The sequence below is a fragment of the Streptomyces sp. NPDC111628 genome (assembly GCF_055635195.1).
The window spans coordinates 56109-113779 of sequence record NZ_JBVKBZ010000009.1 but is presented as its reverse complement, the minus strand read 5'-3'; the positions used below and the strand labels follow the sequence as shown (position 1 = coordinate 113779).

47 protein-coding genes, 1 tRNA gene and 1 pseudogene (2 of these 49 cut by a window edge) are annotated in these 57671 nt (G+C 73.3%); 19 read left to right on the top strand and 30 right to left on the bottom strand.

Annotated elements, in window-relative coordinates; translation table 11 throughout:
• The 22 genes from ACZ7MF_RS38255 to ACZ7MF_RS38150 form a co-directional block, all read right to left on the bottom strand.
• Positions 1-1615: the 5' portion of an ABC transporter ATP-binding protein gene (locus tag ACZ7MF_RS38255; RefSeq protein ID WP_471482745.1), read on the bottom strand. It extends 233 nt beyond the left edge of the window; 1615 of the gene's 1848 nt are visible here — the first part of the coding sequence; its start codon is at positions 1613-1615; the stop codon falls past the left edge of the window.
• Between the two features lie 39 nt (positions 1616-1654).
• Positions 1655-2656 (bottom strand): L-asparagine oxygenase, encoded by a 1002-nt coding sequence (gene asnO, locus ACZ7MF_RS38250; protein ID WP_471482743.1) that lies wholly within the window; start codon positions 2654-2656, stop codon positions 1655-1657.
• Positions 2657-2713: 57 nt separating this feature from the next.
• Positions 2714-4060, bottom strand: coding sequence for a nucleotide pyrophosphatase/phosphodiesterase family protein (locus ACZ7MF_RS38245; RefSeq protein ID WP_471483020.1), 1347 nt, complete (start codon positions 4058-4060; stop codon positions 2714-2716).
• A gap of 53 nt (positions 4061-4113) precedes the next feature.
• Positions 4114-5274, bottom strand: coding sequence for a metabolite traffic protein EboE (eboE, locus tag ACZ7MF_RS38240; RefSeq protein WP_471482741.1), 1161 nt, complete (start codon positions 5272-5274; stop codon positions 4114-4116).
• Positions 5275-5280: 6 nt separating this feature from the next.
• Complete coding sequence (locus ACZ7MF_RS38235) at positions 5281-6150, bottom strand: TatD family hydrolase (protein ID WP_471482739.1); 870 nt, start codon at positions 6148-6150, stop codon at positions 5281-5283.
• Positions 6147-6839, bottom strand: coding sequence for an EboA domain-containing protein (locus tag ACZ7MF_RS38230; RefSeq protein ID WP_471482738.1), 693 nt, complete (start codon positions 6837-6839; stop codon positions 6147-6149). Before ACZ7MF_RS38230 ends, ACZ7MF_RS38235 begins: the two co-directional genes overlap by 4 nt.
• Positions 6836-7708, bottom strand: a complete 873-nt coding sequence (locus ACZ7MF_RS38225; RefSeq protein WP_471482736.1) for a sugar phosphate isomerase/epimerase family protein — start codon at positions 7706-7708, stop codon at positions 6836-6838. The genes ACZ7MF_RS38230 and ACZ7MF_RS38225 overlap by 4 nt, the downstream gene beginning before the upstream one ends.
• On the bottom strand, positions 7705-8580 hold the full coding sequence (locus tag ACZ7MF_RS38220) for an SCO3242 family prenyltransferase (protein ID WP_471482735.1): 876 nt from the start codon (positions 8578-8580) through the stop codon (positions 7705-7707). Before ACZ7MF_RS38220 ends, ACZ7MF_RS38225 begins: the two co-directional genes overlap by 4 nt.
• Positions 8577-9743, bottom strand: a complete 1167-nt coding sequence (locus tag ACZ7MF_RS38215; protein ID WP_471482734.1) for an inositol-3-phosphate synthase — start codon at positions 9741-9743, stop codon at positions 8577-8579. Before ACZ7MF_RS38215 ends, ACZ7MF_RS38220 begins: the two co-directional genes overlap by 4 nt.
• 86 nt (positions 9744-9829) lie before the next feature.
• Positions 9830-10627, bottom strand: a complete 798-nt coding sequence (locus ACZ7MF_RS38210; protein ID WP_471482733.1) for a hypothetical protein — start codon at positions 10625-10627, stop codon at positions 9830-9832.
• Positions 10628-10676: 49 nt separating this feature from the next.
• A complete protein-coding gene (locus tag ACZ7MF_RS38205; protein ID WP_471482732.1) occupies positions 10677-11924 on the bottom strand; it encodes an FAD-dependent monooxygenase in 1248 nt (415 codons plus the stop codon).
• A gap of 43 nt (positions 11925-11967) precedes the next feature.
• Entirely contained in the window at positions 11968-12960 is a 993-nt protein-coding gene (locus ACZ7MF_RS38200; protein ID WP_471482731.1) for a beta-ketoacyl-ACP synthase III, read from the bottom strand.
• Positions 12957-14777: an acyl-CoA dehydrogenase family protein gene (locus ACZ7MF_RS38195; protein ID WP_471482730.1), complete on the bottom strand. Its 1821-nt coding sequence runs from the start codon at positions 14775-14777 to the stop codon at positions 12957-12959. Before ACZ7MF_RS38195 ends, ACZ7MF_RS38200 begins: the two co-directional genes overlap by 4 nt.
• A gap of 48 nt (positions 14778-14825) precedes the next feature.
• Positions 14826-16046 (bottom strand): beta-ketoacyl-[acyl-carrier-protein] synthase family protein, encoded by a 1221-nt coding sequence (locus tag ACZ7MF_RS38190; protein WP_471482729.1) that lies wholly within the window; start codon positions 16044-16046, stop codon positions 14826-14828.
• A complete protein-coding gene (locus ACZ7MF_RS38185) occupies positions 16043-16288 on the bottom strand; it encodes an acyl carrier protein (RefSeq protein ID WP_109034895.1) in 246 nt (81 codons plus the stop codon). The genes ACZ7MF_RS38190 and ACZ7MF_RS38185 overlap by 4 nt, the downstream gene beginning before the upstream one ends.
• Before the next feature lie 176 nt (positions 16289-16464).
• Positions 16465-16908 (bottom strand): MarR family winged helix-turn-helix transcriptional regulator, encoded by a 444-nt coding sequence (locus tag ACZ7MF_RS38180; RefSeq protein ID WP_356868105.1) that lies wholly within the window; start codon positions 16906-16908, stop codon positions 16465-16467.
• Positions 16909-16972: 64 nt separating this feature from the next.
• A complete protein-coding gene (locus ACZ7MF_RS38175) occupies positions 16973-17425 on the bottom strand; it encodes a hypothetical protein (RefSeq protein ID WP_471482728.1) in 453 nt (150 codons plus the stop codon).
• Positions 17422-18456, bottom strand: coding sequence for an aldo/keto reductase (locus ACZ7MF_RS38170; protein ID WP_471482727.1), 1035 nt, complete (start codon positions 18454-18456; stop codon positions 17422-17424). The genes ACZ7MF_RS38175 and ACZ7MF_RS38170 overlap by 4 nt, the downstream gene beginning before the upstream one ends.
• A gap of 352 nt (positions 18457-18808) precedes the next feature.
• Positions 18809-19852, bottom strand: coding sequence for a 3-oxoacyl-ACP synthase III family protein (locus ACZ7MF_RS38165; RefSeq protein ID WP_471482726.1), 1044 nt, complete (start codon positions 19850-19852; stop codon positions 18809-18811).
• A gap of 84 nt (positions 19853-19936) precedes the next feature.
• Positions 19937-20659, bottom strand: a complete 723-nt coding sequence (locus ACZ7MF_RS38160) for an HAD family hydrolase (RefSeq protein ID WP_471482725.1) — start codon at positions 20657-20659, stop codon at positions 19937-19939.
• Entirely contained in the window at positions 20656-21714 is a 1059-nt protein-coding gene (locus ACZ7MF_RS38155) for a ScbA/BarX family gamma-butyrolactone biosynthesis protein (RefSeq protein ID WP_471482724.1), read from the bottom strand. The genes ACZ7MF_RS38160 and ACZ7MF_RS38155 overlap by 4 nt, the downstream gene beginning before the upstream one ends.
• A gap of 81 nt (positions 21715-21795) precedes the next feature.
• Positions 21796-22863, bottom strand: a complete 1068-nt coding sequence (locus ACZ7MF_RS38150; protein WP_471482723.1) for an aldo/keto reductase — start codon at positions 22861-22863, stop codon at positions 21796-21798.
• A 339-nt stretch (positions 22864-23202) separates the two neighbouring features.
• Here ACZ7MF_RS38150 and ACZ7MF_RS38145 point away from each other — a divergent pair, with 339 nt between their 5' ends.
• Positions 23203-24831 carry an FAD-dependent monooxygenase gene (locus ACZ7MF_RS38145; RefSeq protein WP_471482722.1) on the top strand — a complete coding sequence of 543 codons (1629 nt, stop codon included), beginning with the start codon at positions 23203-23205 and terminating at the stop codon, positions 24829-24831.
• 60 nt (positions 24832-24891) lie between these two features.
• On the opposite strand, the gene ACZ7MF_RS38140 is transcribed toward ACZ7MF_RS38145, so the two are convergent.
• Positions 24892-25719 (bottom strand): MDR/zinc-dependent alcohol dehydrogenase-like family protein, encoded by an 828-nt coding sequence (locus tag ACZ7MF_RS38140; protein WP_471482721.1) that lies wholly within the window; start codon positions 25717-25719, stop codon positions 24892-24894.
• 122 nt (positions 25720-25841) lie between these two features.
• Entirely contained in the window at positions 25842-26969 is a 1128-nt protein-coding gene (locus ACZ7MF_RS38135; protein ID WP_471482720.1) for a hypothetical protein, read from the bottom strand.
• A gap of 435 nt (positions 26970-27404) precedes the next feature.
• Between ACZ7MF_RS38135 and ACZ7MF_RS38130 the strand changes: the two genes are divergently transcribed.
• The 13 genes from ACZ7MF_RS38130 to ACZ7MF_RS38070 all read left to right on the top strand — a co-directional run bounded on the left by ACZ7MF_RS38130 (position 27405) and on the right by ACZ7MF_RS38070 (position 43513).
• A complete protein-coding gene (locus ACZ7MF_RS38130) occupies positions 27405-31295 on the top strand; it encodes a type I polyketide synthase (RefSeq protein ID WP_471482719.1) in 3891 nt (1296 codons plus the stop codon).
• A gap of 272 nt (positions 31296-31567) precedes the next feature.
• Complete coding sequence (locus tag ACZ7MF_RS38125) at positions 31568-32137, top strand: TetR/AcrR family transcriptional regulator (RefSeq protein WP_471482718.1); 570 nt, start codon at positions 31568-31570, stop codon at positions 32135-32137.
• A gap of 265 nt (positions 32138-32402) precedes the next feature.
• On the top strand, positions 32403-33602 hold the full coding sequence (locus ACZ7MF_RS38120) for an MFS transporter (protein WP_471482717.1): 1200 nt from the start codon (positions 32403-32405) through the stop codon (positions 33600-33602).
• A 28-nt stretch (positions 33603-33630) separates the two neighbouring features.
• Positions 33631-33936: a putative quinol monooxygenase gene (locus ACZ7MF_RS38115; protein WP_356867104.1), complete on the top strand. Its 306-nt coding sequence runs from the start codon at positions 33631-33633 to the stop codon at positions 33934-33936.
• Between the two features lie 177 nt (positions 33937-34113).
• Positions 34114-34941, top strand: a complete 828-nt coding sequence (locus ACZ7MF_RS38110) for a cyclase family protein (RefSeq protein ID WP_471482716.1) — start codon at positions 34114-34116, stop codon at positions 34939-34941.
• A 16-nt stretch (positions 34942-34957) separates the two neighbouring features.
• Entirely contained in the window at positions 34958-36163 is a 1206-nt protein-coding gene (locus tag ACZ7MF_RS38105) for an acyl-CoA dehydrogenase family protein (protein ID WP_471482715.1), read from the top strand.
• Positions 36156-36932, top strand: a complete 777-nt coding sequence (locus ACZ7MF_RS38100; RefSeq protein ID WP_471482714.1) for an SDR family oxidoreductase — start codon at positions 36156-36158, stop codon at positions 36930-36932. The genes ACZ7MF_RS38105 and ACZ7MF_RS38100 overlap by 8 nt, the downstream gene beginning before the upstream one ends.
• Positions 36929-37759, top strand: coding sequence for a class I SAM-dependent methyltransferase (locus ACZ7MF_RS38095; protein ID WP_471482713.1), 831 nt, complete (start codon positions 36929-36931; stop codon positions 37757-37759). Before ACZ7MF_RS38100 ends, ACZ7MF_RS38095 begins: the two co-directional genes overlap by 4 nt.
• The gene (locus ACZ7MF_RS38090; RefSeq protein WP_471482712.1) at positions 37756-38625 is read left to right on the top strand and encodes a menaquinone biosynthetic enzyme MqnA/MqnD family protein; all 870 of its coding nucleotides are present in this window, start codon (positions 37756-37758) and stop codon (positions 38623-38625) included. Before ACZ7MF_RS38095 ends, ACZ7MF_RS38090 begins: the two co-directional genes overlap by 4 nt.
• Positions 38622-40613 carry a CoA transferase gene (locus ACZ7MF_RS38085; protein ID WP_471482711.1) on the top strand — a complete coding sequence of 664 codons (1992 nt, stop codon included), beginning with the start codon at positions 38622-38624 and terminating at the stop codon, positions 40611-40613. Before ACZ7MF_RS38090 ends, ACZ7MF_RS38085 begins: the two co-directional genes overlap by 4 nt.
• Positions 40610-42247 carry an AMP-binding protein gene (locus tag ACZ7MF_RS38080; protein ID WP_471482710.1) on the top strand — a complete coding sequence of 546 codons (1638 nt, stop codon included), beginning with the start codon at positions 40610-40612 and terminating at the stop codon, positions 42245-42247. The genes ACZ7MF_RS38085 and ACZ7MF_RS38080 overlap by 4 nt, the downstream gene beginning before the upstream one ends.
• The gene (locus ACZ7MF_RS38075; RefSeq protein WP_471482709.1) at positions 42244-43347 is read left to right on the top strand and encodes an NADH:flavin oxidoreductase/NADH oxidase; all 1104 of its coding nucleotides are present in this window, start codon (positions 42244-42246) and stop codon (positions 43345-43347) included. The genes ACZ7MF_RS38080 and ACZ7MF_RS38075 overlap by 4 nt, the downstream gene beginning before the upstream one ends.
• Positions 43348-43440: 93 nt before the next feature.
• Positions 43441-43513, top strand: a tRNA-Arg gene (locus ACZ7MF_RS38070).
• A gap of 44 nt (positions 43514-43557) precedes the next feature.
• Here ACZ7MF_RS38070 and ACZ7MF_RS38065 read toward each other — a convergent pair.
• The 3 genes and pseudogenes from ACZ7MF_RS38065 to ACZ7MF_RS38055 form a co-directional block, all read right to left on the bottom strand.
• Complete coding sequence (locus tag ACZ7MF_RS38065; protein ID WP_242573870.1) at positions 43558-43881, bottom strand: helix-turn-helix domain-containing protein; 324 nt, start codon at positions 43879-43881, stop codon at positions 43558-43560.
• A pseudogene (locus ACZ7MF_RS38060) lies at positions 43881-44075 on the bottom strand (type II toxin-antitoxin system RelE/ParE family toxin); the annotation flags it as partial. The pseudogene ACZ7MF_RS38060 and the gene ACZ7MF_RS38065, both read right to left, overlap by 1 nt.
• Positions 44076-44215: 140 nt before the next feature.
• Entirely contained in the window at positions 44216-44650 is a 435-nt protein-coding gene (locus tag ACZ7MF_RS38055; protein WP_471483018.1) for a MerR family transcriptional regulator, read from the bottom strand.
• Positions 44651-44994: 344 nt separating this feature from the next.
• On the opposite strand from ACZ7MF_RS38055, the gene ACZ7MF_RS38050 reads away from it, so the two are divergent.
• Entirely contained in the window at positions 44995-46494 is a 1500-nt protein-coding gene (locus ACZ7MF_RS38050; protein ID WP_471482708.1) for a SulP family inorganic anion transporter, read from the top strand.
• Between the two features lie 12 nt (positions 46495-46506).
• Here the strand turns inward: ACZ7MF_RS38050 and ACZ7MF_RS38045 are convergent, their stop codons facing one another.
• A complete protein-coding gene (locus ACZ7MF_RS38045; protein ID WP_471482707.1) occupies positions 46507-47433 on the bottom strand; it encodes an aminoglycoside phosphotransferase family protein in 927 nt (308 codons plus the stop codon).
• Positions 47434-47659: 226 nt separating this feature from the next.
• Here ACZ7MF_RS38045 and ACZ7MF_RS38040 point away from each other — a divergent pair, with 226 nt between their 5' ends.
• The 3 genes from ACZ7MF_RS38040 (at position 47660) to ACZ7MF_RS38030 (ending at position 50216) form a co-directional block, all read left to right on the top strand.
• Complete coding sequence (locus ACZ7MF_RS38040; RefSeq protein ID WP_471482706.1) at positions 47660-48871, top strand: cation:proton antiporter; 1212 nt, start codon at positions 47660-47662, stop codon at positions 48869-48871.
• A gap of 67 nt (positions 48872-48938) precedes the next feature.
• Positions 48939-49424, top strand: coding sequence for a DUF4396 domain-containing protein (locus ACZ7MF_RS38035; protein WP_471483016.1), 486 nt, complete (start codon positions 48939-48941; stop codon positions 49422-49424).
• 141 nt (positions 49425-49565) lie between these two features.
• Complete coding sequence (locus tag ACZ7MF_RS38030; RefSeq protein WP_471482705.1) at positions 49566-50216, top strand: precorrin-8X methylmutase; 651 nt, start codon at positions 49566-49568, stop codon at positions 50214-50216.
• 55 nt (positions 50217-50271) lie between these two features.
• Here ACZ7MF_RS38030 and ACZ7MF_RS38025 read toward each other — a convergent pair whose 3' ends face one another.
• Positions 50272-51045: a cobalt-precorrin-6A reductase gene (locus ACZ7MF_RS38025; RefSeq protein WP_471482704.1), complete on the bottom strand. Its 774-nt coding sequence runs from the start codon at positions 51043-51045 to the stop codon at positions 50272-50274.
• A gap of 204 nt (positions 51046-51249) precedes the next feature.
• Here ACZ7MF_RS38025 and ACZ7MF_RS38020 point away from each other — a divergent pair, with 204 nt between their 5' ends.
• Positions 51250-53343, top strand: a complete 2094-nt coding sequence (locus ACZ7MF_RS38020; RefSeq protein WP_471482703.1) for an ATP-binding SpoIIE family protein phosphatase — start codon at positions 51250-51252, stop codon at positions 53341-53343.
• Between the two features lie 36 nt (positions 53344-53379).
• Here the strand turns inward: ACZ7MF_RS38020 and ACZ7MF_RS38015 are convergent, their stop codons facing one another.
• Positions 53380-57671, bottom strand: partial view of a DNA repair ATPase gene (locus ACZ7MF_RS38015; protein WP_471482702.1) — the 3' portion only. Its footprint extends 952 nt past the window's final position; only the last 4292 of its 5244 coding nucleotides appear in the window; the start codon falls outside the window, past its right edge — the gene reads right to left on this strand; it ends in the stop codon at positions 53380-53382.

The window sequence follows — 57671 nt, the reverse complement described above, 5'->3', positions numbered from 1 at the left end:
CCTCGTCGAGCAGCATGATCGGCGGCGCGGCCAGGAAGGTGCGGGCCAGCGCCAGGCGCTGCCGTTCGCCGCCGGACAGCAGGACGCCGCCCTCGCCGACCTCGGTGTCCAGGCCCTGCGGAGCCCGCTCGATCACGCCCATGAGGTTGACCGAGCGCAGCACCTCCCGCATGTCGTCGTCGGTGGCGTCGGGCGCGGCGAGGGAGAGGTTGTCGCGGACGGTGCCGGCCAGGACCGGCGCCGTCTGCTCGACGTAGCCGAGGCGTCCGCGCAGCTCGCGGCGCGGCAGGTCGCGTACGTCGGTGCCGCCGACCCGGACGGTGCCGGAGGTGACGTCGTAGAACCGTTCCACCAGCGACAGCAGGGTGGACTTGCCCGCTCCGGAGGGGCCGACCAGCGCGGTGCGGGTGCCGCGGGGGACGGTGAGGGACACGTCCCGCAGGACGGTCTCGCCGTCGGCGTAGCCGAAGCTGACGCCCTCGAACTCGATCGCGGGCGGCCGTCGTTCCGCGCCGGCGGGCTCGCTCCCGGGCCGGGTGCGCTCGCGCACCGTGAGCGCACCCGCGCCGGCGTCGGTCTCCTGCGGCAGGTCCACCATCTCCTCGATGCGCTGGAGGGCGCCGAGCCCGGACTGGAGCCGGGAGTAGGCGGTCAGCGCGCGGCCGAGCGGGAACCACAGCATGAACAGGAAGAGCACGAAGGCGACCATGTCGCCGACCTGGATGGCGCCGCTCGCCACCCGGGCGCCGCCGAGACCGAGGACGACGAGGAACGCCACCTGGATGGTGGTCGAGGTGATCGGGTTGATCATCGCCTGGAGCCGGGCGATGCGCATCCCGGCGTGGTAGGCCTGCTGCGCGTACCCGTCGACGGCCTTGCCCTCGCGGTCCTCGGCGCCGCTGGCGCGGATGGTGCGCACGGCGGAGATGGCGCGCTCGACGGCGGACGTCATCTCGCCGATCCGGTCCTGGGCGTCGCGGGAGGCGCCCCGCACCCGCCGGGAGAGCCCGACGACGGCGAGGACGCCGAGTCCCAGGCCGAGGGCGGTGGCCGCGAACAGGGTGGGGTCGATCAGGCACATCATGAGCGCGGAGCCGCCGACCATGACGACGTTGGTCACCGTGTCGAACAGTCCCGAGGTGACCACCGCGCGCAGCATGGTGGTGTCGGCGCCGACCCGGGACAGCATGTCGCCGGTGCGGCGCTGGTCGTACTCGGTGATGGGCAGCCGCAGCAGCCGGGCCACCAGGCGGCGGCGGGCGGTCAGCACGAGCCCTTCGGCGGCCCGCTGGAGCAGGTAGTCGCGGACCCCGCCGAGCACGGCCACCACCACGAGGACACCGATGAGCAGGGCCACCAGCCGCCCCACCGGCCTGTCCGCCTCGATGTCGGCCAGGACGTCCCGGGTCAGCACCGGCTGGCTGAGGGTCAGCAGGGTGACCACCAGGGAGAGCACCGCGACGATCCCCAGCGTCGGCCAGTAGCCCTGGAGATACGGGAACAGGGAGCGCAGCCCGACCTTGCGGACCGGCGGGGCGGGCGGTCCGGACTCCGGCGCGCTCTTCGCGCCGGTCTCCCGGGCGGGCGGTCGCTCCCTGGTCTGCGTGCTCGTCATCGCACTCCTACTCCTGTTTCACTGCGGGGGCTTGGCCGGTCAGGCGGGCTGCGGGGCCGCTCCGAGCACATAGCCGTCGGCCGGCCGCAGCGCGCGCGAGCGGCGCAGGTCGCTGAGCACGAAGGTGCGCTGGAGCCAGCGGTCGGTGCCGTCGTAGCGGGGGGTGAACTCGGTGCGGCCGTGCACGGTGACCCGGTTGTCGACGATCGCCAGCTCCCCGGGCAGGAGGCGGTGGGTGACGGCGGTGGCGTCGAAGCGGGCCTGGAGTTCGCGCAGGGCCTCGGCGGCCCGCTCGGTCACCGGCTGGGTGGCCGCCAGGTCCACCCGGAGGTCGGGGTCCGAGGGGTCGCCGAGGAGTACCGGTCCGGGTGCCTCCTCGGGGCCGCTCAGCTGGAAGGAGGGCGGCGGCGCGGTGCGGAACTCCGGTGCCCACAGGGCGTCCACGGTGTCGTCGGACAGCAGCGGCAGCACCCGCCGCACGCAGGCGGTGCGCAGGCCCGCCCGGCCCGTGGGGTCGGCGCGCAGGCACAGCAGCATCACGAAGTCGGGGCGGTGCTCGTGGAAGGCGTTCTCGTTGTGGAAGGTCAGCAGGGTCGAACCGGCGTTGCCCTGGAACTCCTCCATGCCCGGCACGGGGACGACGTCCTGCACGAGGGCGCCGTTCTTCTCCGGCCGGAACGCGCCGGGGTCGCCCAGCCCGCAGGCGGTCATCAGCAGCACGGCGGCGCCCAGCGAGGCCTCCCGCTGCACGGAGCCGTTGACCCGCGGGGTCGGCGGCAGCCCCATGGAGTCGACGGGCAGGCCGCGCAGCACGATCGCGCCGTCCGGTCCCGAGTCCCGGCGGAATCCGGCGAGGTCCCGGCGCAGGGTCGCCGGCCAGGCATGCCAGGCGTTCCTGGCCGCCTCGACCCATTCGGCGTCGTCGGGCCGCCCGGTCGCCTGCGTGGCGAGTTTCCAGGCGATCTCCTCGACGAGTTCCGCGTCCGACTGATCCAGCGTCACGTCGTAGCGCGACGCCGGTCCCGCGGCATTCGCAGCCATGGTCAGAGCCTCCGTCCACCGTCGTTTTGTGTGTACTCGGGACGCTATGGGCCGTCGTTATCGGCCGCGTATCGAGCGGGCATGGGGAGAGATCCCGGCCAGCGAGAGCAGCAGGTCCTTGACCTCCGTCGCGGCGACGGACGCCCCCAGGGGCGCGTCCGGGTCGGAGACCAGGAGCACCGGCGCGTCCTCGGGGCGGCCGGGCAGGCGTCCGTGGCTGCCGCGGACCCGGGAGCCGTCCAGGGGGACGACGTTCATGGTGTAGCGCAGACCGAGTTTCTTGCGGGCCAGCGCGGTCGCCGCGCGGAGCCGGGCCGCCGCCGGGGCGTGGTGGTCGAAGCCCAGCTCGGCCGGGTCGTAGCCGGGCTTGCGGTGGATCTCGACAGTGCGGGCGAAGTCCGGGGCGCGGGCGTCGTCCAGCCAGTAGTAGTAGGTGAACCAGGCCTCGGGCCGGGCGACGGCGACGAGTTCACCGGCCCGCTCGTGGTCGAGCCCGTGCTCCTTCTTCCCGGCCTCGCCGAGCACCTCGGCGACGCCGTCCAGGCCGTGCAGCAGGTCCGCCACGCGCGGCAGGTCGGCGGCCTCGCGCACGTAGACGTGGGCGACCTGGTGGTCGGCGACGGCGAAGGCCCTGGACGTCCAGGGGTCCAGGTACTCCATGCCGTCCTGGGTGTGCACGGCCAGCAGCCCGGCCCGGCGCAGCGCCCGGTTGATGTCGACGGGCCTGCTGACCGGGGTGATGCCGTACTCGCTGAGCACCACGACGGTGACGCCGTCGCGGCGGGCCTCGTCGAGCAGCGGTGCCAGGGTGCGGTCCAGTGCGGCGGCGGCCCGGCGGGCCCGGCGGCTGTCGGGGCCGAAGCGCTGGAGGTCGTAGTCGAGGTGCGGCACGTAGACGAGGTTCAGGTCGGGCCGGTGGGTGCGGTGCAGGTGGCGGGCGGCGTCGACGATCCAGTGGGAGGAGGCGAGGTCCGCGGTGGGCCCCCAGTAGTGGAAGAGCGGGAAGGGCCCGAGACGGCCGGTCAGCTCGTCGTGCAGGGAGGCCGGGTGGGTGTAGCAGTCGGGCTCCTTGCGGCCGTCGGCGTAGTAGACCGGGCGGGGCGTCACCGTCCAGTCGACGTCGGCGCCCATGGCGTACCACCAGCAGACGTTGGCGACGGTGTAGCCGGGGTGCAGCGCGCGGGCCGCCTGCCACACCTTCTCGCCGCCGACGAGCCGGTTGTGCTGCCGCCACAGCAGCACCTCGCCCAGGTCGCGGAAGTACCAGCCGTTGCCGACGACGCCGTGCTCCGCGGGCGGCCGGCCGGTCAGCAGCGTGGACTGCACCGAGCAGGTCACGGCGGGCAGCACGGTGTCCAGGCGGGCACCGGTCCCGGCGTCGCGGAGCGCCGAGAGGCGGGGCATGTGGGCCAGCAGGCGCGGGGTGAGCCCCACGACGTCCAGCACGAGCAGGCGCTTCACGGGGTGCTCTCCTCCGTCAGGCCGAGGGCGGTCAGGGTGGAGCGGGTCCAGGCGAGTTCACCGGCGATGCCGTCGACGAGGCCACCGCCGTCGGGTGCGCCGGGCAGCACCGGCCAGGTGTACGTCTCGACCTCCACGTGGTCGGTGAGCGCGGTCGGCCCGCCGAGCAGCGTGGTCAGCGCGGCGACCAGTTCGGGGCGGGTGCTGCGCAGGGGCGGCGGCAGGTCGCGCTGGACGGGCACGTGGTAGTGGACCCGCCAGGCCGCGTCGCCGGACAGCGCGCCCCGAAGCGCCTCGGGCAGGTCGTCGGCGGCCAGTGGGCCGCCCGGCGCGGCCTGCCGCGTCTGGTGCAGGAACCGCCGCTCGGCGAAGGCGGCCAGCGCGGCGCGGGCGGCCGGGTCGGCCGGCCGGTCGGCGTGCACCGCGCAGGACGCCTGGGTCTTGACGACGGGCAGCGCGGCGGCCAGCCGAGTCAGCGCGGGTCCCGGCTCCTCGAAGGCGACGGCGAGGTGGCAGGTGTCGACGCAGACGCCGAGCCGTTCGTGGTCGGCGTCGGCGAGCCGTGCCACCGCCTGGCCGGTCGTCTCGATCAGGCATCCGGGCTCCGGTTCGAACCCGACGCGCACGGTGCGCCCGGTGTCCGCGGCGAGCGCGGCCAGCCCCTGGGAGAGCAGGTCGAGGTGGCGCCGGGCGAGGTCGTCCCGGTGCGGGGTCCAGGGGGTGCGCCAGGCCAGCGGCAGCGTGGAGACGGAGCCGCGGGCGGCGTCGGGCGGCAGCAGCTCGGCCAGGACGCGGGCGCAGGCCAGGGTGTGGTCGAGGCGGGGCCGCTCGGTCCAGTCGGGCCGGTAGACGGCCTTTTTGACGGTCGGGGCGTGGAAGCCCGCGTAGGGGAAGGCGTTGAGGGTGACGACCTCGATGCCGCGCAGGTCCAGTTCCTTGCGGAGCAGGTCGAGCGCGGACCGGTCCGTGGCCAGGGCCGTCACCACCGGCGCCGCCAGCCACAGTCCGAGGCCGATCCGGTCGGCGCCGAGCCGTTCGCGCACCGGCTCCCCGTAGCGGGCGAGCTGGGCGAGGACGCCGTCGAGGTCCTCGGCCGCGTGGACGTTGGTGCAGTAGGCGAGGTGGACGGTGGTGCCGTCGGGGTGCCGCAGGCGCACCGCCCGTCACCTCTCCCCGCGGCGGATCGAGCTGCCTTCGAACTCCGCGCGGGCGCCGGGGGCTTCGGAACCCTCGGGGTCGTCGAGTTCGAGGCGTCCGCTCTGCCCGTAGAAGGCGACCGGGTTGCGCCACAGCACCTGGTCGACGTCGTCCTCGCCGAAACCGGCGGCGCGCATGGCGTCGGCGGTGCGGCGGGTCTTCAGCGGGTCGCTGCGGCCCCAGTCGGCGGCGGAGTTGACGAGGATCCGCGCGGTGCCGTACTCGCGCAGCAGCGCGACCATGCGGTCCTCGCTCATCTTGGTGTCGGGGTAGATCGAGAAGCCCATCCAGCAGCCGCTGTCCGCGACGTCGCGCACCGTCACCTCGTTGAGGTGGTCGACGACGACCAGGCCCGGGTCGATGCCGGACTCGCGGACCACGTCCAGGGTGCGGCGGGTGCCGTTGGCCTTGTCGCGGTGCGGGGTGTGCACCAGGACGGGCAGCTCGTGCCGCACGGCGAGCTCCAGCTGCACGGTGAACGCCTTGTCCTCCTGCGGCGTCATCGCGTCGTAGCCGACCTCGCCGACCGCCACCACCCGGTCCCGGACCAGGTAGTCGGGCAGGACGTCGAGCACCCCGGCGAGCCGGGGGTCGTTGGCCTCCTTGGGGTTCAGGGCGAGCGCGCAGTGGTGGCGGATGCCGAACTGCTCGGCCCGGTAGGGCTCCCAGCCGAGCAGCGCGTCGAAGTAGTCGGTGAACGAGCTGACGCCGGTGCGCGGCTGGCCCAGCCAGAAGGCGGGTTCGACCAGTGCGCGGACCCCGGCGGCGGCCATCGCCTCGTAGTCGTCGGTGGTGCGGGACGTCATGTGGATGTGCGGGTCGAAGATGCGCGTCACGCCGTGGCCTCCGTGGATACGCGGTGGGTGTGCAGGTAGGCGGCGACGTCGGGCGGGACCGGCCGTCCCGCGGCGCGCCGCTCGGCGGCGAAGTCCGTCATCATCCGGTCCAGTTCCGCGTCCGCGCGTGCGTCCAGAGCGGCCACCAGGTCCAGCGGGACGCCGACGAACACGCACTTGAGGACGGCCTGCCGGAAGGCGTGCGCACCGAGCCGGCGGGCGCCGTACGGGCCGACGGCGGCGGCGATCAGCCTCGGGTCGTTGCACCGCAGCGCGTCCTCGACCAGCGGCAGCCCCAGGCCGCCGAGGTCGCCCACGGCCTCCAGCAGCGTCAGCGAGCGCAGGACGGCCCGCCGTTCGGGCCCGCCCCCGATCCGGTACAGCCGGGAGACGACGGCCGCCAGCGCGGCACCGCGCACCGGAAGCGCGGCGAGCAGCAGCACGCGTACGGCGTCGTCGACGCTCCACCCCGCGCCCGCGTCCGCGTCCGCTCCCGTGCCGACGTCCAGCGCGCCCCGGCCGCACCGCCGGGCGGCGACCGCGAACTTCCCCTCGACCTCGCCCGCCTCGCACCGCACCGCCGCGCGCGCCTGCTCCAGCCACGCGGCGGCGTCCGGGGTGAGCGCGCGATCGAGGGCGCCGGAGAGGGCGCCCGGCAGGAACCGGACCCCGTCGCCGCCGGGGATCACGCGGCCGCTCCCCGGGTCGCTGCGCCTGCGTCGGCTTCGGCCGCGCGCAGGAAGTCCAGGGACCGGCGGGCCACTTCCGGGGCGGCGTGGCTGTGGCGGGGCAGTTCCACCGAGACCAGTCCGCGGTAGCCGGTGGCGGCCAGCGCCGACAGCACGGGCGGGAAGTCGATCTCCCCGCTGCCGAACTCCAGGTGCTCGTGGGTGCCCCGGCGCATGTCCTCGATCTGCACGTTGACCAGCCGGTCGGCGACCCGTCGTACGCAGTCGGCGACCGGCTGCGGTTCCAGGCAGCGGCAGTGCCCGATGTCCAGGGTCAGCCCGAGGGGGTGCGGGCCGCCGAGCCTGCGGTGCAGTTCGTCGTAGGCGTCCAGGGTGTCCACGAACATGCCGGGCTCCGGTTCGAAGCCCAGCACGACGCCGGCCCGCGCGGCGGCATCGACGACCGTGCCGCAGCCGGCCAGCAGCCGGTCCCAGACCACCTGCCGGGGCGTGTCGGCGGGGGCGGCACCGCTCCAGAAGGAGACGGCCTCCGCGCCGAGGTCGGCGGCGATCCGCACGGCCCGCAGCAGCAGGTCGACCCGGCGCTCTGCGCCCTCGGCGGACATCAGCACCGGCTGGTGCTTGCGCCAGGGGTCGAGCACGTACCGTCCGCCGGTCTCGACGACGACGGCCAGCCCGAGCCGGTCCAGCCGCGCCGCGAGCCGTTGCAGCCGGTGCGGCAGGTCGTCGGCGAACGGGTCGAGGTGCCGCGGGTCCAGGGTGAGTCCGACGCCCTCGTAGCCCAGGTCCGCGAGGACGGCCAGGGCGTCCTCCAGCGGATGGTCGCCGAAGCCGTTCGTGCCGTACCCGAATCTCGTGCCGGCGCTCATGTGGGGGACACCTTTCTGCCGAGTCGTCGGGCCCACGGGAGGGCGCAGGCCAGCACGGCGCCCGTGGCGCCGCGTCCGGCGGTCGCGGTCAGCGCCGCCTGGAGCGGGATCAGCGCGTGGATGCCGGCCGCCACCGCCCGCCGTACCTGCGGCGCGGCCGGACTCCGCGCGGCCGCGAGCTGCGCGGTCGCGCCCCCGTACGCGTACACGGCCGTCAGGCCCGCGGCCAGCACCCGGTCCGGGGCCGGCCGGCCCCGGCCGCGCAGCAGTACGGCGGCGCCGACCGCACCGCCGACGGCGAGCGACTGCCGGGGCACCGCGCGGGGCGCGCCGCTCACCTCGTACCGGCTCAGCCGGGTGACCATGCCGGTGTGCAGGGCGACGGTGGCCGCCGCGGGCAGCGCCCGGCGCAGTCCGCCGGGTCCAGCACCGCCCAGGACGTTCAGCGCGCGGGCCGCGGCCATCGCGGCGGCACCGGCCGGGGTGGGCTTGAGTACGAGGTCGTACGCCCACACGACACCGGCCAGGGGCAGCGCCGTGGCCAGGCCCCGGCGGCCGCGGGCCAGCGCCGCGAGGCCGAGCCCGGCCGCGGTGAGCCCGCAGCCGACCGCGCGGGCCGCGGCCGGGCTCACCGCTCCGGAGGGCACCGGGCGTTCGGGCCGCTCCACGGCGTCGAGGTCGCGGTCCGCGTAGTCGTTGAGCGCCATCCCCGCCCAGTACAGGCAGACCGACGACGCCGTCATGCCGAGCAGCTCGGGGCCGAGCGGCCGCCGGGCCGCCGCCGCTCCGGCGAGGACGTCCCCGGGCACCGACAACGCGGCCGGGGCCCGGACCAGGCGGGCCAGGTCGTGCACCCGCGGCAGCGCACTCACGCCGGCGCCCCCACCGAGCGCGCCCAGCCGGCCAGGCTCGCGTACTGCGCGGCCAGGTCGTGCTCGGCGGAGCCCACCGGGTCCTTGAAGAAGAAGCCCAGCTCCGGCACCGGCCCGGCGACGCCGCCGCGGTGCGCGAGGGCCATGAACCGGGCCAGGTCCAGTACGAGCGGCGCGGCCAGCGAGGAGTCGCAGCCCTGCCACGTGAACTGCAGGGTCATCCGGGTCCCGAGGAAGCCCTCGAACGTCACGTGGTCCCAGGCGGTCTTCCACTCCCCGAGGTCGGGGACGTGGTGGATGTGCACGCCGCCCTCGACGGCGTGGCCCAGCTCCGCCTCCAGCACCAGGCCCTTGGAGGCGTTCTTGCTGACCACCCGCTCCGGGTCGGCGAGGGTGGCCCCGTCGCCGCCGCCGAGCAGGTTGGTGCCGGACCAGGAGCGCACCCGCAGCGCCCGGCGCGCGAACATCGGCGCGAGCACCGACTTGACCAGGGTCTCGCCGGTCTTGCCGTCGCTGCCGGCGTAGGGCAGGCCCCGTTCCCGGGCGAGTTCGTCCAGCGCGGGCAGGCGCGCCCCCGTCGACGGGGTGAAGTCGACGAAGGCGCACCCGGCCCGCAGCGCCGCGTAGGCGTACAGGGAGCTGACGGGCAGCGGCCGTTCGCCCCGCGCCAGCGCCTCGCCCAGGGCTGCCGCGGAGGCGTGCGCCGGCTGCGGCACGGCGGGCGGCTGGGTGGAGGAGACGTTCACGACGACGACCCGGTCGAGGCCGAGGCGTTCCCGGAAGCCGGTGAGGTCGGCGACGATCGCCGCGGCGGCCGACGCCTGGTCCGGGGTGCCCTCGCCGCCCTCCTCCGTGCCCGGCGGCGCGGGCCTGATCTCGGCGTCGGCCGCGTCGAGTTCCGCGGTCAGCACGCCCGGCAGGCCGCGGGGTACGACGCCCGCCTCGGCGAGCTGCTCGGCCCGTTTGACCAGGCCGGTGCCGACGACGTCGTGGCCGCCGAAGACCAGCTCGTCGAAGCCGGGCAGCGGCACGCCGTCGAAGGCTTCGAGCGTGCTGACACAGCCGGTGGCCGGCACCAGCCCGGCGCGCAGCGCGGCGGCGCCGACGACGGTCGTGGTGGCCACCGAGCCGCGGGCACCCACCAGCCAGATTCCGGTACGCATGGTGTCTCCTCCTGTCCTTCCCGTGGGACTTCCCGTCGGGCTTCCCGTGCGGCTTCCCGTGCGGCTTCCCGTGGGCGCCGGGTCCGTCAGCTCATGCCTTCGGGCAGCGGATAGGACAGGAAGTCGCGGTCGAGCTGATGCACGCTGCGCGGCAGCCACTTGGCGGCCTCCCGGGCCACGACCCGGCGCGGCAGCGGCTCCTTGACCTCGAACTGGGAGGGCTTGGCGATGGTCTGGATCGCCCACGCCATGGCGTTGACCGGGGCCATCCGCTCCCAGCGGTGCCGGCTGATGTCCAGCAGCATCATCGACCGCATGAAGATGAACCAGATGTGGTATCCGGGCGGCGGGTTGCCGTTCATGGTGTGCACCGGGCGCTCGCGGCGGGGGTCGTTGAGCACGCCCTGGGCGAAGTCCGCGAAGGCGCCGACGATGCCGTGGCCGTAGGGCCGGTAGTAGGTGTCGAAGACGCCGAGCTGGGCCTTGGAGAGCACCTGGAGCGGGCCCTTGATGGGGGTGACGTACTCGATGAAGTTGTTCGGGTAGTCGCTGGTGGCGGCCATGGCCATCCAGGCGTCGAAGATGGCCCGCTCCCAGCCGTCGCCGAGCGCGGTCTCGATGTCGGTGAACGCCTGCTCCAGCTCCGGGCCCACGTTGTAGAGCGTGGTCTCGTCGAACATGTACCAGAGTTCGTTGGCGCGGCGGTCGCCGAGCATGCCGGGTACGTCGGGGAAGTCGTCGTGCCCGCGGTGCGGGGTGACGGGGCGCTCGGCGGCACCGGCCGGAGCGGCGCCCAGCAGACCGGCACCGGCGCCGAGGCCGACGGCCGCGGCGCCGCCGAGGGCGGTGGTCATCAGGCGCCGCCGGTCGAGGTGGTTCGACATGGGTTCTCCTTGGTTCTCTCGCGCGGGCAGGGTTGGGTCGGGGGTGGGTTCAGGGGGTCGCCGAGGGCAGCGGCGGCAGCGGTGGGAGGCCGGCCTCGGCGTCGTGGCGCTGGATCCAGGACACGTCCTCGACGAGGGACGACATCGTGCCCGTGGACTCGGCCCCGTCCTCGTCGGGCCGCAGCCGCTGGGAGCCGCCGCCCCGCGAGCCGAGCTGGACCCGGGTGGTGTGCGGCCTGCGGACGCCCTCGTAGGCGTCCAGCGCGGCCGCGATCGCCCGCCGGGCGGCGGGAGTGGAGGCGGCGTCGGCACAGGCCGCGGGGTCCGGGCCCGTCGCGGCGTCCAGGCAGTGCGCGAGGACCGCCGCGTCCTCGACGGCCTGGCTGACGCCCTGGCCGTGGTGGGGCAGCATCGGGTGGGCCGCGTCGCCGAGCAGGGTGACGGCGCCCGCGCTCCAGCGGGCCAGCGGCTCACGGTCGTACAGCGCCCAGCGCCGGGACTCCCGCACCGCGGCCACCAGGGACTTGACGTCGGTGTTCCAGCCGTCGAAGCGGGCGGCCAGTTCGTCCAGGTCGCCGGGGGCGCTCCAGGACTCCAGGCGCCACCGCGGATCGGGCACGACGGCGACGAAGGTGAGGAACCGCCCGCCGCGCACCGGGTAGACCAGCATGCGGGCGTCCGGTCCCGCCCACACCAGGAGCGTGTCACCGGGCAGGCCGGGGACCTGGTCTCGGGCGACGACACCGCGGAAGGCGCTCTGGCCGGAGAAGACGGCGGTGTCGGGCCCGGCGAGCGTGCGGCGCACCACCGAGTGCGCACCGTCCGCGCCGATCAGGACGTCCGCGCCGGTGGTGGAGCCGTCGGCGAACTCCAGCCGGACCCCGCTGCCGGTCTCGGTGAACCGTTCGAGCCGGTGCCCGGCCCGCACCGTGCCGCGGGGCAGCGACTCGGCGAGCATGGTGTGCAGGTCGGCCCGGTGGATCGTGTAGTAGGGCGCCCCGAACTCGGCGAGCCACTCCTCGCCCATCGGCTGCCGCACCAGGGTGCCCCCGTGCGACCAGTCCCGCACCTCCATGCCGGTGGGCCGCACGCCGAGGGCGCGCAGCCGCTCGCCGAGGCCCCAGCGTTCCAGGAGGCGGCTGCCGTTGGGGCCCAGGTGCATACCCACGCCCGCTTCCCTGAGTTCGGGCGCCTGCTCGTAGACGCGTACCTCGTGGCCCTTCCGGGTCAGGGCGAGGGCGGCGGCGAGTCCGCCGATGCCCCCGCCGACGACTGCGATCCGCAGCTTCGGCACCACGTTGTCCCTTCCTCTCGTGCGCCAGGTTCGTCGCTCGGTCCGGTCAGCTCCGCTGGTCCTGGACGGGTTCCGCGCCCGACCAGACGACGGCGGCGGAGCCCCAGGTCAGCCCGCCGCCGAAGGCGGTCAGGAGCAGTCGGTCCCCGGAGCGGATACGGCCCTGCGCGGCCGCGTCGGCCAGCGCGAGGGGGATGGACGCGGCGGCCGTGTTGGCCACGTCCGCGATGTTCGACACCACCCGGTCCCGGGGCAGCCGCAGCCGCTTCGCCACCGAGGTGAGGATGCGCAGGTTCGCCTGGTGCCCGACGAAGGCGTCCACGTCCGCCAGGTCCCAGCCCGCGTGGGCGGCGGCGGAGCGCGCGGACTCCGCCATGGTGGTCACGGCACGGGCGTAGACGTCGCTGCCGCGCATGGTGAGGTACGCGCCGTCCGGCGGGATGGTGATCAGCTCGTCGCCGGTGCCGTCGCTGCCGAGTTCGGTGTGCAGCACGGCGCCCGGGTCGCCGGTGCTGCCGCGCTCCAGGAGCACGGCGCCCGCGCCGTCGCCGAACACGACGGCGGTGCCGCGGTCGTCGGGGTCCACGATCGAGGAGTAGACGTCCGCGCCGATGACCAGGGCCCGGTCGCAGGTGCCCGCGGTGATCATCGCGTCGGCCACGGAGAGCCCGTACACGAAGCCGGAGCACACGGCGGACAGGTCGAACGCGGCGGCGGCCCGCAGCCCGAGCCGGGACGCCACCCGGGGCGCGGTGGCGGGGCAGCGCCGGTCCGGTGTGGTGGTGGCGAGGAGGACGAGGTCGCAGTCGTCCCGCCCGGCGGACTTCAGCGCGGCGGCCCCGGCGGTGACGGCGAGGTCCCCCGTGGTGGTCCCGGGGGACACCCGGCGCCGGCGCTCGATGCCGGTACGGCTGTGGATCCAGGCGTGGTCGGTGTCCAGATGCCGGGACACCTCGTCGTTGTCGACCACGGTCTCCGGCAGACAGGTCCCCACCCCGGTCACCACGGCCCCGGGCCGACCGCCCCCCGCCGCGCTCATGGGCGTGCTCCGGCCTGCGGGGAGGCAGGACGCGGGGCGACGGCGGCCCCGGAGACGGCCTGCGCGGACGCGGGCGCGGCAGGCCGCGCGATGCCCCGCGAGGCGGGGACGGACGCGGAACCGGCGGGCCCGGGCGCGGCATGGGCCGCGGCGGCGTGCCGGTCCGCGAAGTCCGGGTGCGCGATCGGGGCGCTGATCAGGCCCTCGGGCACGGACAGTTCGCGCAGCAGCGCGTCGGCGTCGAGGGGGGCGCCCGCCGCCTCGTGCCGGGCCGCCTCGAAGGCCAGGAGGGCGTCCTGGTCGAGGATCCCGGCCCGCAGGGCGTCCAGCGCGTGTTCCAGGACGCAGACCGCCGCGTACTGCGCGAGCAGCCGCTCGGACAGCGGGGTCGGGGCGTGGCGGGCCCAGTGGCCGATCGCCAGCGTCTGGTGGACGGCGCGGCTCCACCGCGCGCTGGCCTCACCGGCGCCGTCCCGCTCCACCCGGTCGAGCAGGTGGTCGCAGACGGCCCGCAGCACCCGGACGGCGGCCGGCCGCCCGGCACCGGCGACCGCCTCGTCCAGCACCCGGTCGAAGTCCTCGCGGTGGCGCAGGGCGAACCGGGTCGCCTGGTAGCCGAGGACGGTGTTGTCACCGCCGAAGGTGACCGCGATCTCGTAGTCGTGCAGCAGCGGCGCGATCTGGTTGGCGTCGTGGTAGCCGAGCCCGCCGCACAGCTCCCGGGTCTCGGCCAGCGTGTGCCGGGCGTCGCCGGTGCAGCCGGACTTGCCGCAGGAGATCAGGGCGTGCAGCACCTGGTCACGGGCCGGTGCCCCCTGCGCGCTCCGGGCCACCGCCACCTCGGACAGCGCCGCCATGGCGTGCCGGGCGGCCAGCGAGCGCCCCACGGCCGCCGACAGCCGCATGCGGTAGTGCTCGTGGCCGATCAGCGGCCTGCCGAAGGTCTGCTTGACGGCCGCGAACCGCGTGGTGATCGCGCAGGCGAGCAGTTGCGCGTACGCCGCTCCCACCGACGGGAAGAGCCGCTCGTGGGTGAAGGTGGCCAGGCACTCCTCGAACCGCCGGTGGCGCGGCAGCGGGGACCGGTAGGTGCCCTCCTCGTCGATCGACGCCCAGCGGTTCATCAGCGCGGACAGCGGCAGCCGGTGGTCCGTGAAGGTCAGTACGCCGGTCTGGTTGGCCGTGACGCCGCCCTTCGGCTCGGCCCGCCCGATGCGCACGCCGGGCAGTACGGCGCCGTCCTCGCGCAGCGGAACCCGCAGCCAGTGGTGTCCCTCGTCGCGCCCGCCGACCTCCAGCCGGGCCAGCACCATGGCCACGTCGCCGGTGTGCAGGCTGTTGCCGGTCCACACCTTGCTGTCGGCGGGCCGGGGCGTGTTCAGCACCAGGTTCCGCTCGTGCGGGTCGTAGGCCGCGGTGGTCCGCACCTGCTTCAGGTCCGAGCCGGCGAGCAGTTCGGAACCGGCGAAGCAGTACATCCGCTCCATCGCGTCGATCTCCCCCGCCCAGGCGTCCAGTTGCTCCGGACCGCCGTGGCTGAGCAGCGCGTCGCCCGCGATCTGGTGCGAGACCAGGACGTTGAGCAGGGACAGGTCGTACGCGCCGATCCAGCCCATGGTGCGCAGGAACTCCGGGAAGCGGGCGCTGTCGCCACGGCCCAGCCAGCGGGAGTTCGCCGCGAAACCGGCGCCGTTGAGGAGCCGCGCCCGGCGCAGCGTCAGCAGGCTGTAGTCGAGGACGCTCAGGTCGTCCGGTCGGATGGTGGCGAACTCGGGCCCGGACAGGACACGGGCCAGCTCTTCTTCGCGTTGCGTCATGGGCTCTCCAGGAAGGGAAGCTCGGATCCGTGGACGCCGTGGCGTCGCTCAGCCGGCGTCCAGCACCAGCGCGCAGTTGCTGCCCCCGAACCCGAAGGAGGTGCTCACGGCGACGTTCCCGTCGTGCCGGCGCACTCCGCCGAGGACCAGGTCGAGCTCGGGCAGGCCGGGGTCGGCCCGCTCGGTGTGCGCGATCGGCGGCAGCACGCCGCTGCGCAGGCCGCGCAGGGTCAGTACGGCCTCGATGGCGCCCGCCGCGCCGAGCGTGTGGCCCAGCAGGCCCTTGTTCGCGGTGACGGACGGGCCGTGCGGGAAGAGGCGGGCGATGAGCCGGGCCTCCGTCAGGTCGTTCTGCGGGGTCGAGGTGCCGTGCGCGTTGACGGTGGTCACGTCCCGCGCCGACAGGCGTGCCGCCGCCAGTGCCCGCTCGACGGCGGCCGCGGCGCTCGCGCCGTCCGGGCGGGGGGCCGTCGGGTGATGGGCGTCGGAGGTGTCGGCATGGCCGAGCAGCCGGCCCAGCACCTCCGCGCCCCGGGCGCGCGCCTTGGCCGGCTTCTCCATGACGACGGCGGCGGCGCCCTCGGAGATCACGAAGCCGTCGCGGTCGGCGCCGAACGGCCGGGACGCGTCGGTCGCCTTCTGTTCGGACAGCGCGCCCATCCGGGCGAAGCCGGAGACGACGAGGGGGGTGACGGCCGCGTCCGTGCCGCAGACGACGACCGTGTCGCAGACACCGGCGTCCAGCAGCGTCTTGCCGAGCCCGAACGCCGAGGCCCCCGACGCGCAGGCGGCGGCCACGGTGTGACCGGGCCCGGTGATCCCGTACCGGGCGCCGATGGTCCCGGCCGCCATGTTGATCAGGGCCCGGGGATGCAGGTACGGCGACACCATGGCCGCCCCCTGCCGCTCCAGCCGCCGGTGCTGCTCGTCGTGCGTGGTCACACCCCCGAAGGCGCTGCCCACGACGACCCCGACCCGGCTGCCGTCCCAGCTGTCCGGGTCGAGCCGCGACTGCGCCAGCGCCTCCGCCACCGCCACCAGCGCGAACCGGATGAACGGATCGGTACGGGCGGTTCCGCGCCCGGTCAGCTGCCCCGGCCGCAGCGCGGGCACCCGCAGGCTGTGCCACGCCCCGGTCCCGGCCAGCGGCTCGGGGTCACCGCCCTCCAGGGACCGGGCGGCGCACATCGCCTCCCAGGTCGAGTCGGTGTCGGTACCGGCCGGCGTCACCAGTCCGACACCGGTGATGGCGGCGGGCCCCTCGGTCACGCCGCTTCCAGACCCGAGCCGGCCAGCAGGACCACTTCCCCGACGGTGAGGTCCGCGATCCGCGTCTCCTCACCGCTGAGGTCGACGCCGGTCTCCTCCTTGATCCGCACGATCAGCTCGGCGACGGCCAGCGAGTCCAGCTCCAGGTTCCGCAGCGAGGCACCGTCCGTGATCTCCGCGGGGTCCACTTCCAGATCCTCGGCCAGGATCCCGTGCACAACCGACTTGGGGTCCGTACTCATCGCGTTCACCTCTGGGGCTCAGGGTTGATTCGACACCTCGAAACGAGATCGGGCTCCACTGTGCTGGCGACGGATATGCGGGACCTATCGCGCCGTTATCGGGGAGCGGAGACGGCTCAAAAAGAAAGACGGGCGGCCACTGCTGGGCCGCCCGCGGGAGTTCTGTCGCTGTGCCGCTACTTCGCCGCCCGGCGTGCGGCCGTCCAGTCCGTCAGCGCCTGCGAGCAGCGTTCGAGCTGGGCCAGGAGACCGGCGGCCTCGTCCTCGCCCAGCCTGCTCGCGAGGAGGTCCTCGAGGTCCTGGACGACGTCGTCGGCGCGGCGCACCAGCGCGTGGCCCGACCGGGTCAGCCGCGCTTCGAGGATGTGCTGGTGGATCGGGTGGGGCCGGCGCTCGACGAGGCCGCGCCCCTCCAGGTTCGACAGTACGGACGACATGGTCTGCGGGGTCACCATGCTGCGGCGCGCCAGTGCCGCACCGGACAGTCCGGGCTCCTGCTGCAGGGCACGCAGCACGGTGTACTGAGGGACATTGACCTTGAGCGGCCTCAGGGCGGCGTGCTTGGTGGACGTGAGCTCCTGCTCCACCCGCTTGATGTGGTCCCCGATTCGTCTTTCCATAGCTGATGACACCATGTCCTGGAGAGTACCTGCGCACCTCTTATTAGTGTATGTCTGCTGCGACTCATTCCAGATCGAAGAACCGTCCCGCCGGACGCCGCCAGGCGAAGAAGAGCCGCACGGCCCCGGGCCGGCCCCGCGCGGGGCTCAGCGCGACGGACAGGAGCGACTCGCGCACGGCGGACCTGCGGGCCGCCTCGTCGAGAACGAGGTCCCACTGCCGCACGGCGTGCGCCACGGACACGGGTACGGGCTCCGGGAGTTCATGGCCGAGGCGGCGCAGGAGCTCCTCCGCGGCCGCCATGCGGGCGAGCCCCGCCGGGGTGCACAGGCGTTCCATGACGGCGCGCCCCACCCGCGTCTCCAGTTCCGCGGCCGGGGCGGCGGGCTGGCAGTCCGACGGGCAGTAGTACCCGGCCGGCTCGCCGGGTGCGGTGTGCGCGTACCGGCACGGTTCGCCGCACAGGCCGCAGACTGCACACTGGTCCAGGAGCGGCTCTTCGGGCACCGCCGTCATGTCCGGGAGCGCCGTCGCAGCGAGGCGTCGGCGAGGGCCGGCGGCGTGTAGTCGGCGTCGGACGGGTTCAGGTCCGTGCCCGGCGGGACGAGTTCGTCGATGCGGTCCAGGACCGCTTCCTCCAGCTCGACCGTGTCGGCCGCGAGCAGGTCCGCGAGCTGTTCCCGGGTGCGCGGGCCGATGATGGCGCTGCCCACCGCGGGGTGGTTGAGCACGAAGGCCAGCGCCAGTCGGGTGAGCGGGACACCGGCCTCCGCCGACAGCTTGAGCAGCTCTTCGACGACCTGGTACTTGCGGACGTTCCCGGGCAGGTCCAGGTCGAACTTGTGCGGGATGAGGTTGCTCCGGAAGTCGTTGAGCTCCAGCGGGGCGCCGCCGCGGAACCTCCCCGTGAGCCACCCGCTGGCCAGCGGGCTCCAGGTGAGCACACCCACCCTGTGGCGCTGGGCGGTGGGCAGTACGGCACGCTCCACGCCCCGCATGAAGATCGAGTACGGCGGCTGTTCGGTGTGGAAGGGCGTGTGGCCGCGGCGGTCGGCCACCCAGCGGGACTCGACGAGCTGCTCCGCCGGGAAGTCCGAGCTTCCGATCGCCATGACCTTGCCCTCGCGCACCAGGTCGGACAGGACCGAGAGGGTCTCGTCGAGGTCGGTGTCCGGGTCGGGGCGATGGACCTGGTACAGGTCGATGCGGTCCGTGCCCAGGCGGCGCAGGCTCTCTTCCACGGCGCGCCGGATCCACAGCCGGGAGTTCCCGGACCTGTTGAGGCCGTCGCCCATGGGGAAGTGGACCTTGGTCGCCAGCACCACCTCGTCCCGCCGCCCGCGCAGCGCCTTGCCCACGATGCGTTCGGACTCGCCGTCCGAGTACATGTCGGCGGTGTCGACGAGGTTCACGCCGGCGTCCAGGGCGTCGTGGACGAGGCGTTCCGCCTCCGCGTGGTCACGCTGCCCCCACGCCCCCAGCATCATCGTGCCCAAGGCGATGCGACTCACCTTGATTCCGGTACGCCCCAGGGTGGTCGTGCGCACAACTCCTCCGTTCGTCGGCAGCCGCGACGGGCACACCAGGTCGGTGCGACGCCGTACATCTATCAGAGAGCTTATACATATGCGCCGCCTGCTGAACAGAGGGCGGGCCGGGAGGATCCCGGTGGCCGGGGCAGGCGCGCGGCGGACCGCCGCGCGCCTGCCCCGGCTCACGGCGCTTCGGACTCCGTGGCACCGCCGGAGTCGCCGCCCAGCAGCCGGTGCATCAAGGAGTGCTCCGCGGCCTGTCGCAGACCCTCGCGCCTGCGGCGCTCGATGTGCCGGAGAACGAGTCCGCGAAGCTCCGGGTGGGCAAGCACGGATTCGAGGGCCGTCGTGGGATGCGGGCGCACGGTCAGCCGGCCGTGACCGCGACGGGCCGCCCGGTGTCACCGGCCCGGGCACACGCGGTCGGTGCCCACTGGGCCAGGATCGCCCCCACGGTCATCCCACCGCCGAAGCCGGCCATCAGGACGGTCTCGCCGTCGGCGAACTCCCCCTTGCGGTGGGCGACGTCCAGCGTGAGGGGCACCGAGGCCGACCCCGTGTTGCCGTACTTCTCGAGAGCGAGGTGCATCGTCGCCCCGGGGAGCTCCAACCGGGGCCACACCTCCCCCAGCATCACGCCGTTGGCCTGGTGCGGGACGAAGTGCCGTACCTGGTCGCGGTCGACCCCGGCCCGGTCCAGGAGCTCGTGCAGCGCACCGGGGAGGTTGTCCTGCACGAAGGAACGCACCCCGCGGCCGTCCATGCGGAAGAAGTGGCCGCCTTCCCGCAGGCTGCGGTCGCTGGCCGGCATGCGACTGCCGCCCGCGGGAACGCTGATCAGACGGTACTGATCTCCACGGGTCAGCAGGCTGGTCTCCTGGATCCCCCGCCCCTGGGGCACGCTGCCCAGCAGGACGGCCCCCGCGCCGTCCCCGAAGAGAATGGCGGTCTTCCGGTCGGAGTAGTCGAGGATGCGCGAGTAGATGTCCGCTCCGACGACCAGGGCGTAGCGGCCCTCGCCGGCCCCCCGCAGCAGGCGTTCGGCCACGGCGGTCGCGTACACGAACCCGCTGCACACCGCGTTGATGTCGAAGGCGGCCGCGTTCACCGCGCCGAGGAGATGCTGCACGATGCCGGCCGTGGCGGGCTGCGGATGGTCGGGCGTGGACGTCGCGAGGACGATGTAGGCCACGTCCTGAGGGGCGACGTCGGCCTGCTCCAGTGCCGCGCGGGCCGCTCTGGCCGCGAGGTCCGAGGTGGCGTCGCGGTCGTCGGCCCGCCGCCTCTCACGGATTCCGGTCTTGCGTACGATCCACTCGTCGGAAACCCCCGCTCCCCGTGCGACTTCCTCGTTGCTGACCACCGTGTCCGGTACGTACGAACCGGTGGCCACGATTCCCACTTGAGGCACGACCCCTCCTCTCGATCAGGGCGAGGAGCCGGATGCCCCCCGCCTGCCGTGCCGGGCCGCGTCGGCCGTGCGGCCCCGCGTCCGTCATCGCCTTGCCGCACCGGTGATCAGGCGCCCCCATCCGGCGCGCCGGGCATGGGCCAGGAGCTCGGGGTGGTCGCCGACGGCGATGGGCCGACCGACCTCCCGCAGCATCGCGAGGTCGCTGATGTGATCGCCGTAGGCCGAGCTGCGGGCCAGGTCGAATCCGCCCAGCACACCGGCGAGCCGTACCGCGCGCCCCTTCGTCGGGCCGATCATCGGCGCGAGCACCTCGCCAGTGAGCTCACCACGGCGGACCACCGGGCGGGTGGACAGCACCCGGCCGGCCCCGACGTCCGCGGCGATCGGGTCCAGGCACGCGAAGAACGACCCCGAGACCAGCACGAGTTCGTGACCGGACGCGCGGTGGCCGGCCAGGGCCTCCTCGACCTCGGGCACGTACAGGCCGCCGGGCGACTCGTGCCACTCCCTGGTGAACCACGCCCGTCCGGCCGCGGCCAGGCGGCGGGCGCTCTCACCGCCGAGGAGCCGGTAGTAGGCCCGGTTGATCTCACTGCGGGGGACCCCGCGCCGCGCGGACTCCCGCAGCCCGGCCACGAGGCGCTGATACGTGGCCACGGGCTCGCCCCGCCGTTCCAGGTAGAACGCCAGGAAGCGAAACATGCTCTTGACGCGGATCAGCGTCTCGTCCACGTCGCAGAACACGCCGGTGCGTGACGTCGTCCGGGGTGCCGGCCGCACTTCCCCGAGGGCGGTGGCGGTCATACCGGCATCCGGGCCAGTACGAGGTCGAAGGAGCACAGCGTCTCGCCCTTCTGTGTCGCCTCGACGTGCACGGGAAGCCTCGCGTCCACGCCGCCGCGCGAGTCCAGGACTCCGCCCAGCGTGTAGTCGGTGATCTCCTCGGCTCCGCTTCCCGTGAGCGGCGGCACGGTCGCGCTCAGGACGGTGTCGTCCTCCAGCTCGCCGAAACGCGTGAAGCGCACGTCCAGTTCGGTGATCAGCGTCTTGGAGGGGGCGAGCCCCCGGATGTCGAGTGCGGCGAACAGCGCGAGCTGCCGGGCGCCCTCCGCGATGACCATGCCCGGCAGGTGATCCTGCGGGTGGTCGAAGAGGCTGGCGTGGTGGGCCGGTATGCGCAGCAGGGCCTGGGCGCTGTCACCGATCACGACACCGTCCAGCAGCACCACGTTGTCCGGGTTGGCCCGGCCGACGAGGTGGGGGGTGAGCGGTGCCCCGGGCGTGGCCGCGGGATGGCTGGCGGAGGACGGCAGGGCCATGCCGTCGCGGTTGTTGAGGCGCAGCGTGAGATAGCCGTTCGGGTTCTTGAAGCGGAGCCCGATGGCGGCGGTGCCGATCAGTGAGCTGTCGACGTACAGGTCGATCTCGTAGTCGAGCCCCGTGACCCGGTTCTCCCGCTCCTTGCGGCTCGCTATGCGTATGCGCATGGAGAGGCGGAACGGTGAGGTCCCCACGTAGGTCAGGCTCGGGCGGTCCAGCCGCAGCCGCAGGTGCGTGAGGATGAACTTGTGGTCGGCGGGCACGGCGAAGAAGCGGTGGGCACCTGCGAGCGCGGCCTGTCGGCACGCCTCCAGGATCAGCAGCGGATCGTGGCAGCTGGGCCGCAGCAGGTGGTCTCCGTAGTAGGCGTGCGAGCGGGGCAGTTGGGCCCCGGCGGCGTAACCGCCCGCGTCGATGGCCTGCAGATCCGTCAGGAACACCTCGCCCAGGGCGTCCCGATGGACGAGCAGTCGGTCGACGGTCCGGGTGTAGTCCAGCGACGGCAGCGCCGGTGATGCGACTTGGGGTGCTGTGGTCATGGGTGGCCTGGCTTCCTGTTCGCGGTCGTGAGTTCCTTGCTCTGAGAATGCGGAGGTGGGCGTTTCGCCGGTCGGGGGAACTCAGGCCGGATACACGTCGCCGGGCAGCTTGCGGTCGGAGCCCTCGCGGCCGATGTGCCAGTAGGGGTAGGGCGCGGTGGTCTCGCTGACCTTGTCGAGCCGGCCGAGCTCGTCCTGGGTCAACGACCACTCCATGGCCTGGAGGTTGTCGGCCAGCTGGTGCGGCTTGGTGGCGCCGACCACGGCGGAGGTGATGCCCGGCTTGGCGAGCACCCAGTTGAGCGCGACCTGTGCGACGGACGCGTCGTGGTCGGCGGCGATCCTCGCCATCTCGTCGACGATGTCGTACGCCTGTGTCTCGTCGGTCAGCGGCGTGGTCTCGGACGGCGTGCGCTGGGCGAGGCGGCTGCCCTCGGGGCGGCCCTCGCCACGCCGGTACTTCCCCGTGAGGAAACCGCCGGCCAGCGGCGACCAGGCGGTGATGCCGACGTTCTGGTCGACGGCCAGCGGGACGATCTCCCGCTCCAGGTCGCGGGCGCCGATGTTGTAGTAGCCCTGGTAGCAGACGAAGCGGTTGAGGTTGCGGCGCTCGGAGACCGACAGGGCCTTCATCAGCTGCCAGCCGGCGAAGTTGGAGACCCCGATGTAGCGGATCTTGCCGGAGCGGATCAGGTCGTCCAGGGCGCGCAGTGTCTCGTCGAGCGAGGTGCGTGGGTCGAATCCGTGTATGTGGTAGAGGTCGATGTAGTCGGTGTTCAGCCGGCGCAGGCTGTTCTCGACCGCCGCGTACAGGTGGTGGCGGGTGGCTCCGAGGTCGTTGGGGTCGTCGGTGATGCGCCACCGGCCCTTGGTGCCGATGACGACGCGGTCGCGCACCTTGCCGAGGGTGCGGCCGAAGAACTCCTCGCCCTTGCCGTTCTTGTAGACGTCGGCGGTGTCGAAGAAGTTGATGCCAGCGTCGAGCGCCTGGTCCATCATCCGCGCCACATTGGCGTCCTCGACCGTGCCGAACTCCGACCAGTTGCGGTCGGAGGCGCCCAGGAAGGTCGCCCCGCCGCCGAAGGTCATGGCGCCGAAGCACAGTTCGGAGACGGACAGACCGGTGTCTCCCAGGTAGCGGTATCGCATGGTCGCCTGCTTTCCCTTGGTGTGTGCGTGCGTTGACTGGCCGTGGGGGCGCGGACGGCGCTGTCCGCGCCCCCACCGGAGGGGGCCCGCGGGGGGAACGCGGGCCCGCGGGAGGGGGATCCCGTGGGACGGAGGGAGTGCCCGGGACGGGGGGAGACCGGGCACTCCCGGCTCTCGGCGGATCCATCGGCATCCGGTGGTCCAGGAGACCGGGGCGTACTCCTGGACGGATCCCCTTTCTTACGGCTTCGGCTCACCGAATCCCTGCGACCGGATGTACGATTCCTTAGGACCGTAAGACATCTGATGGCATTCGTCAATGAGAGGCGGGACCACCCCATGCCGAGTTCTTCCGCATCCCGACCGCAGGCCGAGGATCCCGAGGCGCACGAGGTCCTGATCGTGGGCGCCGGACCGAGCGGCATGGTGGCCGCTTGCGAGCTGCTGCGCCGCGGCGTGCGCGTGCGGGTCGTCGACCGCGCTCCGGCCCCCTCGCCCTTCCCGAAGGCCCTGCTCGTGTGGCCGCGCAGCATCGATCTCTTCGAGGACCTCGGTGTGCTCGCGCACCTGCGTGAGGCGGGCACGCAGATCAACGCCTTCAGCTACTTCTCCGAGCGCCGGCTGCTGGCCAGCTTCGACTTCCCGCAGCACCTCAGCCCCGTGTGCCTGCCGCAGAACGAGACCGAGCGGATCCTGCGCGAGCGGATGGAGGCCCTCGGCGGCAAGGTGGAGCGGGGCGTGCGGCTGCTCACCCTCGAGGGACTGGACTTCTCCGGCCGCATAGCGGGAACCGGGGACGTCACCGCGGTGCTCGAGCACGAGGACGGACGCGTCGAGCGCACCGGCGCCCGCTTCGTGATCGGGGCCGACGGTGCGGGAAGCGCCGTTCGGGGCCTGCTCGGAGGCGGCTTCACCGGCAACACGTACGAGACTTCCTTCGCCCTGGTCGACACCCGCATCAAGGGCTTCCTGCCGCCGGACCAGGCCCTCTACTACCAGTCGCCCGCCGGGGCACTGGTGGTGGTGGCCCTTCCCGACGGGGTGTTCCGGTTCTTCTGCAGCCTGCCTCCCGGCGAGCGGGTCACGGTGGAGCGCATGCAGCGGATCGTGGACGAACGCGGCCCGGCCGGAGTGACCCTGACGGATCCCGTCTGGGTCTCGGACTTCCGCATCCACGCCCGCCACGCCGACCAGTTCCAGCTCGGCCGCGTGTTCATCGTCGGTGACGCGGCGCACGTGCACAGCCCGGCCGGCGGCCAGGGACTCAACACCGGTATCCAGGACGCCCACAACCTCGCCTGGAAGATGGCGGCCGTCCTGCACGGAAAGGCTCCCTCCGACCTGTTGCGCACCTACGGACCCGAACGCGCCGCGGTGGCCCGGCGGGTGGTGCGGGACACCGACATCCAGACGAGGAGCTGGCTGGTCAAGCGCCCCACCGCGGTCGTGGCCCGCGACGCCGCGTTCCGGCTCGCCGAGCGCACCGGTCTGTTCCGGCTCTACGCACCGGTGATGGCGGGACGCCGGCTCGCCTACCCGGCGGTGCGGCAGACCCAGCTGCCGACCGGGCGGACCTCCTGCCACCTCCGCTCGCGGCTTCCCGGCGGGCTGACCGTCGGCGCGGTCTTCCCGCGCTCACTGGCCGTCCCCGCCGGCTTCGCGGGAACCGCCGGCCTCGCCGGAACGGCCGGCGAACCCGCCGGGTGGACCCTGGCGGTGACCTGCCGGGGCGACGCGGTCGCCTGGCGCGAGCAGGCGCGCGCGCTCGCGGCCGCCTGGCCGCAGGTCCGGGCCGTCGACCTGTCCGCCAGGTCCGCGCGGACGGAGACGGGATGCCGGCACCAGGGCTACTACCTCGTGCGCCCGGACGGGCACGTCGCGGCGCACGGTCACGCCGGCGACCTGGACCGCCTGCACGTCGAACTGACCCACTGGCTGGGCCCGGCGGACCGGGTCGCCGCCCGCTGAGCCGCCGGGAACAGCGTGAAGGGGGGTGCGGCCGAGAGCCGCACCCCCCTTCACCTGGGCTCAGGCGGTGGCCTTCGCCTCGCTCCGGGTCGCGCCGAACGACAGCTCGCCCGTGGTCATCAGGTCGAGGAGCTGCGCCAGGCCGCGGTCCTCCGGCGTAGCCGTGCGGAAGACGAAGTGCCGGAGCCCGGCCTGCTCCGGCCCGCCGAAGAACCGGAAGAAGCTGATGTCCTCCGGGTGAGCGGCGAAGCTCTCGTAGAGGTGGACGCTGCCGCCCTCCGCCATGAGGCCCCTCGCGGCGGCCGCGAAGACGCCGTCGGCCGCCTCGTAGACGAGGTCGAACGGGCCCGCCACGGCGGCGATGTCCGTCACGGCCCGAGCCGCTCCCGACCCCACCGCGAGCGCGGCCTGCTCGTGGTCGGCGACCACGGCGGTGACCTCGGCGTTCAACGCGGACAGCAGCTCGACCAGGAGCCGTCCGACCCCCACGTCGGCTCCCGTGACCAGCACGCGCCGGCCACGGATGACCCCCGCACCGCGGACCAGTCGCAAGGCCGTGAGCACCGCGACACGCAGCGCCGCCGCCTGCTCGAAGCTGACGTGGTCGGGCAGCACCGTGGCGTACTCCGTGGGCAGCGCCATGCACGGAGCCCATCGCGTTCCGGTCGCCACACCGACGACACGGTCCCCCGGCTGCGGGCTGAAGCCCTCCGGCGCGGCCCGCATGACCACTCCCGCCACGTCCCAGCCCGCGACCCATCCCTCCGGCAGCGGTTCGGCCTTGATCATCTCGTCGAGCTCGGGAGCCACCGCGCGCACCGCGACGAGTATCTCGTCCTCGGCCTGCGCCGTGATCGCGTCCTTCATGCTGCTGAGCTGCTCGGACATGGCTTCGTTTCCTCTCGTGCCTACGGTTCGTGCGTGCGGGTTCGTGCGTGCCGGTTCGTGCGTGCTGTTCGTGCGAGCGGTTCGTGCGGGCGGGTGGCTTTCGTCGACGAGGCGCCGCGCCGTCAGAACTCCCCCGGGGCCAGGGGGGACGCGCCGAGCGGGTGGTCCACCGGGACGACCTCGAACGCCTCCGGCTGCTCGGCGACGCAGTCGGCGAGCACGAGATGGTGTTCGAGGACCTGGTACCTGACCCAGGCCCGGCTGTGGTGGTCGTCTACGGCGTCCGGGGCCAGGCGGACCCGCAGGTGGACGCACTGCTCCGGGGTGACGGCGACCTGGGCCTGCTCGACCTCGTCGCATGCCGTCGCCAGCGCGACCAGTTCCCGGGCGTCGATGGTGCGTCCGCAGAAGCGGAAGGACGGGGGCGTGGGGCCGAGCGCGCGGAGGGCGGGGCCCCTTCGGCCGCATGAGCAGTGCGTGAACTCCGCGCGTTCCCGGGTCTCGTAGCGGATCAGCGCTGGTGTGCGCACCGGGCTGAGCGTGGTGAGCAGGACGCGGCCGTCGACCACCTCGACCAGCTGGTGCGGCAGGGGGTGGTAGACGTCCGCCAGGCACTGCGGGCCGTGGTGGCCGATCACCCACGACGTCGGCGTGCCGTACAGGCGCCAGATGTCGGTGTAGGGGAAGCGGTCGGCGAGGACGGCGTCCGGCGTGGTGTCGTGGGTCGTCCCGCCCAGGAGGAGCGTTCGCAGCCAGGGGATCGGCCGTCCCGCGGCGACGCCGCCGACCAGGCGCGCCATGGTCTGCGGCGGTGCCGCCAGTGCGGTCACGCCCTGCCCGGCGAGCAGCGCCAGCCAGCCCTCGGCGTCACCCGGCGGCAGATCGCCGACGGGGAGCACCGTGGCCCCGGCCGTGGCGGCGAACCGGTTGAAGAGGTAGTGGTCGGGGCGGAGCCGGCCGGACGGGTGGAGGTTGGCCACGACGTCCCGAGGACCGAGCGGGCTCCAGGCGGAATGGATCTCGGCAGCGAACATGCCCTCGGGCAACAGGCTCAGGCCGGGTGCCTCCAGTGTCCCGCCGTGGGCCCAGAGCAGACCCGGATCGCCTTCGCGGCAGGCGACCGCCTCCTGGGTCGCGGCTGCCAGCTCCTCCTGCGTCAGCACGGGAAGGTCCCGCAGCGCGAAGGTCCCGCGAGCGGTGTACGGCTCGTACTTCGCCGCCAGCGAAGGCAACTGGACGGCGCTTCGCACCAGATCCTCCAGTGCGGACGCCGGTGCACGTGCTCCCTTCGGCCGCTTGGCGCCGGTGCGCGCCTGGAACACGGGCGTGCCGCTCAATGGGGGCATCGGGCGGGCTGTTCGCGAAACCATCGGGCTCCCCCTCATCGCTCGTACAGCCGAACCGCAGCGAACCGCCGCAGCACCAGCATGCGTTGACTCCAGGCCACCTTATGACCGTGGTCGCAGATTAGTCTAGAGTCTTAGTTAGTACTCCAGGGCAACTTACCCCCGGCATCACGCGCACCACTCGATTGCGCCACTGGCCATTTTCGAGTCAATCCTTGCATCGGGAACTAATGCTGGCCTGGGGTCCACATTTGGACTACGCTCCCTCCGTTGGCGCTGCCGGGGCGGCGCCACCTGCGTGTTCTTCGACGACACCTGGAATCCATAGGGGGATTTGACGTGGGCATAGGCAGAGAAGGCACGATCATCGCGGTGGTGGGCATGGGGTGCCGTTTCCCCCAGGCCGACAGCGTTGAGGAGTACTGGTCCAACCTGGTCGAGAACCGGGACTGCGTCACACCCGTCCCGCCCGAGCGCTACGACGTCGAGGCCTTCTACGCGCCTCAGCCGGGCACACCCGGACGGACGGTCAGCCGGTACGGCGGCTTCCTGGACGACCCGTTCGGCTTCGACCCGGGGTTCTTCGAGATCTCTCCCGCGGAAGCTGCCAGCATGGACCCCCAGCACCGACTGCTGCTCCCCGTGGTGCGGGAGGCGCTCGAAGGCGCGGGCATCCGTCCGAGCGCGCTCGCGGGAACGAACACGGGCGTGTACATGGGCCAGGCCACGGCCGACTACGCGCACGAGAGCCACATCGAGACCCACGACCTGCACGAGGCCACCGGAAGCCACATCCGGGCCATGGGCTCCGGCCGGGTCTCCTACGACCTGGACCTGCGCGGGCCGAGCCTGACGGTCGACACCGCCTGCTCCTCCTCGCTGGTGGCCGTGCACATGGCCCGGCAGGGACTGCTCACCGGGGAGACCGATCTCGCCGTCGCCGGTGGCGTCAACCTCATCCTGTCCCCGCTGGACGCGGTGGCCTACTCGCAGGCCGCGATGCTCTCGCCGGAGGGGCGCTGCAAGTTCGGAGACACCGCCGCGAACGGCTTCGTGCGCAGCGAGGGCGTGGGCATCGTGGTGCTGGCCCGGTTGAGCGACGCCCAGAAGGCCGGGTACCCCGTCCTGGCGCTGCTCCGGGGCAGCGCGGTCACCAACGACGGGCGGGACAGCGGGTCGCTGATCAAGCCCGCGGAGTCGGGCCAGGTCACCTTGGTGGAGAGGGCGTGCCGGGACGCCGGCATCACCCCGGAGGAGCTCGACTACGTCGAGGCGCACGGAACGGGGACACCGGTCGGCGACGCGGTGGAGCTGCGGGCCCTGGCCGCCCTCGCCCGGCGGCGCGGTCCGCACCGCGGCCCGCTCCGGACCGGGTCGGTGAAGACCAACATCGGGCACACCGAAGCGGCCGCGGGGATCGCCGGGTTGATGAAGGCGGTCCTGATCGCCCACCACGGCGTCGTACCCGGCTCGCTGCACCTGCGGGAGCCGCAGCCCGCACTGACCGACTCGGACGGGGCGGTGCAAGTCGTCGCCGCCAACCACGCGTTGACCGCCGAGGCCGAGCACCCACTGGTCGGAGTCAGTTCCTTCGGGCTCTCCGGCACCAACGCACACGTCGTGGTCGCCCGGGCGGAGGAAGCGGAGGCCCGCGCGCCGCACGGCCGCACGGAGCTTCCTGCGGCCAGGCCGGCCCATCTGCTCGTGCTCAGCGCACGGTCCCGTACGGCGCTGCTGCGTCTGGCGGGCGACTACGCCGACTTCCTCGCGCCGGGCGGCCCGGGCAACGAGCTGCCGCTGTGGGACATCTGCGCGACGGCCGCGCTCCACCGCGACGCGCACCCCTACCGGCTGTGGGCCACCGGCGACGGCCACGAGGACCTGGCGCAGGCGCTCCGGACCCTGGCACAGGGCGGGGACACCGACCGGGCGGGCCTGGGGGAAGCGGGTTTCGGCGCCGCCAGGCGCACGGTGTTCGTCTTCCCCGGACAAGGCTCGCAATGGGCCGGCATGGGGCAGTCCCTGCTGGGTTCCACGCCGGCGTTCGAGACGGCGATCACCGCGTGCGACGCGATCGTCCGGGCCGAGACGGGCCGCTCGGTGACCGAGGCACTCACCGACGGGACCATCGGTGACGACGTCGCCGAGGTCCAGCCGATCCTGTGGGCCATGGAGGTGGCGCTCGCCGCCACCTGGCGGGACATGGGCGTCGACCCGGCGGTGTGCGTCGGCCACAGCATGGGCGAGGTCGCGGCCGCGGCGGTGACCGGCGCGCTGCCGCTCGCGGACGCCGCCGCGGTCATCTGCCGCCGCAGCGCACTGATGCACCGTACCGTGGGGCAGGGCGCGATGATGTCGGTGGACGTCTCGGCCGAGCAGGCCGCGGACCTCGTCGCCACCGAGAAGAACGTGTGCGTCGCCGCCGAGAACGCGCCCTCGTCCACGATCCTGGCGGGAGACGCCGCCGCCCTGCGCCGCATCGGCCGGCGCCTGGACCGGTCCGGGGTCTTCCACCGGATCGTCCGGGTCAACGTCGCGTCCCACTCGCCCGCCATGGATCCGCTCCGCGACGACCTGCTGGCCGCGTTGGCCGGCCTCACGCCCCGGGACGGCACCGTCCCGCTCTACTCCACCGCCCGCGACACCCTCCTGCCGGGGTCCGAACTGGACGCCGGGTACTGGATGGAGAACCTGCGGCAGCCGGTGCGGTTCCTCGACGGGATACGGCACCTGGTGAAGGAGGGGGACAACGTCTTCGTGGAGGTCAGCCCGCACGCCGTGCTCCAGATGGCCGTCGACGACATCGCGCGGGAGGCGGGTGCCGCTTCCGGGGTCGTCGCCTCGACGACGCGGAAGTCGCGCGAGGAGCCGCTCGCCCTGGCCCGCTCCCTGGGCGCGTTCTTCGCCATGGGCGGGACGGTCGACTGGGAACGCTGGTTCAGGGGGGTGGCACGGCAGGTGCCCCTGCCGCGCTACGCGTGGGACCGCGAAGTCCTGCGCCGGGAACCGGCCGCACCCCTCGCTCCGGCCGGGTCCGGCGGCCGGGTCACCGACATCACGACGAACCTGGCCGACGCGACCGTGAGCCTGCACGGCTTCGAGGCCATTCCGCCGGTGGTCCATCTGGCCACGCTCCACGAGGCGGTGAGCGCCACGGCCGGCCGGTCCACCGTCACGCTGGAGCAGGCCGAGGTCAAGGAGCCGATCGAACCGCCGGCCGGAGGCGAAACGACTCTGCGGGTCCGGCTGGCGGCCACGCCCGGCGCGATGGCGGCCACGGTCCACCCGGCGCACGACACCGGTCGAACGGCACTGACTGCCCGGGTCCGCGTCGAAGGCGAAGCCGCCGTCGAGCAGCGGCACTCGTTGACACGGCTGGACGCGGCCCTCGCCCGGTGCCGGACTCCGCGCACGTCGGCACAGTTCGCGGCGGATCTCGTCGCTCGCGGATACACCGTCGGTTCCCGCGTACGGACCCTGCAACGCCTGTGGCGGCGCGACGGCGAGGCCGTCGCCCTCGTCGCGAGCCCGCAGGGCTCGCCGCACGTCGCCTGGGAGAGCTGCCTGCTGGTGCTCCTCGCCTGTGTCGCGGACCACGCGTACACCGTCACGTCCTTCGAGCGGGTCCGGTTCCACCGCCCGCTCACCGGTGACGTGTGGGTGCGCGCACTCGTGGCCCCCGGGGACTCCGGCCGGACCGCCGTGGCCCACGTGTGGGTGCTCGACTCGCAGGGACGGCCGGTGGCCGATTTCGGCGGCATCGAGCTGCGTCGCGCCACGTCCCCGCGCCGCGGGGACGCCCCCGACGGACTCGGCCTCGCGCGCATGGTCCGCAGGCCGGCCCGGCGCCTGGCGGCGGCGACACGCATGCTGCGCGGACCACGCCCCGCGCAGGCCGCCCTCTCCGTGGCGATTCCCTCGCCACGCACCGGCGAGGAGCGGTCGCCGCTCGCGGACACCGGGACCACCGCGGACAGCCGAGACACCGGGACCGGGGACACCGGAGACCTGTTCCTGGCCCAGATCTCGCAGGTGCTGCGGCTCCCCGTGGAGCGTCTGGACCTACGCCGTTCGCTGCGGGACTACGGGATCGACTCCTTGAGCGCGGCCAAACTGCGCGTCGGCTTCCGGCATGTCACCGACCGGGACATCGCGCTCTCCCGCCTGCTCAGCGACAGCGCCCTGAAGGAGCTGGTCTCGGAGGCGAGCTCCCTCCAGCCGACTGTCTGAGTCGCGGACAGCCCGGGTCGCGGGCACGTGGCACGAGGCCGGGGTGCGTGAGCACCCCCTCCTTGGTAAACCCCAGGTCAATACTGCACTACTCATCATTCATGGATCGTGATACAAGTGAACATGATGCAAGTGCGCAGCCGGGGCACGCGAATCCGTGACCCGCGGCAGCCGGACCGTGCACGCCGTCCCGTGCGCTACTGGAGTTGAAGATGGTCGAGACGATTTCTCCCACTGCGGCGCAACCACAGGGGCGCCGGGAGCGCAACAAGATGCGCGTCAAGAACGGCATCTACGAAGCCGCCCTGGAGCTGTTCACCCAGCAGGGCTACGACCAGACCACAGTCGAAGAGATCGCCGAGAGGGCCGACGTCGCGCGCGGCACCTTCTTCAACCACTTCCAGCGCAAGGAAGACATCATCGGCGAGTGGAGCGAGCGGCGGCGGGTCCTGCTGCGCGAGGGGCTGGACCCGGAAGGGATCGAGAACCCGGAAGGTGCCGACATCCGGCACACCCTGTCGCGCTGCATGAGCATCCTCGCGCAGATCACACTCGCCAACTCGGCCCAGACCAAGGCCCTGCTGAACGCCTGGGTGCGCGCGGGGGCGCCCCTGCACGAGGAGCCGCACACCGCTCACATGTTCAGCCGCTTCATCGAGGCGGGGCGGGCGAGTGGCGGCATCCCCGAGAGCGTCGACTCCGAGCTGGCGGGCCACCTGCTGCGCGACGTCTACCTCGGCACCCTGTTCCGGTGGGCCCGCAAGCCCGCCGGCCAGGGCGACCTGGAGGCCGAACTGCAGGCCGCCTGCACCGCCCTGCTGGACGGGCTCGCCCCCCACTGAACCGGCGCCCCCCGCACGCCACCTCCGGAGCCCCGGGACGACACGGACGTCGCCCCGGGGCTCCGCCGTTGCCGCGCCCCGATCGGGCCCCTGAGGGGTAAGGTCTCAGCCAACCCACCTTCTCCTGAGCCATGTGGATTGACTGCTATGGATAAGACCTCTTATGGTCGACAGGAACCATCCAACAGATCGTATCCATATACCTCAGACAAGGAGGAGCTCCGTGTCCGACCACCGTTCAGGCGCCCGTCCGAGCGCAGTGGCCATGACTGTGGGGCTGACCCTGCTGGCCCTCAACCTTCGGCCCGCCGTCGGCAGCGTTTCCCCCCTGCTCGACGACATCCAGGAGTCCGTCGGACTCTCCGACTCGGCGGTGAGCGTTCTCACGACGCTGCCGGTCGTGTGCCTGGGTGTCTTCGCCGCCGTGTCCCCCGCCCTGTCCCGCCGCTTGGGTACCCCCCGCGCCCTGGTGCTCGGCTTCCTCTTCCTGATCGCCGGAATCCTCGTCCGGCTCGACGAGGCCGCCTGGGCGCTCTTCCTCGGTACCGCTCTGGCGGGCGCCGGCCTCGCCATCGGCAACGTGCTGATGCCGGCCGTCATCAAGAGCGTCTTCCCGGACCGGGTGCGCCTGTACACCGGCATCGGCACCGCGGTGCTCAGCGCCGGCGCCGCACTGGCGGCGGGCGTGGCCGTCCCCCTGCGCAACGCCACCGACAGCTGGAGCGGCTCGCTCGCCCTGTGGGTCGTCCCCGCGGCACTCGGCCTCATCGTGTGGCTGCCGCTCGCCCGCCGGAGCGAGCGTCCCGCCCCCGCCACCGGCTCCACGGCCCGCGGATCCCTGCTGGGCGACGCCATGGCCTGGCAGGTCACCGGATACCTGGCACTGCGCGCGCTGGCCTACTTCACCGCACTGGGCTGGCTGCCCACGATCCTCGCCGACCTCGGACACAGCAACGCCGCCTCCGGAGCGCTGCTCTCCGTGGCCATGCTGGTGAGTGTTCCCGGAGCGCTCTTCGCCCCGATCCTCGTCGGGCGCAAGGGCACCGCCCCCATGGTGATCGCCATCGCCGTCGGCGGCGCGATCAGCCTGCTGGGTCTGCTCTGGGTGCCGGGAATCGCCGCCCTGTGGGTCGTGATCCTGGGCCTCACCCTGGGAGCCGGCCACGCCATGGCCCTCACCTTCATCGGGCTCCGCTCCCCCAACCCCCAGGTCGCGGCCCAGCTGTCGGGCATGGTGCAGACCATCGGCTACCTCGTCGGCGGTATCGCGGGCCCGCTTCTGCTGGGCCTGCTGCACGGCGCCACCGACGGATGGACGGTCTCCCTCGTCCTGCTGGCCGCGTTCACGCTGCCCGAGCTGATCCTCGGCCTGTGCTCCGGCCGTGGCCGGGCCGTGCGTCCGCGCTTCCGCCAGACCAGCGCCACGCCGCAGCAGACGACCACACCGCCCGTGCTCGTCGACTGACCGTCCCGCATCCCCAAGGAGGAACCCCATGTACCACGTTGCCGTCGCCTTCGACGTACAGCCCGACCGGCACGAGGACTTCATCGCCGCCTGCCACGCCGACGCCCGCGACTCCGCCGTGGACGAGCCGTTCACGCAGCGGTTCGAGCTGGTGGCGGACGAGAACGACCCCAACCGGTTCTACCTGGACGAGGTGTACGACGACGCGGCCGCCTTCGACAAGCACATGGCCGGTCCGCACTTCGCGAAGTTCTTCGAGCGGATCGGGGACATCGCCGAAGGCCCCACCTGGCTGATCCGCGGCACCCGGGTCGTGGACCCCACCGCGTCCTGACCTGTTCGAACCGGCGGTCGGCCGAAGCCGAGGGGCTCACGAGCCTCTTCGCCCACGCCGACCGCCGTGCCCGTTTCCGCGCTGCTGCGTTCTGCGTTTCCGCGTTTCCGCGTTTCCGCGTTCTGCGTTTCTGCGTTTCCGCGTTTCCGCCCCTCACATCCCAAGGAGCATCCTGTTATGTGCAGCCCCAAGGTCATGGAGCAGGTCTACGGAGAGGCCGGCCACGACTGCGCCGGTCACGGCGCCGACTCCGAGGACGAGCGGCAGACGACCGGTCGGCCGGGCGGCGGCACCCCACTCATCAGGGGGAGCCGCGTCAGCGATCTGACGCACACGTTCGGCAACGACTTCCCCGTGCTGGAGCCGATCGTCCTCAAGCCGAACATCGACCACTTCGCCGACGTGGCCGGCGAGGGGTTCAACGCGAACAAGCTGGAGATCGACGAGCACACCGGCACCCACGTGGACGGTCCCGCGCACCTCGAGGACGGTCCGATGTACACCGACGAGATCCCGATCGACCGCTTCATCGCCCCCCTCTGCGTCATCCGCATAGGAGACCGCGCCGCGAAGGACCACGACACCACACTCACCGCGCAGGACATCCTCAGGTACGAGAGCCGCCACGGCCGGATCCCCCAGGGCGCCCTGGTCGTCATGGACTCGGGCTGGTGCGACCGGATCAACACGCCCGGCGCCTACATCAACCGCGACTCCGAGGGCGCGGCCCACTTCCCCGGCCTGGGCTTCGACGCCGCGGAGCTGTTGGTCCACGAGCGGGCGGTCCACGCCGCCGGCACCGACACCCCCAGCCTCGACGCCGCCAAGAACCTCCAGGTGGACGACCCGGGCGCGCACCGCATCGTCCTGGGAGACATGCGCTACGGGGTGGAGAACATCGCGAACCTGGCCACCGTGCCGGAGTCCGGTGCCACCGCCGTGATCGGGCTCATCAAGCACCGCAAGGGCTTCGCCGGACCGTGCCGTGTGTTCGGCATCTACTGACCGGGCCGGCGCACAGGTGACGGCCACCGCACCGCACCGCCCGACGGCCGCCGAACCGTCGCCACCGCGGCGGACGGCTCCTGCGACGGACCTGCTGAACGCCGTTGCGGCCGCGCGGTCGGTCGCCGGGCACGGGGCGGACGCCGCGGACCGCGACGGCCGGCTCGCGCCGGAGACGGTGGCGGCGCTGACGGACGCCGGGTTCCACCGGCTCTTCGTGCCACCCGAACGGGGCGGTGCCGGTGGCGGCTTCGCCACCCTGGTCAGCGCCGTCGCCGCGGTCGGCGAGGGCTGCGCGTCCGCCGCGTGGGTCGCGGCCGTCCTCGCCAACTTCGGCCGGCTCGCCGGGTTCCTGCCCCCCGAGGGCCGGCGCAGGATATGGGGCGACGGCCCGGACGTCCGTCTGGTCGGTGCCGTGGCGCCCACCGGACGCGCCCGGCCGGGCCCGGGAGGGTGGCTGCTCTCCGGAAGCTGGCAGTACGTCAGCGGGGCCGCCTTCTCCCACTGGGCCCTGCTCGCCGGGAGGGCGGCCGAGGACGGCGGCGAGGAGGGCGGCGAGGAGGTGCGGTTCTTCGCCGTACCCCGGCAGGCGTACGAGATCACCGGCACGTGGGCGGCCCCGGGCATGCGCGGCACGGGCAGTGACACGGTCCGGGTCGACGAGGCCTTCGTCGCGCGGGAGTTGTCCTTCCCCCGGCGGCTGGCCGCCGACGGTGCGGTCTCGGCGCACCCCTGGCTGACCGTGCCGTCCGCGGCGGTGACCCCCCTGTGCTTCGTGGCGCCGGCCCTGGGCGCCGCGGCCGCGGCCCTGACCGCCTGGGCACAGCGGCTCCGGGACGCACCGGCCAGGTCCACGGACGCCGCGCGCGTCGCGCTGGCCCGGTCCATGGGCGAAGTGGACGCCGCCCGCCTCCTCGTCGACCGGGCGGCCGCCACCGCCGACCTCGGCCGCGTCGGCCGCCCCGACGCGGTGCGCAACGCACGCGACGCGGCCCTGGCCATGGAGCTGATCTCCACAGCCGTCTCTCGGCTGTACCGGCTGGTCGGAACCAGCGGTCAGTCGGATCCCCGGTTCCAGCGTCCCTGGCGCGACATCACCACCGCGGCCGGCCACGCCCTGCTGGACTTCGAGGCCGCCGGCCGGTCCTACACCGAGCAGTTGACCACTTCCCCGGGAGCGCCGTACGGCGCCCGACAAGACGCAAGGAGCCATCGTGAGTGACACGGAACCGAGCAAGGCGGAGCGGACGGAGCGAACGGAACGGACGGAGCGAACGGAACGGACCTGTGCACTGATCACGGGAGCCAACAAGGGTCTGGGCCGCGAGGTGGCACGCCAACTGGGGCTCCGCGGCATGACCGTACTCGCGGGCGCCCGCGACCGTTCCCGGGGCACCCGGGCCGTGGAGGAACTGCGGCAGTCCGGGATCGACGCCCACTTCATCCAGCTCGACGTCGACGACGAGTCGTCGGTGTCGGCCGCCGCCGACCGCATCGCGCGCGAATTCGGCCGTCTCGACGTCCTCGTCAACAACGCGGGCGTCGTCGAGGACGACATCGCGCCCAGCGCGACGACGTCCACGCTGGCCGAGCGGATCTACCGCACCAACGTGTTCGGCGTGATCGCGACGACCCACGCCATGCTGCCCCTGCTGCGCGCGTCGGACGCCGGCCGGGTCGTCAACCTCTCCAGCAGGCTCGGTTCGCTGGCCAAGGCCGCCGACTTCACCGCCCCCCACCGCGCGCTGCTCGCGTACAACTCCTCGAAGGCGGCCCTCAACTCGCTGACCCTGCACTACGCCCGCGAGTTCGCCGGAAGCCCGCTGAAGGTCAACTCCGCGACGCCCGGCTACGTGGCTACCGACCTGAACGGCCACCAGGGCACCCGCACGGTCGAGGAGGGCGCACGGGTGGTCGTGACCCTGGCCACGCTGGACAAGGACGGACCGACCGGTGGCTTCTTCGACGAGGACGGACCGGTGGCCTGGTGACCGCGGCGACGAACGACGCCCCCGGGACGAAGACGGCGAGCGAACGCTACGGCGAGACCCTCTTCGTCCGGGACACCCCGGAACACAGGCGCCTGCGGCTCCTGGGCGAGGTCTTCGACCCACTCTCCATACGGACGCTGGACGCCATCGGCGTACGCCCCGGCATGCGCTGTCTGGAGATCGGGGCCGGCGGCGGCTCCATGGCGCGGTGGCTGTGCGCACGGACCGCCCCGGCCCAGGTCGTGGCCACGGACCTGGACGTCTCGCCGCTCGTGGCCGGGCCGGAGGAGAACCTCCTGCCGATGGTCCACGACGTGACCCGGGACACCTTCCCCGCGCACTCCTTCGACCTGGTCCACGCCCGCTTCGTACTCAACCATCTTCCCGAACGGGACGAGGTGCTGAAGCGGATCGTGCGGTGGCTGCGGCCCGGCGGTGTCCTGGTGGTCGAGTCGTTCTCGTGGTTCCCCGTGGACAGTTCCCCGGACGCCGGGTACCGCAAGGTGCTGCTCCGGTGGAGCGATCTGCTGCGGGACACCATCGGAACCGACAGCAGGTGGGCCCGCAACTACCCCTCCGCCCTCGCACACCACGGCCTGCGCGACCTCGGCGCGAACACGGTCACCCAGCACGTCAGAGGAGGCAGCGACCTCGCCGACTTCTGGCGGCTCACGGTCGCCATGTCGAAGGAGCAGCTCCTCGGCAAGGGATATCTCTCCGCGAAGGAGTACGAGGTGTTCGCCGCACAGATGCGGGACGCGGACTTCTGGGACCTGGCACCGGCCCTCACCCAGGCGTGGGGGCGGAAGGCGTGGGGGCGGAAATGACCGCTGTCCGGCCCCGCCTCGGCCACATCTCGTTCCTGAACAGCTACCCGCTCCTGTGGTCCCTGCGCAGGACGGGCGTCCTGCCCACGGTGTCGCTGCGCATCGACACCCCGGACAAGCTGAGCGACGACCTGGTGGAGGGCCGGCTCGACGCGGGTCCGATCACCATGGCCGAGTACCTCCGCCACCACGACCGTCTGCTCCTGCTCCCCGGACTCGCCATCGGCTGCGACGGCCCGGTGCTCTCCTGCAACATCGTCAGCAAAGTGCCGTTGCGGGACCTGCACGACCGCCCGGTCGGCCTCGGCACCACAAGCCGCACCACAGTGCTCCTGGCGCAGCTCATCCTGGAGGAGCACCTGGGCGTCCGTCCCCGCTACACCCCGTGCGTCCCGACGCTCTCCGCGATGCTGCGCCATGCCGATGCCGGTGTGCTGATCGGGGACGTGGCCCTGCGCGCCCGCCTGGAGGACGGGCCGCGTCTCGGCCTCGAGGTCCATGACACCGGCGCACTGTGGAAGGACTGGACCGGGCTCCCCATGGTCTTCGCGGCGTGGGCCGTACGGCGCGAGTTCGCCGAACGGCATCCGGCCGAGACCGACGCACTGGCGCGCGGCCTGCGGCTGGCCCGCGCCCACAGCGAGGCCCACCTCGACACCGTCGCACGAGACGTCACCCTGCTCGGCACCACCGTCGCACCGCGTCAGGCCGCCGACTACTTCCGGCACCTGTCGTTCGACCTGACGGCACGGCACCTGGAGGGGATGCGGACGTTCGCCGGCCTCGCGGCCGAACGGGGCGCGGTCCCGGCGTGCCCGCCGTTCTCGTTCCTCGGCTCCCCCCGCCCGGTGGGGAGCGACGCATGAACGCGGCACCCGCCGTCGACGGGAGGGCACGCCCACGTGGCCCGCACACCGCCCCGCCGACCGCCCCGCTGGCCGGTGTCACGGTCGACGGCACGGCCGCGGGACCGGCGGGCGCGGTCGCGCTCGACCATCTCCGCGCGCTGGGTGCCACGCACCGTCCCGGCGTCCGGGCCCCGCGGCACGGGGCGACGGAGCACCTCACCGTGCTGCCCGAGGACGGCCTGCCTCCCCTGGTCTGCGAGATACTCCCGTTCCCGGACGCTCCCGGGTCCCGGCTCGGCGAGACGGCCCTCCAGGCCATGGCGGGCCTGATGGCGGTGAACGGCCGGCAAGGGAACGCACCGCGCCGCCTGCCGCTCGACTACGTCTCCGCCTGCGCCGGGGTACTCGCGGTGCAGGGGGTACTCGCGGCCATGATCGCGCGGACGCGTGGAGCGCCGCTGGGACGGATCCGCACGGCCCGTTCGAGTGCGGCGTTGCTGACCGTCTCGCAGTACCTGGCCGCCGAGACCGCCACGGACGACACGGACGGGACCGGGCCGGACGGGACCGGGCCGGACGGACCACCGGCACCTCGGCCCACGACCGGGACCGGGACCGGGATGGGGACCGGGACCGGCCCGCCGTTCCTCAGCCGGGACGGAGTCTGGTTCGAACTGGAGGCGCTGGACGGTACCCCCTGGCGCGATTTCTGGGCCGCTCTCGGCCTCCGGGGCCGCGAGGTCTCGCTGGGCTGGCGGGCCTTCGTCAACCGCTACTCCGCGGCGACGGCACCGCTCCCCCCGCTCCTGCACCGGACGCTCGGCACCCGCGACTTCACGGACATCGCCGCCGCCGGAGTCCGCGGCGGCCTCAGCGTGTGCCGCATCCGTACGACGGCCGAACGGTACGCGGAGGAGGAACCGCTCCCGGCGCCATGGAGTCTGCGCCCACCGGGCACGGAGCACACGGAGCACACGGAGCCCCTCTCCTCCCGCCCGGCCCCGTGGTCCGCCCCCCACGTTCTTCCGACGGCCGGGCAGCCGCTGCGCGGCCTCACCGTCGTGGAGGCGACCCGGCGTATCCAGGGCCCGATGGCCGGGCATGTCCTCCAGATGCTCGGCGCGCACGTCGTACGCGTCGAACCCCCGGGCGGCGATCCGCAGCGCGGCGCGGAGCCGGTGGCCGGCGACTGTTCCGCCCGGTTCCTCGCCCTGAACGAGGCCAAGAGCGTGGTCGAGGCCGACCTCAAGACCGCCGAGGGCCGCCGCACGGTCCGGGAGCTGGCCCTGCGCGCCGACGTCTTCCTCCACAACTGGGCGCCGGGCAAGGCCGAGGTCTTCGGCCTCGACGCCGAGACCCTCTGCGCGGCCAACCCCGCCCTGGTGTACGCCCACGCCTCGGGGTGGGGGCCCTCGTCGGTTCCGGACCTCTTCCCCGGTACGGACTTCATGGTCCAGGCCCGGTCCGGTCTGGCCTGGGAGATGGCCGAGGGTGCGGACCGGCCCCGGCCGACGCTGATGACGGTGCTCGACCTGCTGGGCGGGCTCATATCGGCCGAGGGCGTTCTCGCCGGACTGCTGGCACGCGAACTCGGGGGCGGACCCCAGCGGGTGGACACGTCCCTGCTGTCCGCGGCGTCGGTTCTCCAACGCCTGGAAGCAGACCGCGGCCCCTCCGCACGGGCGCATGCCGCATGGGAGGGCCCCTACCGCACGGCGAAGGGCCACATCGCCCTGTCGCTGCCGGCCGCCGGAGGTCGGAGCCTTCTGGCCACGGCGCTGAACATCCCGGCCACCGGGCCGCACCCGCCCCTGCGTGACACCGTCGCCGCCCGCCTTCTGACCCGCCCGGCCCGGAGCTGGATCGAGGACCTCGGCAGGAACGGGATCGAGGCGGTCCTCGTCCAGGAAGACATCTCGGCCGTCGCCCGGGACCCGGCCTTCCGGGCGGACCTCCGTCATGGCGCGTGTGCGCTGGTGGCACCCCCTTGGAGATTCCTGTCATGACCGTCCAGCTGCCCGACCTCGTCCCCGCCCGACTGCGCCGGCGCTGGAAGGCCGAGGGCGTCTATCCCGGACGCCCGCTGTTCGACCTCTTCCGCGAACGGGCGCACGAACACCCCGACGCCCCTGCGGTGGTGGAGCCGCACGGCACCACCACGTACGCCGAACTCCTGCGCGCCGCCACGGCTCTCGCCGTCGAACTGGGCGAACAAGGCGTTCGCGGAGGTGACGTCGTCGCGGTCAACCTGGCCAACGGATGGCGAGCGCTCGCCGCCGACCTGGCCATCGCGGCGACCGGTGCCGTCAGCCTCCCGTACCCCCTCGGCCGCAGACGTCAGGACACCAGGGCCATCCTGGGAAAGTCCCGCGCCGTCGCGGCACTCATCACCCGCACCGTCGGGGACCAGGACTACGCGCGGACGGTCGACGAGCTCCGGGCGGACCTGCCGGAACTGCGGCACGTGTACGTCGAGGGCCCGCGACTGCCCGGCATGCGAGCGCTGGAACCGGTGTGGCACGGCCCGGTCCCGCCGCAGAACCGGCTCCCCCGGGCGTCCCCGGACCCCGACTCGGCCGCGCGCATCATCGTGTCGTCCGGAACGGAGGCGGCGCCCAAGCTCGTGGCCTACTCCCACAACGCGCTCGCCGCCAGCCGTGGACGCCTGCTGCTGAACCTGCGCGCCGGCGACCGGGAACCGCTGCGCCTGCTGTGCATGGTCCCGCTGGCCTCCGCCTTCGGCTCGGTCGGCCTGGCCGCACTGTGCGTGCTGGGCGCGACGGTGCTCGTCACTCCCCGCTTCTCCCCCTCGGCGACACTCCGCATGGTCGCCGAACAACGCCCGACCCACCTTCTCGGCGTACCCACGATGTACCAGGAACTCCTCACCGACCCGACGCTGCGGGACACGGACGTGTCGTCCCTGCGCTGCCTCGTCAGCGGCGGTGCGCCACTCCAGCCGGAGACCGCCGCACGGTTGCGGCGCGGCCTGTGCCCCACGGTCACCACCGTGTACGGGTCGGCGGACGGGGTCAACTCCCACACCCGCCCCGGGGACCCGGCGGAGATCGTGGACACCACGGCGGGACGCCCGGACCCCTCCATCGTGCGGCTCAGGATCGCCGACGAACACGGCACCGAGGTCCCCACCGGCCACACCGGCGAGATCTGGGCGCGTGGCCCCATCACGCCGCTGTGCTACGTCAACGACCCCGAACTCAACCGCCGTTACCGCGCACCGGACGGTTGGGTGCGCACCGGGGACCTGGGGGCGGTGACCGGCGACGGAAGACTACGGCTCACCGGCCGCAAGAAGGACATCGTGATCAGGGCCGGTCTCAACATCAGCCCGGCGGAGGTCGAACTCCACGTCTCGTCCCACCCCGACGTGGCCGGCGCCGTGTGCCGCGGCGTACCGGACCCGCTGCTCGGCGAACGCCTCGCGGTCTTCGTCGTCCCGACACCGCGCGCACAACCACCGACCCTGCCCGCGCTCCACCGTTTCCTCCTCACCGACCGCGGCCTGGAGCGCGCGAAGCTGCCAGAAATCCTGCGCATCCTCCCGGCATTTCCGTTCAGCCCGTCGGGAAAGGTGGACCGCGAACAACTCGACGCTCTAGTGAGAGAAGACATCACATGAGCGCACTGTTCACCCCTCTCGTCATACGCTCCCTCGAAATACGCAATCGCGTATGGATGGCGCCGATGTGCCAGTACTCCGCCCCCGTCGGCGGAGAGCGCACAGGGGCTCCGGACGACTGGCACTTCACCCACCTCTCGACCCGGGCCGTGGGCGGCGCGGGGCTCATCATGACCGAGGGAACGGCCGTGACGGCGGCCGGCCGGATCACCCCGGCGGACCTCGGCCTGTGGAACGACACCCAGCAGGCGGCATTCCAGCGCATCGCACAAGGTCTCCGCACCCTCGGCTCGGTGCCCGCCGTCCAACTCACGCACGCCGGAAGGAAGGCGTCGACGGCCCGCCCCTGGAACGGCGGCACCCCCCTCACCCCGGAGTACGGAGGATGGCACCCCGTAGGCCCGAGCCCACTCCCTTACGGCCCCGGCCATCCCGCTCCCGGCGAGCTGACCGTCCCCGAGATCCACCAGATCGTCGACGACTTCGCCCGAGCGGCACGACGCGCCCTGGACGCGGGTTTCCAGGTGGTCGAGGTGCACGGCGCACACGGCTACCTGATCCACCAGTTCCTTTCCCCCTACACCAATCGACGCGGCGACCAGTACGGCGGCTCATTCTCCAACCGGATCCGATTCGCGCTGGAGGTGGTCGACGCGGTGCGCTCCGTATGGCCGGACGACCTCCCGGTCTTCTTCCGCGCATCGGCCACGGACTGGCTGGAGAGTTCGTCCGGCGAGGACCCGGGCAGCGGCTGGGAGGTCGAGGACACCGTGCGACTCTCCGTCGAGCTCCTGGACCACGGCGTGGACCTGCTCGACATCTCCTCCGGAGGAGTGGCCCCCGGGATCAGAAAGCCGGTGGCACCCGGCTACCAGGTCCCCTTCGCCACAGCGGTCCGGCACAAGTCCGGCGCCCCGGTCTCCGCCGTCGGCCTCATCACCGACCCGCACCAGGCGGAACACATCGTGGCAACGGGCCGGGCCGACGCGGTGATGCTGGGCCGCGAACTACTCCGCAACCCGTACTGGCCCCACCGGGCGGCACAGGAACTGGGCGCAAGGCCCACCTGGCCACAGCCATACGAAATGGCCCACCCATGACACCCCCACCGCCCCCGGAGGCCCCTCCCCCTCCCCTACGGCGCCCCCAGCGGCCACCGAGGCTCACCCGCTACACTGTCGCCAGTCTCCTCCGCCTCCGTAGCTCAGGGGATAGAGCACCGCTCTCCTAAAGCGGGTGTCGCAGGTTCGAATCCTGCCGGGGGCACAGGAAAGGGCACCTACATTCTTTTCGTAGGTGCCCTTTGCCGTTCAGGCGGCGTGCGGGGTGAAGGTGACGTGTGAGTCGCCTTCGTCAATGGTGAGGTTCAGCGTGCCGTCCAAAGCCTTGGCCAGGCGCCGCAGCAGCGGGAGCGTCGGCACGGTGTCGCCCCCCTCCATCCGGGAGACCTGGGGCTGGGTCATCCCGGCCCGCTCTGCCAGTTCCGTCTGGGACAGGCCCAGCTCGATCCGCCGGTCGTAGACCGCCTGCCCGAGGTCGCCGGCCAGGCGGGCGTCAACGTACTCCTGGTCGTACTCCACCGCCTCACCCGCGAGCTGCCGAGTCCGACGCGTCCTCCATGTGCTGTGATTCATCAGCTCTCCTTGCGCCGCTCGTAGATGTGCTGGGAGTGTCCGTGTTCGGTCTCGCAGACCTTCTGGACTTGATGCGCGCGCTCAACTTCTGCTGTCTCACGCATCCTCGTCTTGCGGAAGACCGTCAGCAGCACGATCCGTTGGCCGGGCGCGAGCCAGTACGGGATGCGTACCGCCTCGCCGTCCAACTCGAAAGGCATAGCACAAGCCGCCGCAGGCCTCGGGACCGCGCTCACCCGGGGTGCGACAGGGGTCGGCTGCCTCACCACCACCGGGGGACTCCGTGCCCCTCTCGTGCCAGAACGTACGCGGAGTCAGCGGCGAGCGGCACCGGTCAGGAGCTGTCGCCGCCGTGCTGCGTGCCGGCGGTCGGGGCGGTCTGGTGCAGGCGGGTGGCCAGGGTGGTGGCGAAGTCTTCGGCTCGGGCCAGTTGGGTGCGGAGTTTGCCCACCTGTTCGGCGGCGGCCTGGTGGTAGGTGCGGACGCGTTGGAGCAGGGCGTCGCGGTCGGCCGTGTCGAGTGCGGCGTCGCCGTCCAGGCGGTCGGTGGCGTCGAGCAGGTCGCGCATCTGGTCGAGGGTGAAGCCGAGCGGCTTCATCCGGCGGATGACCATGAGCCGGGCGACGTCGGTCTCGGTGTAGAGGCGGAAGCCGCCCTGGGACCGGGCGGAGGGGATGACCAGGCCGGTCTCCTCGTAGTGCCGGATGGTGCGCAGGGACAGCTCCGTCCGCGCGGCGACCTCACCGATCTGCATGTGCCTGTCGTCCACGTCGTCCACGCCGTTCTCCTGGCTCCTCGCGTCGGCCCCTCGGCCCGCCGACCTCTACTCTAACGTTAGGGTAGAGTTGGGGACGGTGAGGGCGGCCCCGGCTGCCCGTTCCTGCCGTTCCGGGGCCGATGACGCCCCCGGCGAAGATCCGATTCCCGCGGGAGAGAGCGTGCGCGAGCCCCTGACGCCGATCGCCGCCGCGTGCCCGCCGTGACCCTTCGCCCCTGAGACTTCCGGCCCGTTGCGCGGGTCGCCCGCCCTTGCCGCACCCCCTGCCGCACGCCCGGCCTGCCCGTGGGTGTGCCCGAGCACGACAGGTACGCATCTCCTTGTCTTCTGCTGCTGTGACTCCCACGACTCCCGCCGCGCGGCTGCGCGCCCTCAGGCCGGACTGGCTGAACGATCCGAAGGTCTGGCGCACCGAGGTCCTGGCCGGCCTCGTCGTCGCCCTGGCGCTGATCCCGGAGGCCATCTCCTTCTCGATCATCGCCGGCGTCGACCCGGCGATCGGCCTGTTCGCCTCCTTCACCATGGCCGTGACGATCTCGATCGTCGGCGGCCGCCGCGCGATGATCTCCGCCGCCACCGGCGCGGTCGCGCTCGTCATCGCGCCGATGAACCGGGAACACGGTCTGGGCTACCTGGTCGCGACCGTCATCCTGGCCGGCGTCTTCCAGATCGTCCTGGGCGCGGTGGGCGTGGCCAAGCTCATGCGGTTCGTGCCCCGGTCGGTGATGACCGGCTTCGTCAACGCCCTCGCCGTCATGATCTTCATGGCGCAGGTGCCGGAGATGCACGACGTGCCCTGGCCGGTCTACCCGCTGATCGTCGGCGGTCTGGCGCTGATGGTGTTCTTCCCGAAGGTCACCAGGGTGGTCCCGGCCCCGCTGGTGTCCATCGTCATCCTCACCGTGATCACCGTCGCCGCCGGGATCGCGGTGCCCACCGTCGGCGACAAGGGCGAGCTGCCGTCCTCGCTGCCGGTGCCGGGCCTGCCGGACGTGCCCTTCACCCTGGACACCCTGACCACCGTCGCGCCCTACGCCCTCGCCATGGCGCTGGTCGGCCTGATGGAGTCGCTGATGACCGCCAGGCTCGTCGACGACATCACCGACACCCACTCCTCCAAGACCCGGGAGTCCATCGGCCAGGGCGTCGCCAACATCGTCACCGGCTTCTTCGGTGGCATGGGCGGCTGCGCCATGATCGGCCAGACCATGATCAACGTGAAGGTGTCCGGCGCCCGTACCCGCGTCTCCACCTTCCTCGCCGGCTCGTTCCTGATGGTGCTGTGCATCGTCTTCGGCCCGGTCGTCTCCGACATCCCCATGGCCGCTCTGGTCGCCGTCATGGTCATGGTCGCCTTCGGCACCTTCGACTGGCACTCCATCGCGCCCAAGACCCTGAAGCGGATGCCCGCCGGGGAGATCGCCGTCATGGTCATCACGGTGATCGTCGTGGTCGCCACCGACAACCTCGCCATCGGCGTCGTCGTCGGCACCGTCACCGCCATGGTCGTCTTCGCCAGGCGCGTCGCCCACCTCGCCCAGGTCACCGCCGTCACGGACCCCGACGGCACCACGGTCGTCTACCGGGTCACCGGAGAGCTGTTCTTCGCCTCCTCCAACGACCTCGTCGGCCAGTTCGACTACGCGGGCGACCCGGACCGGGTCGTCATCGACCTGTCCGCCGCCCACATCTGGGACGCCTCCTCCGTGGCCGCCCTGGACGCGATCGAGACGAAGTACGGGCAGCGCGGCAAGACCGTCGAGATCACCGGCCTGAACACCTTGAGCGCCGACCTGCACGGCAGGCTCACCGGCGAACTCACCGGCAGCCACTGACCGGGGCGCGCGTCACCTCGTCGTGCCGAACCACGCCTCCGCGAGCGACGGAAGTGTCTGTGCGGCGGGTACGGGCAGTTCGCGCAGGTACCAGGGGAGGTCGCTGTACACGTGCAGCAGCGTGTACGCGAGGAGCACCGACGGCTCGAAGGTGTGGCCGTACGCCTTGGCCAGGCGGGCCAGCAGGTCCGGGTCGCCGCCGGTGACGAACAGGCCGACGCCCACGAAGTCGTAGGCCCGGTCACCGATCATGGCGGGTTCGAAGTCGAAGAGCCCGGTCGGCCGCCACCCGTCGGGGTCGACCAGGAGGTGCTGCCGCATGACCTCGGTGTGCAGCAGGCAGCGGTCCGGGTCGCGCGGCAGCGGGACCGAGGCCAGGAAGTCGGGGATCTGCTCCAGCCAGCCGGCCGGCAGTCCGTGGGCGCGCTGCTGTTGTACGGCGCCGGCTCGCTGACGGTCCAGGAAGGCGCCCCAGTCTCCCGGGCCGAGGACGTCCCCGAGGGGGCCGGGGTCGAGGGAGTGCAGTACCGCGAGGGTCTCCCCGACCTCGGTGACGAGCCGTTCGCGGTGGTCGCGCGGCACGCGGTCCCAGGCGTGGGCCAGGTTCTCGCCGCGGAGGCGGGACATCAGGACGTAGCGCCAGCCGTTCTCGTACGGGCCGAAGTCCCGGACCCGCGGGGTCGGTGTCGGCAGTCGTCCCTGGACGTGGGTGAGGACACGGCCCTCCGCGACGCCGTGCCGCGCGGCGACTGCCGGGAACAGCTTGAGCACGTGCTCGCCGCCCACCGCGTAGACCGGCTGGGAGCCGTCCGGGAAGCGGGTCAGCGGTGCGTCGGCGAGGCCCAGGCGGGCGCACAGGTCGGCCGCGCCGCGGCGCATCACCGTCTCGTCGGGGACGACCGCGTCCCGCTCTTCGTCCGATTCCACCCGGGGCAGCATGACCGGGACGTTAGGTCACCGCGTACCGGGGAGCAACGGAGATTCGCGGCTCCTCCTTCCGGCGTACGCCCGGTAGTCCCGGTCTGCCGGGCGGGCGACAGTGGCAGGGGGCGGGCGCCGTCGGCATCCCGTCCCGGCACGCCGTACGCGAGGGAGCGTCGATGGCACGGAACGCGGGGCGGCGACGTGCGCGTCAGTCCGTGGCCGGGCGGCACGGCGGTGTCCCGTGAGCCACCCGGGCACCCTCGTCCTGATCCTGGCCGCCGCGGTCCTCGCGCCGCTCCTCGTCCACGCCACCGGGCGGCGGGTCCGGATCCCCCTGGTCATCTTCGAGATCGCGCTCGGCATCCTGATGGGTCCGGACGTACTCGGCTGGGCCCGACCCGACGACGTCGTCGACACACTGGCCGACCTCGGCCTGTCCATGCTCATCTTCCTGGCCGGCTACGAGATCGACTTCGCCGCCGTCCGGGGCGACACCCTGCGCCGCTCCCTGTGGTCCTGGCCGATCGCCCTCGTCGCCGGGATCGCGCTGGCGCTGCTCGTCAGCGGCGGGGACGTCTTCGAGGCGTTCGTCATCGGCACCGCGCTCACCAGCACCACGCTCGGCACCGTACTGCCGATGCTGCGGGACAGCGGCGAGCTGCGCGGCCGGTTCGGGACGGTGATCTCGGCGTTCGGTGCGGTCGGCGAGTTCGGTCCCGTGATCGCCGTGGCGCTGCTGCTCAGCGGGCGGCGGCCGGCCGAGTCGGCGGCGCTGCTGGCCGCGTTCGGGGCGATCACGGCCCTCGCCGTGTTCTGGGCACTGCGCCCGAGACCGCCCTGGTTCGCCCGGCTGACCGAGCTGACCCTGCACAGCAGCGGCCAGTTCGCGGTCCGCTTCGTGATGCTGCTGCTCGCCTGCATGCTGGGCCTCGCCGAGGTCTTCGGACTCGACGTCCTGCTGGGCGCGTTCGCGGCCGGCGTCCTGACCCGGCTCGTACTGCACCGGGCCGCGCCCGCGAGCAGCGGGGAGGTCCTCGGCAAGGTGGAGGCCATGGGCTTCGGCTTCCTCGTGCCCCTCTTCTACGTGGTCACCGGTATCGAGTTCGACCTGGACGCGCTGCTGCACGACCCGGGCGCACTGCTGCTGGTGCCGGGGTTCCTGCTGCTCTTCCTGCTGGTGCACGGTGGCCCGGTGTACCTCCTCGCACCCCGGGATCTCGGCCGCGGGGACCGGGCGGCGCTGGCGCTGTTCACCTCGACGTGCCTGCCGCTGGTCGTCGCCATCACGACCATCGGCGTCGACCAGGAGCTGATCGCCACCGACCGGGCGGCTTCGCTGGTCGGTGCCGCGATGGTCTCCGTGCTCGTGTTCCCGCTGGTCGCGGCGCGGGTGCGGGGGACGGGGCGGACGGCGCCCGCGACGGAGGGGGCCAAGGACTCGGAGGCCTGGTGACATCCCTGGACCAGATACCCCCAGGGGGTATACCCTTTCGGCCATGGACCACGACATGGACCAGCACATGGACCACAGCACGCACCACACCGCCCCCGGAGGCGCCGGGCACGGGCACGGCACCACGTGGGCGACCGCCATGCAGGCGACGCTGCACTGCCTCACCGGGTGCGCCATCGGCGAGATCCTCGGCATGGTCATCGGCACCGCGCTGATGTGGGGCAATGTGCCGACCATGGTGCTGGCCATCGCCCTGGCCTTCGTCTTCGGCTACTCCCTCACCCTCTTCGCGGTGGTGCGCGCCGGGGTGTCCATGAAGGCCGCGATCAAGGTGGCACTGGCCGCCGACACCGTCTCCATCGCCGTGATGGAACTGGTCGACAACGGGATCATCGCCCTCGTACCGGGCGCGATGGACGCGCACCTGTCGGACGGGCTGTTCTGGTACGCCCTGCTCGGCGGCTTCGCCGTGGCATTCGTGATCACCACGCCGGTCAACAAGTGGATGATCGGCCGCGGCAAGGGCCACGCCGTCGTCCACGCGTACCACTGACCGCGCGGGGCTCGGCCCGGGTCGGCCCAGGTCGGCCGGGTAGGTACGGAGCAGGTCGTTGACGGTGGTGGGCCGCCGGACACCTGTCGGTATGCTCCCCGCCGTGGCCGTCCGCCGACCGAGAACAGCGAGAAGAGCACCGTGACCCCGTACGACTCCAGGAACGAGTACGAGTACGAGAAGGACGGCGCGGCCATCTACCGCCAGTCCTTCGCCACCATCCGCGCGGAGGCCGACCTGTCCGGGCTGCCCGCCGACGTCGCCCGGGTCGCGGTCCGGATGATCCACGCCTGCGGCATGGTCGACCTGGTCCGCGACCTGTCCTGGTCCCCCGGCGTCGTCTCCCGTGCCCGCGAGGCCCTGCTGGCCGGTGCGCCCGTGCTGTGTGACGTGCGGATGGTGGCGAGCGGGGTGACGCGGGCCCGGCTGCCCGCGGACAACGACGTCGTGTGCACCCTGTCCGACCCCGCCGTCCCCGAGCTGGCGGCCCGGCTCGGCACCACGCGCAGCGCCGCCGCGCTGGAGCTGTGGCGCGACCGGCTGGACGGCGCCGTGGTCGCCGTCGGCAACGCGCCCACCGCGCTCTTCCGGCTCCTGGAGATGATCGACGAGGGGGCTCCGCGCCCGGCCGCGGTCATCGGCGTACCCGTCGGCTTCGTCGGTGCCGCCGAGTCCAAGGACGCGCTGGCCGCCCACCCGTCCGGGGTGGAGCATCTCGTCGTACGGGGGCGCCGCGGGGGCAGCGCGCTCGCCGCCGCCGCGATCAACGCGATCGCCCGCGAGGAGGAGTGAGGAGGCCGGACGGACAGCGGCCGGTACGGGACTCGGCACAGGACTCGGCACGGGACTAGGGCCGGCGGTCCGCCTGCGCCGCCTCCCTGACCCACTGTGCCGCCTGTACGGGTTCGGCCACGACCGGTACCCCCTCGGGCACCGGGGGCCTGCGCACCACGAGCACCGGCAGCCCCGCCTCACGGGCCGCCGTCAGCTTCGGGGCGGTGGCCGCTCCCCCGCTGTCCTTGGTGACCAGGACGTCGATCCGGTGCCGGCGCAGCAGCTCGCGCTCCCCGTCGAGGGTGAAGGGGCCGCGGTCCAGCAGGACCTCCATGCGGGGCGGGCAGGGCGCCTCGGGCGCGTCGACGGACCGTACGAGGAACCACGGGTCGGCCAGAGCGGCGAAGGCGGCCAGGCCCATGCGGCCGGTGGTCAGGAAGACCCGCCGGCCGAGCGCGGGCAGCAGCACGGCGGCCTCCGCCAGGGAGCCGGCCTCGTGCCAGACGTCCCCCTCGACCGGCCGCCAGCCGGGGCGGCGCAGCGCGAGCAGCGGGACCCGGGCGGTGGCGGCGGCGTGTGCCGCGTTGCGGGTGATGGTGCCGGCGAAGGGATGGGTGGCGTCGACGAGCAGGTCGACGGCGTGCTCGCGGAGCCAGGCGGCCAGTCCTTCGGCGCCGCCGAAGCCTCCGACGCGTACCTCGCCCGGGGGCGTCCTGGGCGCGGAGACCCGTCCTGCCAGGGAGGTCGTCACGCGCGGCCCCGCCGGCTGCCCGGCCGGCTGTCCGGCCGTCAGCAGTTCGGCCAGGCGGCGGGCCTCCGTGGTGCCGCCGAGGATGAGCACGTGCACGGCAGTCCGTCTCCCTTACCCGCGTTCCCGCTTCCACGGGTTCCCGCTTCCACGGGTTCCCACTGCCCCCGGTTCCCGCTTCCCCCGGTTCTCGCTGTCGGTCAAGCGCCGAGCCAAGCACATCCTCCGGCCGAGTTGCCGGACGGGGCCGATGCGAGAAGGTGAGGAAGGTGAGGGGGGAAGGCCGCGAAGGGAGAGCGTGCGGTGACTGGCGATCCCATCGGCGACGCCGCGGTGCTCAACGCGCTGTTCGCCAACTCACCCCAGGGTCTGTTCGTCTTCGACTCCGAGCAGAAGGTCACCCGCTACAACCCGGCCGGCCGGGGAGTGCGGGGGCTGTCCGAGGAGGACGTCGTCGGACAGGGCATCGCCGACTTCGCCCCCGGGTTCGAAGCGGGCGAACTCCAGGGCCTGATCGACGAGGTCCTGGCGACCGGCGAGGCGTTGCGCGGCCGCCTGGTCCGGGGCAGGTCGCCGTCCGGCCCGCACCAAACCCTCGCCGTCGAGGTGTCCCTCTTCCCGCTGCACGACCTCGGCGACGGCAAGCCCGGTCTGGTGGGCGTGGTCGAGGACGTGACCGATCGGCAGGCCGCGGCGGACCGGCTCGCCGTGCTCAGCGAGGTGCACGCGAGAGTCGGCTCCACGCTGGACGTACGGACCACCGGCGACGAACTGGTGGCGGCCCTGGTGCCCGCCTTCGCCGACGCGGCCACCGTCGACCTGCTGGACGACGGTGTCGTCGCGGCCGAGCGGGCGGCCGGTCCGCCGCCGACGGAGGTTCCGCTGCGCCGGGTGGCCTTCGCCCCGCCGACCGCCGAGGTGAGCCGCAAGGAGGGCGACAGCCGTCCGCTGCCCTTCCCCACCCCGTACACGCAGGTCCTCAACGACATGCGGGCCCGGCTGGTCCGCGTCGCGTCCGACGACCCCTGGCTGTCCACCGACCCGGAGGGCTTCGAGCCGCTGGTCCGGGCCGGCGTGCACTCCATGATCGTCGCCCCGCTGCTGGTCCGGGACACCGTGCTCGGGCTGCTGACCCTGTACCGGCACCGGACCGACCCCTTCGAGGAGGCCGATCTGGACGTGGCCCGGCAGGCGGCGTTCACCGCGTCCGTGCACCTGGACAACGCGCACAGCTACCGGCGCGAGCACACCGTGGCGGCCGCCCTCCAGCGGCGGCTGCAACCCGGCGCGATCCCGCTGCTCTCGGCGGTGGAGACCGCCCACGTGTACCTGCCCGAGAGCGCCGGCGGCGACTGGTTCGACGTCGTCCCCCTGTCCGGCACGCGCGTCGCCCTCGTCGTCGGCGACGTCACCGGCCACGGCATCGAGGCGGCGGCCACGATGGGGCAGCTCCGCCTCGCCGTGCGCACCCTCGCCCTGCGGGACCTGGAGACGGACGAGCTGCTGACCTACCTGGACGAGGTCGCCTCCCAGCTGGCGGACGCCTCCGGGCCGGGTCCGGGCGCCCCGTTGGCGACCTGCGCGGTCACCGTCTACAACCCCGTCTCACAGCACTGCACCATGGTCCGCGCGGGGCACCCGGCCCCCGTCGTCATCGACCCGGACGGAGTCCCCCGCGCCGTGGACGTCCCGCAGGGGCCGCCGCTCGGGACCGGCGGCGGCCACGTCTTCACCCCGGCCGTGCTCGAACTGGCGCCCGGCACCCTGCTGGCCCTGCACACCAACGGCCTCACCGGGGGCAACGGCGACCAGGGGGACGCCGCCCGGCGCCGTCTCGAACACATCCTCGCCTCCACGACCCGGCCGCTGCAGGAGCTGTGCGACACCGCCGTGTACCACATGGCGCCCTCCCGCCACGACGACGCCGTCCTCCTGCTCGCGCGCACCCGCGCCCTGCCGCCGGAGCACGTCGCGGACTGGACGCTGCCCGCCGACGCCTCCGTGGTGGGCACCGCCCGGCGGCTCGTCGACCGGCAGCTCGCCTCCTGGGGCCTCGACGAGGCGGTCTACACCACCGAACTCGTCGTCAGCGAACTCGTCACCAACGCCATCCGCTACGGCAAGGGCCCGGTGCGGCTGCGGCTCATCCGCGACCGGGGCCGGCTGCTGACGGAGGTCACGGACGCCAACAGCGCCAGCCCCCATCTGCGCCGGGCCCGGGAGAACGACGAGGGCGGCCGCGGCCTGTTCATCGTGATGCGGCTCAGCACCCACTGGGGCGTCCGGCACAGCCGGCACGACAAGACCATCTGGTCCGAGCAGCGGCTCGACGGAGGGCCGCCGGACACGTCCGGCCTGCTGGACGCCTTCGACGTGGCGGACGCGGCGGGACCGTGAGCGGGATCGTGACCGGGGCTGTGACCGGCCCCGGGGTCACCGCTCCGTTCCGCCGGCCGCGTGCCGCGCGTGCGGGCCGGCCAGGAGGTGGCGGGGGTCGGCGGCGCGGGTGATGGCGGACTCGACGGCGGCGACGCGGTCCGCGAGCAGGCCCAGGGCGGCGACGGCACGGGTGAGCGGGTCGTCGCCGGGGCCGCCCAGGGTGCGGGCGCGGACGTGGGCGGTGCGCACCTCGGCCCACCGGTCGGCCTGCTCGGGGGTGAGCGTGCCGCGCAGCTCGGCGAGCTTGAGGAGGTTGGCCTCGGCCCCGTGGGTGAGGGTCTGCGCCTCGGCGGTGTAGTGGTCGTCGAGGACGGCGGCGCGTTCGGCGTCGTTCATGACGGGACGGATGCGCTGGGCGATCTTGTTCATGTTGCGGTAGGAGCCCTGGAGCCGGAAGGCGGGTTCGGTACGGGTCTCGTCCGACCGGGCCGCGGAGGCGATGTAGGCGGCGTTGACGGCCAGCACCGTCTCGCGGGCGGCCACCAGGTGGCGCAGGACGGACAGGATCCGCTCCAGTTCGGCCGGCGGGTAGGCGTGGCCGATGCGGTCGGCGCGGGCGGTGGGGTCGCCGGTGGCGAGGCGGACGAGCAGCTCCAGGTCGGCGCGGTCGCGGCCGGCGAGCGGGGCCAGGACCGGGTTGGCGGTGAGCGCGTTCTCCAGGAAGCTGAGCGCGAAGGCCTCCTCCTTGCCGGTGAGGACGTCGCCGAGGTTCCAGACGTCGGCGCGGTTGGCGAGCATGTCGGGGACCTGGAAGCGGGCGCCGGACTCCGTGTAGGGGTTGCCGGCCATGCAGACGGCGAAGCGCTTGCCGCGCAGGTCGTAGGTGCGGGGCGCACCGTCCCACACGCCGTCCACGCGGCGGGTGGAGTCGCACAGCGGGATGAACTTCTGGAGGAGCTCCGGGGAGGTGTGCTGGATGTCGTCCAGGTAGAGCAGCGTGTTGTTCGCGGACGCCAGCGCGAAGTTGATCTTCTCGACCTCCTGGCGTGCGGTGGCGTTCGGGGCGTCGGCCGGGTCGAGCGAGGTGACGCCGTGGCCGAGCGCGGGGCCGCCGACCTTCACCAGCATCAGACCGAGGCGCTCGGCGACGTACTCGACCAGGGTCGTCTTGCCGTACCCGGGCGGGGAGAGCAGCAGCAGGAGACCGCCCGTGTCGGTGCGCTTGCCGTCGCCGGTGGCACCGAGCTGTTTGGCCAGGCTGTCGCCGACGAGCGGGAGGTAGACCTCGTCCACGAGGCGGTTGCGGACGAAGGCGGACATGACGCGCGGCCGGTGGTCGTCCAGGCGCAGCCGGGCCCGTTCGGCGCCCACGAGGGCGGTACGGCGGCGCTGGTAGGCGCGGAACGCGGGGACGTCGTGCGCGGCGAAGCGGGCGGTACGGGCGAGGAACTCGTCGAGGCGCAGCGGCAGTCGGCCTCCTGTGATGCGCGGGTGGGCGCCGAGCAGGCCCTCGGCCGTGGCCGTCGTCGGGGCGTCCCCGTCGTAGCGGGGCAGGTCCGGGCACAGCTCGGCGGCGACCGCCTCGGCCAGGTCACCGGGGGTGAGCCCGGTACCGCCGGCGGCGGCGTACGACGAGATCCACGCCTCGGCGAGCTGCCCCCGGGCGGCCAGGTCGTCCAGCGCGGCCAGGTCCTCGTCGTAGGCCGGGGTGCCCACGGTGCGGCGGAACTTCTCCAGGAGCGTGCGGGTAGCGGCACCGAGGACGAAGCCCTCGGGCTCGGCGGTCAGTTCGTGAAAGAGGTACGCGGCAGCCGCGCGGGCAAGCTCCGCGCCGAAGCCCGCCGGCCCCGCGGACGGGCCGAACGTACCGATCGGAGAACCGACGGCCCCAACCGTCCCGGCGAAGCCTTCGGCCGAGCGGGCCGCCCCCGCTGCGGCCCGGGGCACGCCCGCCGCCCGACCCGCGTCCCCCGCGGCGCCCGAACCGGAAGGCCCGGCCGGCGAACCGGAAGGCCCGGTCGACGAACCGCCGGCTCCTGTCGACGAACCGCCGGCCGCGGCTCCTGCGGGGCCAGGACCGGCACCCGCGGCGCGGCCGACCGCCCCCGCCACCGTCTGCCCCGGCCCCGGCTCCGGCCACGAGCCGACGGCCTCCGCCAGCTCCTCCTCCAGGGCCGTGATCGCCGTGGAGAGGCCGAAGGTGTCGCGGGCGCGGGCCAGGGAGCGGGCACGCCGGGTCCACGTCTCGCGGGCTCGCGGGGTGGTGCCGTGGGTCCAGAAGAGCTGGGCGGCGGCGCGGGCGGCGGGCTCGTGGACGAGGGTCCCGGCCCGCTCGTACAGGGGCAGCAGCGCCCTCAGGACGACCGTCGCGTCGTGGTCGTGCACGCCCCGCTCGTAACCCTCGTCGTACGCCTCCTGCGCGGCCTCGCGGACGAGGGTGGGGAGGTCGTCGGCCGTGACGAGGGCGCTCGCGCCGTGCTGACGGAGCAGACGGGCGGCGAGGTGCTCGGCGCGGTAGACGCCGGGGGACTCCGAGGGGAGGGTGCGGTCCCAGAGGGCGCGGGTGGCCGCGAAGTCCGGGTCGGTGACCGGTGCGCGGTAGTCCGTGCCGGTGAGGGCGAAGGCGAGTCCGTCGCCGTCGGGGACGAGGGTGAGATCGAGGGGCTGGGTGTTGACGGCGAAGCGGTGGGCGCCCAGGCGCAGGGTGCGGCCGTCGTCGGCGTACAGGTCGGTGCGGTCGCGCAGGGCGCGGGAGGCCTCCTGGCGGGCCGACTTGAGGCGCCCGTCCAGTTCCTCGGCGCGGACGCTGTCGCCGAGGGCGCGCAGTTCCTCGGCGGTGCGGCGGACCTTGGCCGGCATGGGGTCGGAGGCGAAGTACGTGCTGACCGCGTCGGCGTCGGCGAGCGTGGCGCACCGCCGGGTGATCGTCTCCATGATCCGGGCGGCGGAGGCGGCGAGCTGTTCGGCGCGGCGGGCGCGGGTGTCGGAGAGGGACTGCTTGCGGGCGGCGAGCGCGTCGTGGATCTCGGTGCGCTTGTCGGCGAGTTCGGTCAGGAAGCCGTCGAACTCCGCGAAGCGGGACTCCAGGTCCTCCAGGCGGGCGAGCAGCCGCGCCAGCTGGTCGTCGCAGCGCTCGGGGGTGTCGGCGGCGGCGAGCGCGGCGGTGACGGCCTGGCCGAGCAGGGCCGTCTCGGCGGTGAACTCGGCGCGGCCCTCCCGGTCGAGGAGGACGCGGCGGCGGGCGTCGAGGGTGGCGCGGGCGCGGTTGACGCCGCCCAGGACGGCGGCGACGCGTTCCAGCAGGGCGGTGCGGATCGTGGCGTCGCCCATGTCGAGTTCGGCGGCGACGTCGGTGACCGTGCGCAGCCCCTCGGCGAGTTCGTCCAGCCGGGCGGCGACGGGTCCGGCCCCGGCGACGGTGGTGATGGCCTCCGCGTCGGCGACGAGCGCTTCGACGTCCGCACGCTGGGCGTCGAAGGCGTCCTCGCGGGCGAGGAAGGCCACGGCCCGCTGCCCCAGCTCCGCGAGGGACGCCTCGGCCTCCTCGGCGAGGGCGTCGATGCCGGGGGCGTCGGCGTACCGGAGCTCCTTGACGGTCAGCAGGTGCCCGTGCGCGTGCCGCAGTTCGGTCAGGCCCCGCACCCAGGCGGCGGCCTCCTTCGGCGCCTCGCCGCGCAGCCGCCGCACCACCGACGCGATCCGCTCGGCGGCCTCGTCACGGGCCTCGGCGGCCCGCCGGGTCAGGTCCCGTACCGTCTCGAACTCGGCCAGCACCTGCTCGGCGGTCTCGCGTACGGCGGCCAGCGCGCCGGCCAGGTCGCCCAGGTCCGCTTCGCCCAGCCAGTGGTGGGCGTCGGCCGCGCGCACGCAGGAGGCGGCGAGCGCCCGGTAGCCCTCGGCGGTGGTGATGCCCTCGCCGACGGCCCCGGCGACGGACAGGCAGGCGGAGATGCCGCGCACCAGGTCGGCGTTGCCCACGCGGGCCAGCGGTCCGCTCCCTGCGGGCGCGGCGGCGGCGTGCGTGTCGGAGACGTACGGCGAGTGCCACCGCTGCACCGGGTGCACCTGGGCGGGTTCGTCGCCGTCCGCGCGCAGCACGGTGAAGGTGCCGTCCTCCGCCAGGGTCCAGCCCCGGCAGGGCAGCGGGTTCGCGACCTCCTTGCGGATGGTGTTGTACGACAGCAGCAGGCCCCGGCTCTCGCCGCGCGCGTGGAAGGCGTACAGCACGTCCTCGCCGTTCGGCGAGCGCACCTCCCGCTCGAACTCCATCCCGGTCGCGTCGAGTTCGTACGTCTTGTGGACGCCGGTGGCCAGGCAGTAGCCGCCGGGGAAGACGATGCCCTGGT

Excerpts from the sequence above, each read along its gene's own strand:
- asnO (WP_471482743.1), bottom strand. The coding sequence starts at position 2,656 with ATGGCTGCGAATGCCGCGGGACCGGCGTCGCGCTACGACGTGACGCTG.
- ACZ7MF_RS38245 (WP_471483020.1), bottom strand. The coding sequence starts at position 4,060 with ATGCCCCGCCTCTCGGCGCTCCGCGACGCCGGGACCGGTGCCCGCCTG.
- ACZ7MF_RS38225 (WP_471482736.1), bottom strand. The coding sequence starts at position 7,708 with ATGAGCGCCGGCACGAGATTCGGGTACGGCACGAACGGCTTCGGCGAC.
- ACZ7MF_RS38215 (WP_471482734.1), bottom strand. The coding sequence starts at position 9,743 with ATGCGTACCGGAATCTGGCTGGTGGGTGCCCGCGGCTCGGTGGCCACC.
- ACZ7MF_RS38210 (WP_471482733.1), bottom strand. The coding sequence starts at position 10,627 with ATGTCGAACCACCTCGACCGGCGGCGCCTGATGACCACCGCCCTCGGC.
- ACZ7MF_RS38200 (WP_471482731.1), bottom strand. The coding sequence starts at position 12,960 with ATGAGCGCGGCGGGGGGCGGTCGGCCCGGGGCCGTGGTGACCGGGGTG.
- ACZ7MF_RS38195 (WP_471482730.1), bottom strand. The coding sequence starts at position 14,777 with ATGACGCAACGCGAAGAAGAGCTGGCCCGTGTCCTGTCCGGGCCCGAG.
- ACZ7MF_RS38185 (WP_109034895.1), bottom strand. The coding sequence starts at position 16,288 with ATGAGTACGGACCCCAAGTCGGTTGTGCACGGGATCCTGGCCGAGGAT.
- ACZ7MF_RS38180 (WP_356868105.1), bottom strand. The coding sequence starts at position 16,908 with ATGGAAAGACGAATCGGGGACCACATCAAGCGGGTGGAGCAGGAGCTC.
- ACZ7MF_RS38175 (WP_471482728.1), bottom strand. The coding sequence starts at position 17,425 with ATGACGGCGGTGCCCGAAGAGCCGCTCCTGGACCAGTGTGCAGTCTGC.
- ACZ7MF_RS38160 (WP_471482725.1), bottom strand. The coding sequence starts at position 20,659 with ATGACCGCCACCGCCCTCGGGGAAGTGCGGCCGGCACCCCGGACGACG.
- ACZ7MF_RS38155 (WP_471482724.1), bottom strand. The coding sequence starts at position 21,714 with ATGACCACAGCACCCCAAGTCGCATCACCGGCGCTGCCGTCGCTGGAC.
- ACZ7MF_RS38150 (WP_471482723.1), bottom strand. The coding sequence starts at position 22,863 with ATGCGATACCGCTACCTGGGAGACACCGGTCTGTCCGTCTCCGAACTG.
- ACZ7MF_RS38145 (WP_471482722.1), top strand. The coding sequence starts at position 23,203 with ATGCCGAGTTCTTCCGCATCCCGACCGCAGGCCGAGGATCCCGAGGCG.
- ACZ7MF_RS38140 (WP_471482721.1), bottom strand. The coding sequence starts at position 25,719 with ATGTCCGAGCAGCTCAGCAGCATGAAGGACGCGATCACGGCGCAGGCC.
- ACZ7MF_RS38125 (WP_471482718.1), top strand. The coding sequence starts at position 31,568 with ATGCGCGTCAAGAACGGCATCTACGAAGCCGCCCTGGAGCTGTTCACC.
- ACZ7MF_RS38120 (WP_471482717.1), top strand. The coding sequence starts at position 32,403 with ATGACTGTGGGGCTGACCCTGCTGGCCCTCAACCTTCGGCCCGCCGTC.
- ACZ7MF_RS38115 (WP_356867104.1), top strand. The coding sequence starts at position 33,631 with ATGTACCACGTTGCCGTCGCCTTCGACGTACAGCCCGACCGGCACGAG.
- ACZ7MF_RS38110 (WP_471482716.1), top strand. The coding sequence starts at position 34,114 with ATGTGCAGCCCCAAGGTCATGGAGCAGGTCTACGGAGAGGCCGGCCAC.
- ACZ7MF_RS38090 (WP_471482712.1), top strand. The coding sequence starts at position 37,756 with ATGACCGCTGTCCGGCCCCGCCTCGGCCACATCTCGTTCCTGAACAGC.
- ACZ7MF_RS38085 (WP_471482711.1), top strand. The coding sequence starts at position 38,622 with ATGAACGCGGCACCCGCCGTCGACGGGAGGGCACGCCCACGTGGCCCG.
- ACZ7MF_RS38080 (WP_471482710.1), top strand. The coding sequence starts at position 40,610 with ATGACCGTCCAGCTGCCCGACCTCGTCCCCGCCCGACTGCGCCGGCGC.
- ACZ7MF_RS38075 (WP_471482709.1), top strand. The coding sequence starts at position 42,244 with ATGAGCGCACTGTTCACCCCTCTCGTCATACGCTCCCTCGAAATACGC.
- ACZ7MF_RS38065 (WP_242573870.1), bottom strand. The coding sequence starts at position 43,881 with ATGAATCACAGCACATGGAGGACGCGTCGGACTCGGCAGCTCGCGGGT.
- ACZ7MF_RS38045 (WP_471482707.1), bottom strand. The coding sequence starts at position 47,433 with ATGCTGCCCCGGGTGGAATCGGACGAAGAGCGGGACGCGGTCGTCCCC.
- ACZ7MF_RS38035 (WP_471483016.1), top strand. The coding sequence starts at position 48,939 with ATGGACCACAGCACGCACCACACCGCCCCCGGAGGCGCCGGGCACGGG.